The organism is uncultured Anaerovibrio sp. (genome assembly GCA_902786545.1).
Classification (GTDB): domain Bacteria; phylum Bacillota; class Negativicutes; order Selenomonadales; family Selenomonadaceae; genus Anaerovibrio.
In genome coordinates, this window is the sequence record CADACU010000005.1 from 1 (window position 1) to 57671 (window position 57671).

Consider the following 57671-nt stretch of genomic DNA (forward strand, 5'->3'; position numbering starts at 1 on the left):
AGGTGAATACCAAAAGGCTATCGAAAATTTAGAAAAAGCCATAAGCCTTAAACCAGATTGCGCAGCGGCTTATGGCAATATAGGGTATGTATACGATGAACTAGGTGAATACCAAAAGGCTATCGAAAATTCAGAAAAAGCCATAAGCCTTAAACCAGATTGCGCAGCGGCTTATAAAAATATAGGGTATGCATACAATGAACTAGGTGAATACCAAAAGGCTATCGAAAATTTAGAAAAAGCCATAAGCCTTAAACCGGATTATGCAGTGGCTTATCGTAAGATGGCTGTCTGTTATAAGAATTTAGGTAATATTGAAAAGGCCAATGAATACTATGAAAAAGCTTGCTCATTAGACTCTAAGCTAAGAAATAAACCAATCTGATGGGAGGGAGGAGAGTTAGGCGTTAATAGCATTTCTTGGCAAGGATGGGTTATGTTAAATGATTGTATAGGGGGTAAAAATAGTGAAAAAACTAATGTCTATTTGTTCAGCATTGTTAATTCTTTTAATGTCAGCGGTGGCCTTTGCTAATGTGGATATCAGCACTGGTGTTGTGACTGCCGAAGGTGTGGGAGCAGCGGGACAGATGGCCACTAATGGCTATCGGGCTGCCAAGGTCGATGCCATGCGCAACCTATTGGAACAGGTTGGCAGTGTCCGGGTGGACAGTCAGACTATTGTACGGGATTCTATTATTGAAAGTGATATTATAAGGACTCAAATAAACGGCGTGGTAAAGGGAGCTAAGGTAATAAATGAATATCAGGATAGCTCCGGGTATTTCCATGTTGTAGTGGAGTTGCCAGTTTATGGTGAAACCAATTCCTTGGCTTCCGCAGTTATACCTAAAAGGGAAAAGGTAGACTTCCCAGAGCCGGAGGTATTTGCAGCTCCAGCCCAGACTTCTACTACTACCGTTATTACCAGCACCACAATAACTACTCCAGGTGGTAGCCCGGTGCCAAGTGCCCCAGCAAACAACAATGCAATTTATACCGGCGTTATTGTTGATTGTCAGGGCTTGGGGTTGGAGACCGCTATGGCCCCAGGAATATTTGATCCAAATCATAAGGTCGTATATGGCTTACAGAACTTCTCCCATGACCAGATAATCGCCAAAGGCTATGTAGGTTATTCCAAGAGCGTTTCCTCCGGTGTAGAGCGTGCCGGAAGCAACCCATTGATTATCAAGGCTGTAAGAGTAGAAGGCTTCTGTAACCCGGTAATTTCCGAGGCAGATGCTGTAAAACTTTTACAGGCCAATAAAGTCTCCGGATTCTTAAACAAGGCTAATGTGGTGTTGGTTAAGTAACACTATGAATGATGTGATGTGTAGTTGGATGATTTAGATAGGTGATTGGGGGGATAGGATTGGCTGAAAATGTTAAAGGCGAAGAAATTAAGCAAAAGTGTAAAAGTGATTGCAATGATTTTTGGGAAATAACCCAAGATTATGGTAATGAAATTGATTGTAAAATATCCTCAAAACCACGATGTTGGTGGAAAAAAATGAAGATTTTTGCTAATGAAAATATACTTGATAAGTATATCGACACGTATAAAAAAATTGAAGGTTATTATTATTCTAATAATCAAGCTGATGGTCACCTTCAAGCTATTAGAGCAATTAGAGCGTTATATAAAGCTGATAATGATACACGAGCTTTCTTTTGGGGATTCTTTTTAGGCGTGGTTGGCCTGGGCATTGCAATTATAACATGTTTTCATGGAAATGATGAAAATACGTTTTGCAGTTTGTTTTCCGTTTTAGTACTGCTGGTTGTTTCCCTTTTTGCATTTGCATATTTATTCAAGAATGTAAGTATAAAACAATCTGCTGTAAACGATGCAGTAGAAGCATTTGAAAGACAAGAACCTCGAATAAGAGATATCAAAAATATTAAGGAAGCTAAGCAAGATAAATAAGTTAATCCCTCCCATTAGTTATTCGGAAACGCCGACTAATTTCGTCTGTCATCTGCCAGTAGAATAATAGAAAAAGTTTCATGCCGCCAGTTATGTTTTTAGCTGGCGGCATGAAATTGTGGCAGGACTTTATATGTCCATCATAGCATTTGCCTGATTACCGGGTAAGTGCTTTATTTTATGTAACGGTTGTCTTTACTATTCTTTAATATTGGCGGTATAATTGATATAGAAAGAGGGGTGGGGAATTATGATGTATCCTTTTATGACCTTGGATGATAACACAGAGATTGTACATTCTGAAATGTTGCCTGATAATAGAGTAAAGGTCTATGTTGAAAAGCCTGATGCAAAGGATTGCTTTCATGATATGACTTGTTTTTTGCCAAGCTATGAGATAGAGAGCGTCAATGGCTTTTCAGAGGAAGAGGTTGCCGGGTATATGGAAATAATTCGCTCTACGGCGCATCTTATTATCGAGTTTTCGCAGGAGGGTGGTTTTTCCAATGCCTCAGGTCTTTAAGATTGGTCCGTATTGGATTTATTTTTGGGCTGACGAAAGTAAGCCTTTAGAACCAATACATGTTCATGTATCAGAGGGAAATCCTACTCGAAATGCTACTAAGATATGGATAACAAGTACTGGAAAATGTCTGTTGTGCCACAATAAGGGGCGTATTCCGGAAAAAGCTTTGCGGAATATTATGAGAATGATTGAGGCTAGAGCTGATAGTGTGGTAAAAAAATGGGTGGCCTTTTTTGGCACAATTACTTATTATTGTTGATGGTGCGAATAGATAAAGTCCTATGAAAAATGCAAGCGAACTTGCAAAAGTCATAGGACTTTTTGTATGAAACGGATAATACTAAACGATTTGCCAGCGGACCGTTCATAATATATAATATTACACGTCATTGATTGTAAAAAATATTCGTATGGGGGGCTTTATTGTGGAGAAATACATGCCACAACAAATAGAAAAGAAATGGCAGAAAAAGTGGCTGGAGTCCAAGGCTTATAAAACGGAAATGGACCCAAAGAAGCCAAAGTATTATACCTTGGAAATGTTTCCGTATCCATCCGGAAATCTTCACATGGGCCATGTGCGCAATTATTCCATAGGTGATGTGCTGGCCCGTTACAAGACCATGGAGGGCTTTAATGTCATTCACCCAATGGGCTTTGATGCCTTTGGCATGCCAGCGGAAAATGCCGCAATAAAGCATGGGGTAAAGCCATCTGACTGGACTTATTCCAACATGGACAACATGAAACGCCAGCAGCGGGAAATGGGACTGTCCTATGATTGGGACCGGGAAGTGGCTACCTGTCGCCCTGATTACTATAAGTGGACCCAGTGGCTGTTCCAGCTGTTTTACAAGCGGGGGCTGGCCTACAAGAAGAAGGCTTATGTAAATTGGTGTGAAACCTGCGGCACAGTATTGGCCAATGAGCAGGTTATTGATGGTCTGTGCTGGCGCTGTGATAATGAAGTAGTGAAGAAGGATCTGTCCCAGTGGTTCTTCAAAATTACTGACTATGCTGATGTTCTTTTGAAGGATTTGGACCTGCTGAAGGGGTGGCCAGAGCGGGTTAAAATAATGCAGGATAACTGGATTGGCCGCAGCGAAGGTCTGGAGTTTGACTTTGATATTCCTGACCTGAAGGAAAAGCTGTCGGTATATACCACCCGTCCAGATACGGCCTATGGCGTTACCTTTGTCGCCCTGGCTGCTGAGCATCCATTGGTGGATAAAATATGTGAAGCAAATCCGGATAAAGCGGAGGAAATCAAGGCCTTTGTCAAGAAGGTACAGAGCCAGTCCGATATTGAGCGTACCTCCTCCGAGTCGGAAAAGGAAGGCGTAGGTACTGGTGTATATGTAATCAACCCATTTAACGGTAAAAAAGCCGAGATATGGGTAACCAACTATGTATTGGCTGACTATGGTACTGGTGCTGTTATGGGTGTACCGTCAGAAGACCAGCGTGACTGGATGTTTGCCAAGAAATACAATCTGGACATTATCATCACCCTGCAACCGAAGGATCAGACCTTGAAGCTGGAGGATATGACCGAAGCCTATGTGGATAAGGCCGGTGTGTTGGTAAATTCCGGGGAATTTGATGGCCAGGACATAAAGACTGCCATGAAGGGCATTATGGATAAGGCGGAAAAGGAGGGCTTCGGCAAGCGCCGGGTAAATTACCGCCTCCGTGATTGGCTGATTTCCCGCCAACGGTATTGGGGTGCGCCAATTCCGGTTATTTATTGCGAAGACTGTGGTGAACAGTTGGTACCAGAGGATCAGCTGCCGGTTATGCTGCCGGAAAATGTCAACTTTGAGGCCGGAGCAGTATCACCACTGGCCCAGTGCGAGGAATTTGTGAATTGCACCTGCCCGAAGTGTGGTAAGCCAGCCAAGCGGGAAACCGATACTATGGATACCTTTATCTGTTCTTCCTGGTATTATCTGCGTTATACTGATCCGAAAAATGATCAGAAGCCATTTGACAAGGATAAGGTAAATTATTGGGCACCGGTGGATCAGTACATCGGTGGTATTGAACATGCTATTCTTCATCTGCTGTATTCCCGGTTTGTTACCAAGGTGCTGCGGGATGAAGGGCTGGTAGATTTTGCTGAGCCATTTAGCAATTTGCTCACCCAGGGAATGGTACTGAAGGATGGCAGCAAGATGTCCAAGTCCAAGGGCAATGTAGTATCGCCGGAGGAAATCATCGGCCAGTACGGGGCCGATACCGCCCGTTTGTTCATTATGTTTGCGGCACCGGTAGAGCGTGATTTGGACTGGAGTGATGAGGGGGTAGCCGGTTCCTTCCGGTTCCTCAACCGTGTATGGCGTATTCTGGGTCAGTTCGAAGATAAGATTAAGAGTGCAGCGGATGAGTACGATATCAGCAGCCTGACTGCCGAGGAAAAGGACCTGCGCCATGTACTCCATGTGACCATCAAAAAGGTAACCGAGGATATTCGGGACCGGTTTATGTTCAACACGGCCATCAGTTCCATCATGGAGCTGGTGAACGAGTTCTACAAGTTCCAGAACAGTGCAACAGTTAATGCCGGTCTGGTGCGGGAAGTAGCCGTAAATCTCTTGAAGCTGTTGGCTCCATTTGCACCGCATATGACCGAGGAACTGTGGTCTGAGCTGATTGGCGATGGCAGCGTTCACGCCCAGAAGTGGCCGGTATGCGATGAAGCGGCTACCGTTACTGCTGAGGTGGAAATCGTACTCCAGATTAACGGCAAGGTTCGTGACCGCATTATGATTGCCACCGGGATCAGCCGGGAGGAAATGGAAGCGGCGGCCAAGAACAACAGCCGGGTACAGGAGCTTACAGCGGGCAAGACTATTGTTAAGATGATTTGCGTGCCGGATAAATTGGTAAATGTTGTAGTGAAGTAAATATACTATGTTTAACAGGTGTGGCAGATAAATATCTGCCACATTTTTTTGTGCCGACAGTACACTTTTCTTCTATGAGAATACACATAGGGCGGATTTTTAGTATATGTGTCCATACCGGGTGGATTTTTCTTGACAGGCTAGTTGGGGATAGTTAGAATGTGTAACTAGGTGATGTATCACCTTGGTTTAATTTATTATTTTATGTGAGGAGTTTAGTTTATGAGTGCTACTTTTAGAAAATGGCAAAGTATCAGCCTGATTTTGCGAATTGTTATCGGTCTGGTTCTTGGTGCGATTTTGGCTACAGTGATTCCGGATAATGGTGTTGTTCCGGTTTTCGGTAGTATCTTCGTTGGTTTGTTGAAGGGGATTGCACCAATTTTAGTATTTGTACTGGTTATTAGTGCGTTGGCCAATGCCAGTGGTGACATCGGTGGACGCTTCAAGAATGTGGTATTCCTTTATGTGCTTGGTACTCTTTTGGCAGCTTCGGCTGCAGTTATTTGCAGCTATGCAATGCCGGTAGGTATGGTGCTGACTGATGCCGCCAACAACACCCCACCAAATGGTATTGGTGATGTAATAAAGACGATTATTACCAATATGGTGGCCAACCCAGTATCCGCTCTGATGAATGCCAATTATGTAGGCATACTCTGCTGGGCCATAATTTTCGGTATGGGCTTTAAGCGGTTGGCTTCGGAAGGAACCAGGGCTCTGGTAGCTGAAATTGCCAGCGTTGTTTCCAAGGCTGTATATTGGATTATTCAGCTGGCTCCATTCGGTATCATGGGTCTGGTATTTTCCGCTGTGGCGGAAAGCGGTATGGCGATCTTCGTTGATTATGGCCGCCTGCTGATAGTGTTGGTTGGGGCAATGTTTATTATGGCCTTTATTGTCAATCCGTTGATTGTGTTTGCTTTTTTGAAGAAAAACCCGTATCCACTGGTTATGCAGTGCCTGCGTGAGTCCGGTGTTACTGCTTTCTTTACCCGCAGCTCTGCTGCCAACATTCCTGTAAATATGGAGCTCTGCAAGAAGCTGGGATTGGATGAGGATTTCTATTCCGTATCTGTTCCACTTGGAGCAACTATCAATATGGAAGGTGCGGCTATTACCATTACGGTTATGACCATGGCCGTGGCACATACTTTGGGTATTCAGGTAGATGTTCCTACGGCTATCGTTCTGTCTGTATTGGCTACTGTGGGTGCCTGCGGTGCTTCCGGTGTTGCCGGCGGTTCCCTGTTGCTTATTCCGATGGCTTGTTCCCTGTTTGGTATCTCCAATGATATTGCCATGCAGGCTGTTGGTGTTGGATTTATTATCGGCGTAATTCAGGATTCCTGTGAGACGGCCCTTAATTCTTCCACCGATGCGCTCTTTGCGGCAACGGCGGAATTCCATGAGCGGTTGTCCAACGGTCAGGAAGTAAATTTCTAAACTAAAAAATAATTAAAAAAGAGGATTTTCTATTGTGATGGTAGAAAATCCTTTTTATATTTGAAATGAATTTGGCGGATTATGCACTTTGGAAATCCCGAAGGATAGGAGAATCTAAAATGGACGAAAAGGCTGTAAATTCAAATAAAGCAGTAACAGAAAGCTCAGTATGGCTGGAGCGGTTGGCAGCGTTTTCCAATCCCCAGGAAGCGGCGATTTTTGCCGGAGAGAATGAAATAGTTGATTATTTTTTCCATCACAATATGGGAGCTATAATATATTTCACCTACAATGGTGGGATATTGCGGATGGAAAAGGGCAATGCGCAATATGAGAGGGAAATCAAACCGGACATTTCTTTTGAAGAAGTGGGTGGTGGCAGTGAGTGGCAGTTTTCTGATGAGCAGGAAGAGAAGCTCTTTGCCCAGATGCTGATTGCTGCCGAGGATAGCGGTCAGAATGCCGAGGGGGAAGTGTGGTTCCGTTCCTTTTCGCAATGCTGTGGTTTTCAGGCCTTTTGTATAAGCTTCCGACTCCATTTAGTAGCCAAATATCAGTCAGAGCGGCTTTTCTGTGCCCAGATACAGAATACTACCAAGCAAAAGCATGCCTTCCAAAATGTTTCGGATAACGAAAACAAATTTCGGGCAGCCGCAGATCACGCCAATATTTATGCCTGGGAATATGATATTGCCACCAAGGTAATGCGGCCGTGCTCGCGTTGTATGCGCGATTTGGATATGCCGGCTGTGGTGGAAAATTATCCGGAGCCGGTCATCGAGTCCGGATTGTTCCCTGAGGATTATGCGGATATGTATCGTCATTGGCATAAAAGACTTGAGCAGGGTGAATCCGGGATGCAGGCAGTTATTCCGTTAACAAAAGACCGTATACCCTTCCATGTGCGTTACACCACGGAGTTTGACAAGGATGGTAAGCCGGTACGGGCTTTTGGCTCAGCTACCTTGGCGGTGGATAACGAAAAGGAAGTCCAGCTAAAGGAAATTATTGCTACGCTGACAACAAAGTATGCCACTGTTTTGAAAATTGATTTGGCAACGGATAAGGCTGAGGCATTGAACATAGGTGAGGAATCCTCGGTGGCCGTGCAGGCCCATTATTATGATGACCAGACCTTTTCCTTTGAGGAAATTCTGCGGAAGTATATTGCTGATTATGTTCATCCAGATGATAAAACAACTTTGTTGCGGGTGCTGGACTTAAAAAATATTCGCAATGTGCTGACCCATGCCACGGCATTTTCCCATACTTACCGCATCATCCGCAAACAGAAGCCACGGTATATGCAGGTGCGGATTTTCGGCATGACGGATAAGAACAAGATTATCCTGGCCATTCAAAATGTGGATGAGGTTATGTCTTTACAGAGTCAGTCCGAGGACAAGCTAAAGCTGGATTTCGAATCAGTCAAGGCGGAACATGATATAAAAAATGCTCTGATAAACAATATGGCTGATAACGAAAAGGATGTTGTCAGCATTATGGAGCACCTCCTGACTGAGAATGACCAACTTGATGCAGAACATGTAAAGCGGCTGCGGATAAATGTTAAACTGCTGGAGGACCTGGCAGTTGATATTTTTGAAGCCAGTCATTTGGAGCAGATTGATGACGAGTCGGATAAAACTGGTTTTGAAATCAAGAATTTATTTAAAACTGTGGAAAATTTTGCCCAGGTTATTGCCGGGATGAAGGAAATTGACTTTATTGTTGATGAGGATTTCGATGGGGTGTCGGATACAGAGGTCTATGGCAATATGCTGTATGTAAAGCGCATATTATTTAATATTGTCCATAACGCCCTTAAATACAGTCCGGCCGGCAGCGAAATACATTGCGCAGTTGAGCTTAGGGAACATGGAGGACGACTGGCCTGCAAATACAAGGTGTCAGATGAAGGAATAGGTATTGCAACTGACTTTCAGCCACATATGTTTGACCCATTTACCCAAGAGAACCGGCAGGTGGACAACTGGGGCAATGGACAGGGGTTGGGACTGTATGTAGCCAAACAGTTGCTGGATAAAATAGGTGGAAATATAGCGGTATATAGCGCGGTGGATATTGGTACTATTGTGACAGTGAATATGTCCTTTGACATTGTTTGAGTATAAATTGAGGAGTGTAGATTGGCAAGGGGACTGGCGAAGACAGTCCCTTTTCTTTAATAGTAAAATGAGACTTATTCAGTGGGAGTTTTGTACTCCCACTGAATTTAGCCGAATAAATCCTGAGCTTATGGGTGCTCGACTCCCACCTTTGAGGAAGGAGTCTTAGCACCCGTTAGTGTAGGGTAAATTTATGTTGAATATACTTATTAACATAAGTATAATATGGATAGTATGTTCGATTAAAATGGAGCGGTAAATATGGAAAAAGTTCCTAAACTAAACAATATTGAATTTAACGAACAACAACCTTTTCGGGTAGTTGCTCCCTTTGAGCCTATGGGCGACCAGCCGGAGGCTATTAGTGATTTGGCGGCAGGAATTGATAACGGGCAGCAGGCCCAGGTGTTGTTGGGAGCTACCGGTACCGGCAAGACCTTTACCATCGCCAAGGTGATTGAAAAGGTGCAGAAGCCTACCTTGGTTATTGCCCACAATAAAACATTGGCTGCGCAGCTGGCCAGTGAGTTCAAGACATTTTTTCCGGACAACTATGTGGGCTATTTTGTGTCCTATTATGATTACTATCAGCCGGAGGCCTACATTCCATCCACGGATACCTATATTGAAAAGGATGCTTCCATCAATGATGAAATTGATGAATTGCGTCACTCGGCTACCTGTTCCCTGTTTGAACGCCGGGATGTCATTATTGTGGCCAGTGTGTCCTGTATTTATGGCTTGGGTTCGCCGGAAAGCTACCACGAAATGGTGCTGTCCATTCATAAGGGGCAGGAAATTGAGCGGGATGATATTCTGCGGCGGCTTGTTACCATGCAATATGATCGGAACGATCTGGTGTTGGAACGGGGGCACTTCCGGGCTCGGGGCGATGTGATAGAGATATTCCCGGCTGGGTACAACAACCGGGCCGTCCGCATTGAAATGTTCGGTGATGAGATAGAACGGATTTTGGAATTTGATGTGCTTACAGGGGAAGTGTTTGGGGAACGGACCCATTCCATGGTATTTCCAGCATCTCATTATGTTACTCCAAAGGAAGATTTGGAGATTGCCATGGGTACCATCCGGACTGAGCTGGAGGAGCAGGTGGCTTTCTTCAAGGCCAAGGGCAAGCTGGTGGAGGCCCAACGGATTGAACAGCGTACTAATTACGATTTGGAAATGATACAGGAAATGGGTTACTGCTCCGGCATCGAAAATTATTCCCGCCACCTGACTCAGCGGGCACCGGGAGAAGCGCCATATACCCTCTTGGATTATTTTCCTGAGGATTTCCTCATGGTTATTGATGAGTCCCATGTAACATTGCCGCAATTGCGGGCTATGTACGCCGGCGACCGCTCCAGAAAGGAGTCGTTGGTGGATAACGGTTTTCGCCTGCCATCGGCCTTCGATAACCGGCCCCTAAAATTTGATGAGTTTGCCAGCCGGATAAATCAGGTTGTATTTGTATCAGCTACGCCAGCCCAATATGAGCTGAGTCAGGCCCAGCAGGTGGTACAACAGATTATTCGCCCTACCGGGCTGTTGGACCCGGATGTGGAAGTGCGTCCACTGACTGGTCAGATAGATGATTTAATCGGAGAAATCAGGCTGCGGATTACGAAAAATCAACGGGTCTTGGTAACAACCCTTACCAAGAAAATGGCAGAAAACCTTACAGATTATTTGAAAGAAACCGGTATCAAGGTTCGGTATCTTCACTCGGATATTGCTACTTTTGAACGGGCTGAGATAATTCGGGACTTGCGGGCTGGCGCCTTTGATGTGCTGGTGGGTATCAATCTGCTGCGGGAAGGCCTTGATATGCCTGAGGTATCGCTGGTAGCCATTCTGGATGCGGATAAGGAAGGCTTTTTGCGCTCGGAGACATCCCTTATTCAGACCATTGGCCGGGCGGCCCGTAATGCCGAAGGCAAGGTTATTATGTATGCCGATGTGGTAACTGAATCCATGCAGAAGGCCATTGATGAAACCATGCGACGCCGTCAGCTGCAGGATGACTATAATCAGGCAAACAGTATAATACCGCAGACCATTATAAAGCCAGTTAAGGATTTGATTGAAACCACCCTGGTGGCGGAGGACAGTGCCGATTATCAGGCAACGGTGAAGAAGGGGCAGCGCCTAGGCAAGAAGCTAACCAAGAAGGAAACCGAGTCCCTTATAAAGGCCCTGACCAAGGAAATGCAGAATGCTTCCCGGGGCTTGGAGTTTGAACGGGCGGCCGAGCTAAGAGATATGATTTTTGAGTTGGAAGATTCACTGGGAAAGAAGACCGGTCGCAGGAAAGCCGGCTCATAATATTAGGAGATAATTTATGGAAAAATACATTCGTGTAAAGGGTGCCAGACAGCACAATCTGAAAAATATCAATGTGGATATACCTCGGGACAAGATGGTAGTGGTTACTGGTCTGAGCGGGTCCGGGAAATCATCGTTGGCCTTTGACACCATTTATGCCGAAGGACAGCGACGCTATGTGGAGTCACTGTCGTCCTATGCCAGAATGTTTTTGGGGCAGATGGACAAGCCGGATGTGGATTATATAGAAGGTCTTTCGCCAGCAATTTCCATTGATCAGAAAACCACCAGCCGCAATCCCCGGTCTACTGTGGGGACCGTAACGGAGATATATGACTATCTGCGTCTGTTGTTTGCCAGAGCTGGCCGGCCACACTGTCCCAAGTGTGGGAAACCGGTAAATCAGCAGTCCATTGACCAGATGCTGGAGCAATTACTGCAGTTGCCGGAACGGACCAAGCTGTTGGTGATTGCCCAGGTGGTACGGGGCAAGAAGGGCGAGCACCGGAAGCTTTTGGAGCATATTCGCAAGGAAGGATATGCCAGATTGCGGATTGATGGCGAAATCATGGAGGCCGATGAGGAAATCAATCTGGAGAAGAACAAGAAACACACCATTGAAGTGGTAGTTGACCGATTGATTGTCCGGGATGAAATCCGTTCCAGACTGGCTGAATCGCTGGAAGCCGCTCTAAAGCTGGGAGAAGGGGTGGCCTATGTTCAGGTGATAAATGGGGAGTTGCTGATGTTCAGCCAGAATTTCGCCTGTGTAGACTGTGGTATCAGTCTGCCGGAAATTGCTCCCCGAATGTTTTCCTTTAATAATCCCTTTGGCGCCTGTCCGGCTTGCAGTGGCTTGGGCAGCCATAGTGAATTCGATATTGAGCTGGTGATGCCGGATACTTCGCTAAGCCTGGCCGAAGGCCTGGTTGCTCCCCTGAGCAGCAATCCGAAATCCTATACTATGTGCCAGATGGCTTCTATTGCTGAAGCCTATGGCTATACAATTGATACTCCTTGGGATGATATGAGTGTGGAGGCCCAGGAGGAGCTTCTCTATGGCACTGGCGACAAAAAGTACAGCTTTGGCTATGAAAATATGTTTGGTATTTATAAAATTCACACCGGCCCCTTTGAGGGGATAATGCCCTTGCTGGACCGCCGATATCGGGAGTCAGACTCGGATGCCATGCGGGAGGATATGGAAAACTATATGAGCATCAGCAAATGTCCGGTGTGTGGTGGGACTCGGCTGAAGCCAGAATCCCTGTCGGTGACCGTTGGTGAAAAGAATATTCATCAGGTTACAGAAATGACTATCCGGGATTGTGCGACATTTTTTGAAAATATCCAGCTCAGTGAACGGGAACAGAAAATAGCCCGGCAGATTTTGAAGGAAATTCAAGCCAGACTGGGCTTTTTGGTGACGGTTGGATTGGATTATCTCACCCTGTCCCGGGCCGCCGGGACTCTGTCCGGTGGGGAAGCTCAGCGCATTCGGTTGGCCACTCAGATTGGTTCCGGTCTGGTGGGGGTGCTGTATATTTTAGATGAGCCGAGTATTGGCCTGCATCAGCGGGACAACAGCCGACTATTGACTGCCTTGAAGAATTTACGGGATTTGGGCAATACCCTGCTCATTGTGGAGCATGACGAGGATACCATGCTGGCGGCGGACCATATTATTGATATTGGACCTGGTGCCGGAACGGAGGGTGGCCATGTTGTTGCGGAAGGTACTGCCAAGGCAATTATGAAGGTACCGGAATCAGTAACCGGGCAGTATTTGAGCCGGAAAAAATTCATTCCGGTGCCAAAAAAACGGCGGGACGGCAATGGCCTATTTTTAGAGATAATCGGGGCCAAGGAGAAGAATCTGAAAAATTTATCCGTAAAGCTGCCGTTAGGTACCTTTACGGTGGTTACGGGAGTATCCGGCTCCGGGAAAAGTACCCTTATAAATGAGATTTTATATAAAGGGGTGGCCTCCAAGCTATACCGTACCAAGGGTAAGCCAGGCCGGTTCAAGGAAATCAAGGGCTTGGAGAATATTGACAAGGTTATCGACATTGATCAGTCCCCGATTGGCCGAACCCCTCGGTCCAATCCAGCCACCTATACTGGTGTTTTTGATATGATACGCAGCCTGTTCAGTCAGACCACGGAGGCCAAGCTGCGGGGCTATAAGCCGGGGCGGTTCAGCTTCAATGTAAAGGGCGGTCGCTGTGAATCCTGTAAAGGCGATGGCATAATAAAGATCGAGATGCACTTTCTGCCGGATGTATATGTTCCATGCGAGGTATGCAAGGGGGCCCGTTACAACACGGAAACCCTGGAAGTGAAGTATAAAGGAAAATCCATTTCTGATGTGCTGGATATGATTATTGATGAGGCGGTGGAATTTTTTAAGAATGTGCCTCGTATTGCCAATAAATTACAGGTTCTAAAAGATGTGGGGCTGGGCTATGTAAAGCTGGGACAGGCGGCTACTACCCTGTCCGGGGGCGAGGCCCAGCGGGTCAAATTGGCTACGGAGCTGTCTAAGCGGTCCACCGGCAAAACCTTGTATATTCTGGATGAGCCCACCACTGGTTTGCATGCGGCAGATATTCACCGCTTGCTGGGCATATTGCAGCGCTTGGTGGATGGTGGCGATACCGTGGTGGTTATTGAGCATAATTTGGATGTAATAAAGTCCGCGGACCACATTATTGACTTAGGGCCGGAGGGCGGCGATATGGGTGGTACCATAGTGGTACAGGGCACACCGGAAAAGGTAGCCAAAAGCAAGAAGTCCTACACCGGCCAGTTCCTGAAGCCATTGCTTGAGGAAGGACATAATTCGTAATGCAAAATTAATTGCCTTCCCCTTTGGGAAGGTGACCGAAGGTCGGATGAGGTTTGCCCCCAACGGGAAATACCAAATCACTTTGTGCCAGCTGCAGGTCTAACGGGGCACGCTCTGAATAGCTAAGCCTTCCCCCTTGGGGAAGGTGGCACACGAAGTGTGACGGATGAGGTCTGAACCCGAAGGGGAATAGAGACTAAGTTCGCCCGGCGCCTTTGCTGGGGCTCACTAAGTGCCAAGGCAATCTGATGTCTCCTTATAGACACTCCAGCTGGCCTTACAAGCTTTTCCCTCAGGGGAAGCACACAAGTCCAACTACTTTATGATGGGAGCGTGACAGAATGAACAACATAATAGAGGAAAAGCTGGTCCTTCTGCCACATTCTCCCGGCGTATACATTATGAAGGATGCCAAGGGCAAAATCATATATGTGGGAAAAGCCATCAGCCTCAAAAATCGGGTTACGCAATATTTTCGGCAAAACAGTAGCCATTCACCGAAGGTACGGGCTATGGTGGCCCGCATTGAGGATTTTGAAACAATTTTGACGGGCACTGAGGTGGAAGCCCTTATTTTGGAATGCAATCTTATTAAGAAGCATAGGCCAAAGTACAATATCAGCTTAAAGGACGATAAAACTTATCCTTATCTGAAGGTAACCACCAATGAACCCTTTCCCCGGGTTCATATTACCCGCAAGGTGCAGCGGGACGGAGCAAAATATTTTGGCCCTTATACTAATGTTACGGCCCTGCATGAGAGCCTAAAGCTGTTAAAACGCTTATTTCCTATTCGCAGCTGCCGGCGGATGGATGCCAAACGACCGTGTTTGGAACATCATATTAAGCGTTGTCTGGCCCCTTGTGCCGGGAAAATTTCCCAAGCCGACTATCAGCTGATGGTGGATGAGGTGTTGATGTTTTTGGAGGGGCGCACCGAGCAGGTGGAAAAGAACCTTGAAAAGCGAATGGGCCAGGCAGCGGAACAACTGGAATTTGAAGAAGCCGGCCGATTGCGGGATCAGCTGCTGGCGGTACGGAAAATATCAGAAAAACAGCGAATAGTTACCGGTGTGGGGGATCAGGATGCCATTGGTATGGCCCGGTCCGCTATTGGGGTTTGCGTGCAGATTTTTTATGTTCGTAGTGGTAAAATGGTAGGCAGGGATCATTTTCTGTTGGATGGCAGCGAGGAAGAAACGGATGAGGCACTGCTGACGGCCTTTTTAAAACAATACTACAACCAAGCCACCTTTATTCCCCGGGAGGTTTTGCTGCCGATGGAAATCTCCGAGCAAAATCTGTTAGAGGAATGGCTGGGTGAGCAGAAAAAGACAAAGGTTATTTTGGCGGTACCGAAACGAGGGACCAAGCGGGATATTGTGGAAATGGCCATTGGCAATGCAGAAAAGGCCTTGGCCGATGAGAGTACACGAATTCAGCAGAGTGAGGCCCAGACCATTGGCGCAGTAAAGGAGCTGGGGGAATATCTGGGTTTGGTGCATCCGCCAACCAGAATGGAGTGCTTTGATATTTCCCACATTCAAGGTTCAGAAACCGTGGCTTCCATGGTGGTTTTTGAAGATGGCTCACCAAAGAAAAGTGACTATCGCCGGTTTAAGATAGCCAGTGCTGAAGGAAAACCGGATGATTTCAAATCCATGCGGGAGGTTACCACGCGTCGTTATGGGAAAAAAGATGTGGAATTGCCGGACTTGATTATTATTGATGGTGGCAAGGGCCAGCTCAGCTCAGCCCTGGAGATAATTCGTGGGGCCGGACATCTGATGGTTCCGGTGGTAGGCTTAGCCAAGCGCTTTGAAGAGGTGTTTGTGGAAGGGCAATCAGAACCGGTTATTTTGCCCCGCAACAGTCAGGCGTTGTATCTTATTCAACGGATACGGGATGAGGCTCACCGGTTTGCCATAACCTATCATCGGAGTCTGCGCAACAAGCGCAATCTGGTATCAGTGCTGGACAATGTGGAGGGAATTGGTCCAAAACGGCGGAAAATTCTTTTGGAGCATTTTGGCACATTGGCCAAAATCAAGGAAGCATCCGTGGAGGAAATGGCCGGACTGGATGGTATGAATTTGCCAACCGCCGAAGCAGTGTATAATTATTTTAGGTCCGGGCTAATCATACGAAGATAGAAGGCTGATATTATGATAGATTTACATGTTCACTCAACAGTTTCAGATGGTAGCTATACCCCCATGGAGCTAATGCGACTGGCTAGGGAACGGGGGCTGGAGGCAGTGACCCTCACTGACCATGAATCCATTGCGGGAAATGGGGAAGCGGCAGATGAAGCCAAAAAGCTGGGGGTTAATTTCATAAACGGTATGGAAATGACGGTGGCCTACGAGGACCACAAGCTGCATATCGTGTGCCTGGGCTTTGACGAGGCAAATCCTGCCTTTAAACAGCTCTACGGCAAAATTCGTCATAACAAGGAAAAGAATATGGATCAGGTGGTGGCATATATTCAAAACAAGGGCTTGGACATCACCATGGACATGGTAAGGAGTCATGCTGCCGTTCATCTGGACCGTTATGCCATTATGCGTACGCTGGTAGCTATGAATCTGCCCTGCCCAATAAAAAAGCTGTGGGATGAATATTTGAATCCGGGATTAAAGGCCGCCGGCGTTTATGGTGATATTTACGCTGAGGAGGCTCTGCCGGCAATCAGAAAAGCAGGTGGTGTAACATCTTTGGCCCATTATCATAAGGATATTGGCATGAAGGGCTGGTCCTGGGCAAAGAAGGAGGAGGCCCTAAAGGAGCTTATGTCCTTCGGCCTTGATGGCATGGAGAGGTATTATCCAAATTATTCCCCTGAGGACGGGGAATTTGCAGCCCGCATGATAGAGAAGTACAATATGCTGGCCACCGGCGGCACCGATTTCCACGGCGCCAACCGCCGGGGCATAGAGCTGGGCACCGGCCACGAGGGCAATATGAATGTTCCGTTTGAATTTTATGAAAAGATTTTGGCCCGTATAGGGCGTAAATAAAAAATACTAAGTTAATAAAATGTCCAAAGCGTAGAAACACTGCGGTTGAGATGAGTAATCATTTTGACCGCAGTTTTTTATACAACTCCCTAATAGCTGAAATTATATGATAAAGTAAAATGGGTATTCTAAATGATTGATAGAGTGTGGTATTTTATCACACTCTATTTTCTTATTACCGTGTATTTAATTGATTATTTCATAAGTATTTGTTATAATATCATTAGTTAAAGGTTCAGGCTGTGTAGGAAATCACAGCTTGTCATGAATAAAAGGAGGAATGTAAAATTATGAAAGTTACAGTTGTAGGCGCAGGTAATGTAGGTGCTACCGCAGCGAATGTTATCGCTAGCGCAGGTTATTGCAGTGAGGTAGTTCTTCTCGATATTAAAGAGGGCGTTGCTGAAGGTAAGGCAATGGATATGATGCAGACCTCTCAGATTCTCAACTTTGACACTACTATCACTGGTGTTACCAATGATTACTCTGCTACTGCAGGTTCCAAAGTTGTTGTTATTACTTCCGGTATTCCTCGTAAGCCTGGCATGAGCCGTGAGGACCTCATCGGCGTTAATGCTGGTATCGTAGGCAGTGTTATCGAGCAGGCTGTTAAATATTCTCCGGATGCTATCTTCATTGTTATTTCCAACCCTATGGATGCAATGACTTATTTGGCATTTAAGAACTCCGGCCTTCCTAAGAACAAGGTAATCGGTATGGGTGGTATGCTTGACAGCTCCCGTTTCCGTTATTTCCTTTCCCTTGCTCTGAAGGAGAAGGGCTATCCTGCTACTCCTACCGATATTGATGGCATGGTTATCGGTGGTCACAGTGACAAGACTATGGTTCCACTTGGTTCTATCGCTACATACAAGGGTATCCCTGTTACTCAGTTCCTGAGTGATGCTGAACTTGAGGATGCGATTGCTAAGACTAAGGTTGGCGGCGCTACACTGACCGGTCTGTTGGGTACTTCTGCTTGGTATGCTCCTGGTGCAGCTGCCGGAGAATTGGTTAAGTCCATTATCACTGACGGCAAGAAGCTCATCCCTTGCTGCGTATACCTCGAAGGCGAGTATGGCGAGAATGACCTGTGCATCGGTGTTCCTGTAGTTCTCGGTGAGAACGGTGTTGAGAAGATTGTTGAGCTGAAGCTTGAAGGTGTTGAGGCTGAGCGTTTTGCTGAGTCTGTACAGGCAGCTCGTAACACTCAGAACAACCTGGGCGATGCACTGAAGAAGTAATTCTTAAAAGTGAATATTATGCAATAACATAAAAGACCTGTAGCGCTGCTGCAGGTCTTTGTGTATTCAGGGAAAAATAACAGAATTTAATTTACCCCTCAATTATGTCGATATATTGTGCAAGAAAGATATTTTTTCACTAAGTTTATCTATTTGGAGGAAAAGAAGTTGTAGATGTTTTGAAACGGGGTGATCATCATGTTGGAAAAAGTTGGAAAAGTGGCCAGAGTAAAAGGCGTTGACTGCAATGTTAACAGTCCTTTCCTGCGGAAAAACAGCCGTGATGATCAGTATAATGGTAAATCACCGTTTCACAGAATGCTGGTGGAAAAAATGAAGGAACAGAACGGTGAGGTTGAGGTTCCGGAGGCTTATGTGTTGGATTGCCAAAAGGTTACCCAGTCCCTGTTTTATGTGAATGGGGTGGATTTGGGGTTCTTTAGCGGAGAGATAGGTTGAGTGTATGGTTTTAGATGATGAAAAGTTTATGCATCTTGCCCTGGCTGAAGCCGAAAAGGCTTACGAGCTTGGGGAGGTTCCGATAGGTGCCGTCCTTGTTGATGAGGACGGCACTGTTGTGTCTGTAGGGCATAATTTACGGGAAAGGGACAAGGATGCCACAGCCCACGCTGAGATGGAGGCTATTCGGGCGGCCAATAAACGACTGGATCGGTGGCGGCTGAGTGGGACAACACTATATGTGACGATTGAACCATGTCCAATGTGCGCCGGGGCTATAGTTAACAGCCGGATTGACCGGGTGGTATACGGAGGGGCTGATGTAAAGGCCGGTGCCGTTCATTCCATCTTTAATGTACTGACCAATCCTAACTTAAACCATCAAGTTGAGGTAACGGCCGGGGTGCTGGAGGATGAATGTGCAGGGATTATGAAACGGTTTTTCAAATTTCGTCGCCAACAGAATAAAGAAAAAAAGGTTCGTCTTGACATAAATAGGCATAAATAGTAGCATTATTTATATACCTATTGATTAGGTATGTAAATTGTGTGAAAGAGAGTGTGATGTTTATGTCGTCAGAAAATGATGTCAAGGAAAAGGCGCAGGCGGCTATGGACCAAACTGACCGTAAGGGGCAGGTCAAGCAGATGGTTCTTTGGTTTGGCGCACTGATTGTAGGTGGTATTTTAGGTTGGTGCAACATTCCTACGCTGAATGACGCCTTTAATTTTGTGGCCACGGTATTTACCAGACTGTTCCAGTTTGTAGCGGTACCGACTATAGCTTTGGCTGTTATTACCACTTTGTCTTCTCTGGGAGCCAAGAAAGAAACCGGACGGATATTCAGTCATGCAGTGGTGTATACGCTGCTTACTACCTTTGCAGCAGCTGCTGTGGGATTGGCCTTATATATTTCCATTGCACCGGAAAATCTGCCAGCAGATGTGATTGGGGCTGGTGTGGCTGATGTTCCGGATAAATTAGGCAAGCTATCATACTATGATCATTTCTTGTCCGTAATTCCAAATAATATTTTGCAACCGTTCATTGCCGGCAATGTACTGTCTGTACTGTTGATTGCCTTTGCCGTTGGTTTGGGCTTGGCTTTTATGCCGAAATCCGAAAATACCGAAATGCTTTTAAAGGTAATCAATGGCTTGCAGGAACTGCTCTTTACCTTGATTAAGGGGATTGTTTGGGCCCTGCCGGTGGGCATCTTGGCCTTTGCCGGTCAGCTGGCGGCTCAGATAGAAGCCGGTGTTATTGTAGGTTCCTTGGGAAAATATGTGGCAGTTGTAATGGGAGGCAATTTCCTTCAGTTCTTTATCGTATTGCCAATTTTCCTGCTTATTCGCGGGTTAAACCCTTTCACTGTTTTCAAGAAAATGGCTCCGGCTTTGGCTGTTGCCCTGTTTACCAAGAGCTCGGCGGCAACTTTGCCGGTTACTATGGCCTCGGCTGAGGATAATCTGAAGGTTAATAAAAAGGTATCCCGCTTTGTACTGCCAATCTGCACCACTATCAATATGAATGGTTGTGCTGCCTTCATACTGGTGACATCCCTGTTTGTAATGCAGAATGCCGGGTTTGAACTTAGCATGGGGACTATGCTGACTTGGCTTTTTGTGGCCGTTTTTGCGGCAGTGGGCAATGCCGGTGTACCGATGGGATGCTACTTCCTTACCTTGTCTTTGATGTCCTCCATGGGGGCTCCATTGGGGATAATGGGTGTCATCCTGCCAATTTATACCATTATTGATATGATTGAGACAGCAGAAAATGTATGGTCAGATTCCTGCGTATGCGCTATGACGGATAACGATTTAAAGGGAACACTGGATTAAGTTTTTCAATATAAAAGCTGGGTTTGAAACCCAGCTTTTTTTATGTCCGTTATTATATATCCCAATGAAGGTTATCCGGATTTGGCGTAGCTTTGTCGATTTCAGCCAATATCCAGGAAATATTTTCATGCTCTGCCGCAAAGGCCGTATCCAGCTTTTCTTTATATTCAGTGGTAATTTCCATGGATTTTAGGGCCATATGCATATAATCCTTGGCGATAAGCGCCACACCCTTTTCAGCAGCTAACTGAGCCTTGAACCGGTAGCCGTAATACAGGTAGCTGTTATGCTCGATGGGAATATCTTCAAAAACCTCGATTCGTTCATTTACTTCGGCTTCCGCCACTTCGGTCTGGTTTAGCAGATGCAGCAAATTCCAGCGCTCAGCCCACAGCTCACCCCGTAAAATGTATTTATACAGGAAATCATAGGACTCGGCGGCTTCAATGGCCAGATTGATGTGGTTGAGGGCATTTTCATAATCCTCTTCATCTTTTTCCAGCTGACTCAGATGCTGCATAGCATAGACCTTTTCCTCGATATCCTGGCTATCGGCTTCATCTGGCTCAACATCCTTTACGGAAATAAACAATTCCTTGGCCTGGGGCATTTTATTTATTTCCGGCATGGACAGAAAATGAGCCAGCCGGGCCCGGCAGTGCCAATCATCATAGCCCTTGGCAAATAGCTCAGCCGGTGGGTTGGCACTGGTGGCCAATACTATATCAACTAATTTGGCAAATTCCTCTTTATCCATTTTATTAACTCCTTTGGGATAGTCTTAGTAATTAAAGGTAAGCTGGTTGGCTATAATGCCGATAAGGGCCAGAATACCAGCCAGTATTGGTAGAATTGGGGCAAAGAAGGGCAGGGTGGTTTCTGCCACCAAATAACTTGTTATAGCCCCTAAAATCAGGTTGAACAGAACCACGAGAATGATACCGTTTTTCCGCTTGCTGTATGTGTAACGGGAAATATCGATGGCAGACAGGATGTTGCCAAAGTCCACGCTGTCAATGTACACATCACAGTCATTTTTTAGATGCTCCTCGGAAATGCTTAGCGCAAAGCTGATGTCAGCGCTCTGAGCCAGCACCACCGAATTGCGGGTAGTGGCAATGGCTCCCACCAGACTGTCCTTGGTCTTTAAGACGATAAACTCCTTGGCCTTTTCCATGGAGGAGAGTTCAGCTTTTACTGTTGGGATGCCGGCTTGACGGGCAATATAGCGGGCCGTGCTGCCAACTGTACTGGTAAAGATGCCAACGGACACTCCGTATTCATCCAGAGCCCGTACAGCACCGGGCACAGTTTCCCGAATGTTATCGGTAAATACGATGAAGCCTCGACAATAACTGTCAATACTGACAAAGGCAATAATATGTCCCTTGGCGGCCAACTGGTCAGCCTTGGTAAGTATTTCAGCGGATATCTTTACACCGTGATCCTTCAAAAAAGCCGCTGTACCAACTCGAATTTCCTGATGATTTATAAGGGCCTCTACACCTTTTCCTGGGACAGCATTGGTGGCAGATGCTTCCATAAGAGATAGCTGTTTATCATCGGCCCATTCCAGAATAGCTTCCGCTAACGGGTGTTTAACACCGGCTTCCGCCGAAGCGGCCAGAACAAGTAATTTGGATGGGGTAGTACCGGTGGGAATAATATCCGAGACAATAGGCACTCCCTTGACCACCGAACCGGACAGGCTGACGATTAACTGCCCCATAAGATTTAACAGAGGCAAAATCCGCCGGCTTTTTGGGCGAATTTTAAATTTTCGCATCACCCGCATTCCCTGCCATGGCAGCAGATATTTAATCAGTAGCAAAGCGATTAAGTTCACCACAAGAAAAATGGCAGCAACCATACAATATAATATAAGTCTATTTTCCAGCAATAAATCATACATATTTACACCAGCTCCTATTCCATAATTATCAAGGGAGAAAAAGTAAAAGTCAATAGTTGTTATTCGACTTGAAGAAAAATGTAAAAGTTGATAAAATCTAACCGTTAAATATTAAAGCATATTTTTTTGAAGGAGTCCTGAAAGGTGCTGTCCATTGACGCCAACGCGAAAATAAATTTGACCCTGGACATTCTGGGCAAACGAGATGATGGTTTCCATGAAGTAGCCATGGTGATGCAGGGGGTCAGTCTACATGATACGCTGCAGCTGGAGCAAATCGCTGCCGGTATCGAGCTGGAAATAGTCGGTTCTGATTTGCCGGCTGATAAGACCAACCTCTGTTATCGGGCTGCTGAACTGATAATGAAGGAGTATGGACTATCATCCGGTGTGAAAATAAAATTGGAGAAACGCATTCCTATTGCTGCCGGACTGGCTGGAGGCTCTACTGATGCTGCTGCTGTCCTGAAGGGCATGAATAGGCTGTTTGATCTGAAATTGACCGAAGACCAGCTATGCCTGTTGGGGGCAAGACTGGGATCGGATATTCCATTTTGCCTGATGGAAGGAACAATGCTGGCCACTGGCCGGGGCGAAGTTTTACAACGGCTGCCGGATGTACCGGAGATGGATATTGTACTGGCCAAACCGCAGGTGGGGGTGTCTACGGCTTGGGCCTATAAAACTTATGATGCGGGCTATACAGGAGCACATCCCGATAACAAGGCGATGTTGGCTGCTATAGAGGCTAAGAATATTTCATCAATAAGTAAATTGTTGTGTAATGTGTTGGAAAGTGTTACCATAAGTGAGTGTGCCATTATCGACACCTACAAGCAGACCATGCTGGAGGCCGGAGCACTGGCCAGTATGATGTCGGGAAGTGGCCCTACGGTGTTTGCCATTGCACCGGATAAAGCTGTGGCGGAGAAAATCGCCGAAAAAATCCGGGGGCTGGACAGTAAGGCGGCGGTATTTACCGCCAAAACCATTGGCAGAAATCGAGGTTAATGATGGAGCATAAATTATCACCTATTAAATTAGACAGTTATCAGCCCCTGCGGGAGGTAGTGTGTGAAACCTTGCGGGATGCTATTCGCAAGGGCACCCTGAAGCCGGGGGAAAGATTGATGGAAATCCAGTTGGCCGAGGAGCTGGGAGTGAGCCGTACGCCGGTACGGGAGGCCATCCGTAAGCTGGAGCTGGAGGGGTATGTCATTATGATGCCTCGTCGTGGTACTTATGTGGCCAACTTGTCTATCAGGGATGTCAACGAGGTGTTTGAAATTCGTACATCCTTGGATTCATTGGCCAGCGGACTGGCTGCGGAGCGGATTACCGATGAGGAGTTAGAGCGTTTGCAGCGGCTGTTGGTGGCCATTGGTGGCTATATTGAGGCCAACGATATGGAAAAAATTGTCGAAACTGATACAGAATTTCATGACCTGCTGTATCAGGCCAGCCGCAATTCCCGACTGGTAGGGATAATTTTTAATCTGCGGGAGCAGCTCACCAGATTCCGTTCGACATCCATGGCCTTCCCGGGGCGTCTGAAGGCTACTTTGGAGGAGCATCGCCGGATTGTGGATGCCATCGCTCAGGGGGATGTGGCTGAGGCTCAGGCTGCGGCGGAATACCATATGGAAAAATCCGAGCAGACCCTGCTGCAGAGCATGGAAGCTTTAAAGCAACAGCGGGAAAAGAAAGAAAAATAATATAGATAATAATTGGAGGCAATTTTAATGCTGGATTTAGTTACAGTAATATTAGCGGCGGGCAAGGGCACCAGAATGAAGTCCAAGCTGCCAAAGGTTTTGCATAAGGTGGCCGGAAAGTCCATGCTGCAGCATGTGTTGGATGCTGCTACTAAGGCAGGGTCAAAACGCAATGTGGTTGTTGTTGGCTTTGGCGGTGAGAAAGTAAAGGAAGCCATGGGCGATCAGGCTGAATTTGTGGTACAGGCCGAGCAGCTGGGGACTGGCCATGCGGTAAAGCAGGCTGCACCGCTTTTGGCTCAGGAAAATGGTACTGTTATGGTGCTTTGCGGTGATACCCCATTGGTTACGGCCGATTTAATTACCAAGCTGTATGAGGGCCACAAGGCGGCTGGGGCCAAGGCAACGGTTCTTACAGCTATCATGCCGGATGCGACCGGTTATGGGCGAATCATCCGTACAGCGGATGGCGATGTGGCCAAGATTGTGGAGCAAAAGGATGCCACGGAGGAAGAACGCCAGGTCAAGGAAGTAAACTCCGGTATTTATTGCTTTGAGTGCAAGGATTTGTTTGCTGCCTTGGAAAAGGTGGGCTGTGATAACGCTCAGGGCGAATATTATCTTCCGGATGTATTGGGTATCCTGCGGGAGCAGGGGGAAAAAATCTGGGCTGTAGCGGCTGATGATTACGAGTCTACCCTGGGAATAAATTCTCGGGTACAGCTTTCCGGCGCAGAAAAGATTTTGCGTCGTCGGAAGAATATTGAGTTGATGGATAACGGCGTTACCCTGATGGACCCGGATAGCACCTTTGTGGATGCTGATGTTGAGGTAGGGGCGGATACGGTTATCTATCCATTCACCTGGCTGGAGGGTAAGACCAAAGTGGGCTCCAACTGCCAGATTGGTCCTAACTGCCGGTTTAGCAATGTGACCATCGGTGATGATGTAACGGCCCATTTTGCATATGGTCACGACTGTATCGTAGATGATGGAGTTGATTTTGGTCCATATGTACATCTGCGGCCAAATACCCATATTGGCAAGGGCGTACATATCGGCAATTTCGTTGAGGTTAAAAATTCCAATGTAGGCGAGGGGACTAAGCTGCCCCATCTCCAGTATATTGGTGATGCAGATGTAGGCCGGAATGTTAACTGCGGTTGCGGTACGGTAACTGTAAATTATGACGGCAAAAACAAGCATCGTACCGTTATTGGCGACAATGCCTTCGTGGGTTGCCAGACAGCTTTGGTAGCACCGGTTACGGTAGGTGAGGGAGCATATATAGGCGCCGGATCCACCATTACCAAGGACATTCCGGCTGCTGATTTGGCCATCGCCCGGGCTCACCAAAAAAATATATCCGGATGGGCAGATAAACGAAAAAAATAAAGTGGAATTTTCAGTGGTTTACTGATAATATATATGAGGAAATTTTTTTTTCCAAAATTGAAAATTGTTTTTATGAATTTGGAGGCCTTAAAACAAAATGTCACAATCTGCAAAGAGTAACATGCGTCTTTTAGCTGGTAATGCAAATCCTGAGCTGGCTAAGGAAATTGCCGAGCACCTTGGTATTGAGCTTATCGAGGCTCAGGTGGGTCATTTCAATAATGGCGAAATTCAGGTAATGATCAGCGAAAGTATCCGCGGTAAGGATATTTTCATTATTCAGCCTACCTGCCAGCCAGTTAATGAGAACTTGATGGAGCTCTTAATAATGACTGATGCCTGCAAGCGTGCGTCGGCCCATAGCGTAACTGCTGTTGTTCCTTATTATGCCTATGCCCGTCAGGATCGGAAGACCCGTGGACGCGAACCTATTTCTGCCAAGCTGGTGGCCAATCTGATGCATACTGCTGGTATGGACCGGGTGGTTACAGTTGATTTGCATGCTGGTCAGATTCAGGGGTTCTTTGATATTCCAGTGGATCATCTGGCTGCAGCACCTGCTATGGCGGAATATTTCCATGAGCAGAATCTGGAAAATGTTGTGGTTGTATCACCTGATTTGGGTGGTGTAACCAGAGCCCGCAAGATGGCTGACCTTTTGGATGCCGGTATTGCCATTGTGGAAAAGCGTCGTCCTCGTCCAGGCTGTGCCGAGGTTATGAACCTTATCGGTGAAGTCAAGGGCAAGACCTGCATAATGATTGATGATATGGTAGATACTGCCGGTTCTCTCTGCGAGGGAGCCAAGGCGTTGAAGAAGATGGGAGCCAAGGAGGTTTATGCCTGCTGCACCCATGGTATTTTGACTGATCCGGCTGTACAGCGTATAAATGACTCTGTAATCAAGCAGCTGATAATAACCAATACCATCCCATTGCCACCGGAAAAGAAATCTTCCAAGATAGTATCCATTTCCCTGGCTCCAATGCTGGCAGAGTTTATTGACTGTATCTATAATAATGGGTCTGTAAGTAAGCTTTTTAAATAAGACTTATTCAGTGGGAGGTTTAGCACCCATTAGCGTGGGGTTAAATAATGCATTGTGATTAGGGGCTGTAAAACAGCCCCTTTGTTTTTTATTATTAGGAGTGGGAAGATGAAATTTGCAAAGAGAATGGACCAGTTCGGCGAAGGGGTGTTTTCCCGGCTGGCAGAAATGAGAAAACAGCGGGTAGCCCAAGGGAAAAATGTAATTGATTTAAGTATTGGAGCTCCGAATATCCCGCCGGATAAGCGGATAATGGAGGCTATGGCCAAGGCGGTAATGGATCCGGGCAATTATGTGTATGCTATTTCTGATACCAAGGCCATGCTTGATGCTGTAGCAACCTGGTACAAGCGCCGATATAAGGTGGAGCTGCAGGCGGACAAGGAAATTTGTTCCCTTATTGGTTCCCAGGACGGGTTGGCCCATATTGCTCTTTCCATTCTTGACCCAGGGGATTTGATGCTGGTTTCGGATCCATGCTATCCAATATTTGCCGATGGACCAAAGCTGGCCGGAGCAGAATTATACTATATGCCCCAGAAAAAGGAACACAACTATGTTATCCAGTTGAAGGATATTCCTGCGGATGTAGCCAGACGGGCCAAGCTGATGCTGGTATCCTATCCGAATAATCCAACCGCGGCTATGGCACCAAGAGAATTCTATGAGGAATTGATCGAATTTGCCAAGAAATATGACATCATTGTTATTCATGACAATGCCTACAGTGAGCTGGTGTTTGACGGAGCTACCTGGGGCAGCTTTTTGGAGCTGCCGGGGGCCAAGGAGGTAGGGGTGGAATTCAATTCCCTTTCCAAGACCTACGGTCTGGCAGGAGCCCGTATCGGCTATTGTGTCGGCAATGAGCAGGTAGTGGGCATGTTAAAAACGCTGAAATCCAATATTGATTACGGTATGTTCCTGCCGATTCAAGCGGCAGCCATTGAAGCCATCAGTGGCAATCAGGATATCGTGGCAGAGACCAGGGCGGCCTACGAGCGGCGTCGGGATGTGCTGTGTGATGGACTGATTGAGGCTGGCTGGCAGATGGATAAGCCACCGGGAACAATGTTTGTTTGGGCACCAATTCCGGCCAAGTATGCCACCTCGGAGGAGTTTGTGAAGGATTTGCTGGATAAGACCGGCGTTCTGGTAACTCCGGGCAGTGCTTTCGGTCCATCCGGGGAGGGGTATGTCCGTATGGCGCTGGTTCAGTCCGAGGAAGATATGCAGGCAGCCGTGGATGCGGTTAGGTTATCAAAAATATTTGACTGAACAAACTATATAAAAAATATTATAGTAGGTAGCTTGATTATGTATTTTTTGGTTGAGAAGAAAGAGAATTTATATTAAAATAAATGAGTATTTATTCTTAATCTTAAATAGAAAGTGGGAAGATATATGGTAGAATCTGTTTGGTCAATACTGCCACCGATAATCACCATTGTGTTGGCCTTGTTGACAAAGGAAGTGTATATGTCATTGCTCATCGGTATTTTTTCCGGTGCGATGCTGTACACCCAGTTTAATGTTCTGGAAGCAATAATGACCATGTTTGATGTAATGGCTGACAAGGTTGGCGGAAATGTCAATATTCTGGTATTTCTGGTTATCCTTGGTATTCTGGTGGCGGCAATCAGTCGTTCCGGTGCTACTCGGGCCTATGGTGAATGGGCGGCCAGAAATATCAAGGGACGCCGCAGTGCTATGCTTCTTACGGCGGTGCTGGGGGTAGTTATTTTTATTGATGACTATTTCAACTGCCTTACTGTTGGTACTGTTATGCGGCCAATTACCGATAAGTTCAAGATTTCCCGGGCTAAATTGGCCTATATTATCGATGCCACTGCGGCTCCGGTATGTATTTTGGCACCGGTTTCCAGCTGGGCGGCAGCTGTAGGCTCATCTTTGCCGGAGGGCAGCGAGATTGACGGCTTTGGCCTATTTTTGCAAACTATTCCATTTAACTTGTACGCCCTGATGACTATGCTGTTTATGCTGTTCATCATCGTTTCCCAGCGGGATGTTTTTTCCATGGCCGCTTATGTAAAAAAGAACCAGGAAAATTTCATTGTTCCAAAGGAATATCGTGACAGTGAGCAGGAAGGCCCGGACGGTAACGGCAAAATCTTCGACCTGATACTGCCACTGGTGGTGCTGATTGTGGCCTGCGTATACGGCATGCTGTATACCGGCGGTATCAATGAAGGCAAGAGCATAGCGGATGCCTTTGCTGATTGTGATGCCTCCAAGGCACTGGTATTTGGCTCCTTTATTGCTTTTGTTTTTACGGCACTACTATATCTCCCACGGAAGGTTATTACATTTAAGTCCTTCTGCGAGACCTTTGTGCAGGGCTTTAAGGCCATGACCCCGGCTAACCTTATTCTTTGCTTTGCCTGGACTTTATCCGGTATCTGCAGCGATAAGTATCTGAATCTGGGTGGCTATGTTGGCATGCTGGTTAGTGCCAACACAGAGGTTGTTGCCTTCCTGCCGGTTATTTTCTTTGTTGTAGCGATTATTTTGGCATTTGCTACCGGTACTTCCTGGGGTACATTTGGTATCCTGATACCGATTGCTGTGGCTGTTATTGGGCCAAATGATGTTAATCTGCTGGCTATTACCGTGGCAGCTATCTTGTCCGGTGCTGTGGGCGGTGACCATGCATCACCGATTTCCGATACCACTATTTTGGCATCTGCCGGTGCCCAGTGTAGTCATCTGGACCATGTAGGTACTCAGATTCCTTATGTGCTGATTGTGGCCGGAGCCAGCTTTGTAGGCTATTTGGTGGATGGCTTTACATTGAACGGATGGGCTGGTCTGGCAACTACCTTTGGTATTTTGGCAGTAATAATGATGATTATTGTGGCCAAGGTTAAGCCAGTGGATGTAGACCACTAAAGAATAAAAACAACAGTATGTGCCGAAGTGAGAAATCATTTCGGCACATTTTTTTTCGGGTCAGCAAATGGAATTCATATCCTGTTTATTCTTTTAGAATAGGTAGTTTTGTGATAGAATAAAAGATAGTGTAGAAATGGAGGTTTCTCTATGATTCATATGAATGATGTTATGAAGGTATACGACAATGGTGCCGTGGCCTTGAATCATGTCAATGTAGATATCAAAAAGGGTGAATTTGTCTTTTTGGTCGGTCCAAGTGGTGCCGGCAAGTCCACCTTTATAAAGATGCTGTTTCGCGAGGTGCTGCCATCTTCCGGTATTTTGACGGTAAATGGCCGGGATATTATTCGTATGTCTCCCCGGGATGTCCCATATCTGCGCCGTAGCTTAGGGGTTATCTTTCAGGATTACCGTTTGCTGCCGGATAAGACTGTGTATGAAAACATTGCTTTCGCTATGCAGGTTATTGAGGCCCCTCGCCGTATGATGCAGCGTAATGTAAATAATGTATTGGATATTGTTGGATTGCGGGATAAGTATAAATGCTTCCCGAACCAGCTGTCCGGTGGTGAGCAGCAGCGTGTGGCTATTGCCCGGGCTATTGTGAACAATCCGGCTATTGTTATCGCTGATGAGCCTACAGGAAATCTGGACCCGGAAACCTCCTGGGGTATTATGGATATATTTAAGAGCATAAATGCGTCGGGTACCACTATTGTTATGGCAACTCACGATAAGACAATTGTGGATGCCATGCAAAAACGGGTTATTGCCATTGAAAATGGTGAAATAGTCCGGGATGAGGCACGGGGAGGTTACGGCTATGAAAATTAGTACATTGGAATACTTTGTCCGGGAAGTATTCAACTCCTTAAAGCGCAACAATTGGATGTCGGTAGCCTCCGTTGGTACGGTGGCGGTATCCTTGTTTATCTTCGGTATGTTCCTCATGCTGGTCATGAATATGAACAAGATGGTGGAGTCCCTGGAGTCTCAGGTTCAGATAAAGGTTTATCTGAAGGATAATTTTTCCCGGGATGACGCCAGAGCTTTGGAAGTAGATCTGAAAAATATGCAGGGGGTAGAGAAGGTTACCTTTGTTCCAAAGGAAGAGGCCATGGAAAAATTCAAGGAGCGGTTGGGCGACCAGAAAACGCTGTTGGAGGCTCTGGATGATACCAATCCTTTGCCGGATTCCTTTGAGGTAATGCTGATTCAGCCTGAACTGGTAAAGACGGCGGCTGAAGCTATTGAAAAGTACGAAGGGGTGGAAGCTGCCAAATACGGACAGGATGTAATGGAGCATCTTTTTGATATTACCCGTCTTATCCGAATATTTGGTTTCGCCTTGATGTTTGTTCTGGCACTGGCCACCTTGTTTATTATTGCCAATACCATAAGATTGACGGTATTTGCCCGCCGGAAGGAAATTGCCATTATGAAATATGTTGGGGCCACAGACTGGTTTATTCGTTGGCCGTTTGTGCTGGAAGGTATGGTAATGGGCCTGTTCGGCAGTTTAATTGCTTCGATAATACTTAGATTTTCCTACGCGGGGATTACCGCCAAGATATACAGTACATTGGCCTTTTTCCCGCTTATTCCGGAGTACCCGTTTCTGGATTATGTCACCTGTGTTGTAATGCTGGGGGGCATGATTATGGGGGCAATCGGCAGTGCGGTGTCCATTAAGCGGTTCCTGAAGGTCTGAGGTGGCGTTATGAGATTTTTTACCAAAGGGAAAAAGATTTCTGCCCTGATGATGGCCCTGCTTATGAGTTTGTCAGTTGCCACAACGGCTATGGCTGATGATTTGGAAGATCAGCTGGAGGACCTGAAGCAGAAGGCCGCCGAGCAGCAGGAGATTACCCAGAAGGCCCAGCAACGGGTGGATAGCCTGTCGGAACAGCTAAGAATATTGCAGGTGGATGTGGATGCAGCTACCGAGGCCTACAATGAGGTCACGGGCAAGCTGAACAGTGTACAGGCTGATATAAATGATAATACTGCACTTTTGGCAGAAACCGAGCGGGATTTGAAAAAGAAAAATGTGATCCTTTCCAAACGCATCCGGGATATTTATATCAATGGGCAAATAAGCTATGTGGATGTGTTATTCGGGGCCAAGGATTTTTCCGATTTGCTTACCCGCATGGATATATTGAAGCGTATCATCAAGCATGATTACGATTTGATTATGAAAGTCAAGTCCGACCGCCAGGTGGTAATGGATACCAAGTCCAAGCTGGAAAGGGACAAGGCGGATGTAGAGGTGCTGGTGGCCGAGGCTGAGAAAAAGCAGGCCCTAATGCTGAATAAAAAGCAGGAACAGCAGGCACTGCTGAACAAGGCTGAATACGATAAGGAAGTTTCTGAGCAGGCCTATGAAGAAATTATGGCCGCATCAGAGGAAATTACCCAGATGATCCGCCGCAGCCAGATGAGTGGCGGCTATGCGACAGTTACCGGTTCCGGGGCGATGATTTGGCCATTGGATGGTCCGATTACTTCGGAGTTTGGCTGGCGTACCCATCCTATTTTTGGTACCCAGCGGTATCATAGTGGTTTGGATATTGGCGGTGACTATGGGCTGCCAATTGTGGCCGCGGCCAGCGGAACAGTAATTCATTCCGGCTGGATAAGCGGATATGGCAATACCATTATTATTGACCACGGTGGTGGAATTACCACCTTGTATGGTCACAATAGTTCCCTGACAGTTGGTGTGGGTGAGTATGTTTCCCAAGGGCAGACTATTGCTATTTGTGGTTCGACCGGTAATTCTACCGGACCTCATTGTCATTTCGAGGTCCGTGAAAACGGAGAGCCTGTAAGCCCATATGGGTATCTATAACGAGCTTTAAGATGTCCCCCACCCCTTTAGGTGGGGGGGAAACAAACTTTAACAGCTGGCGAGCATATCTCCCAGCTCGTTGCGACGCAAAGCTAGTCCCTGTGGGGAAACGCTAATTGGAAGATTTTTCTTCTTAAAGAAGAAAAATTTGAACAATGGCGTTATAATTATTGTTTTGATAAGTTTGCTCTTTCACTGTTCTTTCGGGGGTGGTGGAAGAGCTACGCTTTTATTTAGGGGCCTTTGGGTAGTGAAAGATTGGAGAAATAGATGAATCAGAAATTGAAATATGTTCTGGTAGCGATTGTTACCATGCTAGTTACTGTGGTAATGATGACCAGTTTAATATTTTTTGCATTGGGCGGCACGATGGAAAAAGCGGCAGATATGGTCCGTTTTATCGCTGCGGTCCGTTTTGTGGAGGAAAAATTTGTTGGTGATGTAAATTCGGAAGTGCTGATAAACGGTTCCTTTGATGGCCTGATGAAGTCTTTGGGGGATAAATATTCCGTCTATCTGGATGAGGAGAAATTTCACCAGTTAAGCGATATGAATCAAGGGTCCTTCGGGGGCATTGGCGTGGTAATGAGCTTTGCAGAGCCAGGACACTGCCGGATAATGTCGGTGATGGATAATGCCCCGGGCAAGGAAGCTGGCTTGGAGGCAAATGATGAAATCATCGCCATAGAGGGGGTCCCGGTATCAAACCTGCAACCAGAAGAAGTGGTACTCAGAGTCCGGGGACACGAGGGAACCCCAGTGGTGCTTACTGTACGACGGGAAGGCCAGACAGACCGGGATTATACGATTATTCGCTCCAATATTCATATTGATACGGCGGTGGGGGATGTATTGCCGGATACGGAAATCGGTTATATCCGTATTGCATCCTTCAGTGAAAATACTGCCATTGAATTTGAAGAGGCCCTAAAAAAACAGAAAGCCAAAGGTATTAAGGGTCTTATCATTGATCTTCGGGCCAATCCTGGCGGCCTTATAAAGTCCTGCGTAGAAATCGCCAATCTGGTGGTTCCAGCCGGCGAAATTGTTTCTGTGGTGGACAAATCAGGCCATAAAGAGGTTTATCAGTCAGCCAAGACGGATGAATCCATTCCAATCGTGGTATTGATTGACAACAACAGTGCCAGTGCTTCGGAGATTTTGGCGGGAGCCTTGAAAGACCGCAAGGCGGCTACTCTGGTCGGGGTGAAATCCTACGGCAAAGGCTCGGTACAGACTATTTTGCCACTTTTTAAAGGAGATGGCATCAAGCTGACTGTAGCCAAATATTATACACCGTCCGGTATCAGCATTGACGGTGTAGGTATTGAGCCGGATGTGGAAATTGCCATGCCGGAGAAGCCTGTAACGGATATCCAGTTGGAAAAAGCCATAGAAGTAATGAAGGGTAAATTTAATAACTAATGTAATTTTAATTTTACTCTTATAAAATTATAGTGTTGACATACCATAATTTAAAAAATGCTGTAATAGAATTGGCGTACATATTTTTGAAAGCTATATGGCTTTATTGAAAGGATGTTTTACATGAAAAAGAAATGCTTATTGGGTACCGTCCTGTTGGCCGGCAGTCTATTGGCCGTGCAGCCGGCCTTGGGCCAGTGTGCGGACTTATCCCTGGAAGAAGCCATACAGATTGCCTTAGTAAATAATCCGGATGTGAATATTACCAGATTAGGCGAAGAAACAGCCAAAGCTAAAATAACTCAGGCCAGGGGCAGTAACAGCTTTTCCTGGAAGGCCAGTACCAGCTTTGGAACCTCCGAGGTGGATACCTATGGCTGGGATACCAGCAACAGCACCAGAATTACCGGATCTTTGCCGATATACAACGGTAAGATAAACCATAATAACATTGAAAGTGCCGAAATTGGACTGGATATAGCCAAGCTGCAGACCCAGCGGAAATGGGAGACTATGAAGCTGGAGGTGGTAAAGGCCTACTACAATGTGTTGGAGGCCAAGAAACAGCTGGCTGTTTATCAGGATACAGTAGATAAATATCAACAGCATCTGACCAATGTGGAACAGTTATATTCCGCTGGTAGCAAAGCAAAGATTGATGTGCTCCGTTCCCAGGTTGAGTTGGCCAATGCCAAGCAAAATCTTATCAAGGGAGAGAGCAGCTATGACAACAAGCTGAGTACCTTGCGCAATCTCCTTTATATGGACCAACAATCGCCTATTGTTCTGACGGATGATTTCGTTTATGTTCCATTTGAGCCTGATGTGAATACCTGTGTGGATTACGCACTGAACAATCGCAAGGATTTGGTGGTGGATACCTATCAGCTGAAGCAGAAGGAACTGGCGGTAAAAAATGCCAAAGCCGGTTACTTGCCTAGTGTTGATCTCAGTTTGGGTACAGCCTGGGATAAGCAGGTAATTCCTAGCCGGAACAATCATACCTACTCGGCTACTATTGGTGCCAGCTGGAATATTTTTGACAGTGGGGTTACCAAAGGTAAGATAAATGCGGCCCAGGTGGAACTGGAAACGGCCAAGCTCACGCTGGATAAGGACAAGAACAATGTGAGCCTGAATGTTCGTAATGATTACAATAGTATGCGGGAGGCCGAGAAGCGGTTTGAGTCAACCCAGGAAGCGGTGAAGGAGGCCCAGGAGGATTACTACATCGCCAATGAAAAATACAAGGCCGGTGAAGGCATTATGCTGGATATTATTGACGCACAGACAGCCTTGTCCACGGCTCAGCAGAATTATATCAGTGCCCAGTATGATTATGCCAGATACCGGGCCGCGGTAGAAAGCGATATGGGCTACGATGTGCACCCATCTACGGCAACTGTTGAAAATGCCGTTTTAAAATAATAATACGGAAATCGAGGTACTATTATGAGAAGAAAAAAGACATATACCACGGTTGCGGTCGTTGTTATATTATTGCTGGCCCTGTTTGGCGGTTATAAATACTTCAGCGGGTCTGACAAGGAAAAAAATGCTGCCAGTGCCGAAATAACTGAAGTGAAACGGATGCAGATCAAATCGGTTGTATCAGCTACCGGTACAATTCGACCGGTGGACTCGGTAGAGGTAAGTTCCAAAATTACTGCCCGTATCAAGTCGGTGCTGGTAAAGGAAAATGATAAAGTGAAAGCCGGACAGACGGTGGCCGTTTTGGACGGCAAGGACTATGAGGCCAGTAATGATCAGGCGGCCTTCAAGGTAGTTAATGCCAAGTCAAAATATGACCGGGTGGCGTATCTTAACTCTATCGGTGCCAAGTCACAGGAAGAATTGGAGGATGCCCGCTATACCTACGATGCTGCTGCCAGCTCTTTGGAAAAAACCCAGTCCGATTTAAGTGAAACCATCATTACCGCTCCAATGGATGGCGTTGTTGTTGGCGAGCCAAAGTCTGCCGGCACCATGGCTGTTCAGGGAAATAGTAATCCAACGGTGATTTTGACCATAGCTGATATGAGCAAAAAGCAGATTTTGGCCAAGGTGGATGAAACGGATATCGGCAGTGTGAAGGTAGGACAGAATGCTACTTTTACCGTTGATACATATACCGGCAAGACCTTTACCGCCAGGGTATCCAAAATTTCCCAGACGGATGTTACTAACAGCTGGAATACCAATTCCAGCAGTTCTTCGTCCTCCTCGACTTCGGCCAGCGTAGTGTATTATTATGTGGTGTTGGATGTGGATGATCCCGAAAATCTGTTACTGCCGGCTATGACTGCCCGCGTGGACATAGTGACCTCTGAAAAGGATAGCGCTCTGGTTGTCCCTATTTCGGCATTAAAGACTGATACCAAAGGCTCCTATGTAATATTGAATCTCCCTGATGGAACGAAGGAAAACCGTTATGTCAGCACCGGAATTTACAGTGATGAATATGTGGAGATTGAGAGTGGTCTGACCGACGGGGATAAAGTGGTTATTACATATAAGGCTAAATCCAGTACTGCTGCTAACTCCAGCGGACAGAAGCGGGGTGGCATGGGCAGACCGCCAATGTAAGCATGGAGGTTGATAAGCATGAGTAACATTGAGAAGATTACTATCAGCCTCAGAGGAATTAAAAAGCTGTATAAAGTGGGTGACCAGGAGGTTGCTGCTTTAAATGGCATTGATTTGGACATTAAGGAAGGGGAATTTGCCGCTTTGATGGGGCCTTCCGGTTCTGGTAAATCCACCCTGATGAATATTTTGGGCTGTCTGGACCGTCCAAGTGTGGGCTCGTACAAGCTGGATGGTAATGAAGTGGCGCATTTAAGTGATGATATGCTGGCCAAGACCCGTAACCAAAAAATAGGCTTTGTATTTCAGAATTTTAATCTGTTATCCCGGATTTCTGCCTTGGACAATGTAGCTTTGCCTCTGGTTTATGCAGGGGTGGATTCGGATGAACGGGAAGAACGGGCCATGTATTTTTTGGAGCAGGTGGGACTGGCTGATAGAGCTGATCATCAGCCGAATGAATTGTCCGGCGGTCAGCGGCAGCGGGTGGCGATCGCCCGGGCCCTGGTCAATGACCCACAGATTATTATGGCGGATGAGCCTACTGGTAATCTTGATACTAAGTCTACCAAGGAAATAATGGAAATATTTGAGAAAATGCATGATATGGGCCGCACCATAATTTTGGTTACCCATGAACCGGATATCGCAGTATGTGCCAGCCGGCAGCTGTTGGTCCGGGATGGTGTGATAACCAGAGATGAGGGAAAGGGCGTGGTTTTGGATGTTGTTTAAAGAAAGCTTTTCCATGGCTTTTACCGCCCTTTTGGCCAATAAAATGCGTTCCCTGCTGACGATGCTGGGCATAATTATCGGTGTTGGCGCCGTAATTGCCATGGTATCAGTTGGTATGGGTGTAAAGAGTAATGTAGTAAGCAGTATTTCCAGTCTTGGCAGTAATATGCTTATAGTTTCGCCTGGCTCCGCTAATCGAGGGGGAGTCCGGGGGGCAGCCGGTTCCCATACATCCTTAAAATATGAGGATGCCCAGGCCATTAAGAACAAGGTGAAAAATATTGATTTTGTTTCACCGACAGTGTCCCGGTCTTACCAAATTGTCAATGGCAATCAGAACTGGAATTCATCGGTAATGGGAGTCACACCGGAATACATGGCCATTCGGTCTTTGGAAGTTGGCACCGGATCCTTTGTCAGCGAAAGTGACATAACCAAACGCAACCGTGTGGCAGTTATTGGAAGTACGGTAGCCACCAATCTGTTTGGTAACAGCAATCCGGTTGGGCAAAATATCAGAGTGAATAACCAACCCTTTAAGGTGATTGGCGTGCTGGAAAGTAAGGGACAGTCCTCCATGGGGCAGGATCAGGATGATGTGGTTATTGTACCACTTACTACGGCTATGGAGCGTCTGCTGGCCGTAACTTATGTATCATCTGTTAATATTCAGGTATCTGATGCCAATAAGATGGATCAGGTACAGGAGGATATAGAGGTGCTGTTGCGTCAGCGTCACAAGATCGTTGGCGACAAGGAGGACGATTTCAATGTCCGGAATATGACCAGCCTGATGGAGACTATGAACCAGACTACTACCATGTTGACATTGCTTTTGGGCAGTATTGCTGGTATTTCCCTGGTAGTTGGCGGTATCGGTATTATGAATATCATGATGGTATCTGTAACCGAGCGTACCCGGGAAATTGGTATTCGGAAGGCCTTAGGGGCCACCTTTCAAAATATTATGATGCAGTTTTTGATTGAGTCAGTGGTTATTGGCGTTGTAGGAGGTATCATCGGTATCGGCGTAGGATGTGGCTTGTCTGCTCTGGTGGGCAAATTCGGTGATTTTACCACGGTGATTACTTGGTTCCCTATATTTATTTCCTTTACCTTCTCGGTGGGCATAGGTTTGTTCTTTGGTATTTATCCGGCCCGGAAGGCTGCCAAGCTGGACCCGATTGAAGCCCTGCGTTATGAATAATATATGTATTTTACGACCTGTTGCCGTTTGGCAGCAGGTTGTTTTTGTTACGGATATATCACCCCAGAATATTGCTTATTGTGAAAAAAAATTAACTCTTTTGTTGCTAAGATTACCAGGATAGTATAAAATCTTTTTAAAAGAAATGAGGCAAGGGAGGAATAAAGCATGAGAACAAATCGAAAGAATAAAAAGATGGAACGGATTATTTTGGGGGCCCTGATGTTTTCCGGGACTATGCTGGCTGCTCCAGCCTGGGCTTTGGCTAACAATGAGGTGCCGGAGGTGAAGGTGGTCAGTCCGACTGATTTGGCTGCCAAGGTTACGGACCAGACTTTGAAAAAAGAAGGCTTGGACCTGACCGGAACTAAGTATTTGTATGCGCTTAATCCGGCTAATACACCTAAAAAACTGATTATTGACAGTAACGATTCTTTTGTGGACTATCCGGCGGAGTCCTCCTATGCAGCTGGGTTTAACTCGGCTGGTACGGCGGCTGTCAGTGGCTATAAGCTTGAGATTACCCGCTATCCGATGCTTACATATACGAAAGCTGGATATTTGTCTGGCGGACTTATAAATGATGTCAACGGTACCGGAGCAGTTACCGGTAATTCCCTGACCATTTATGGCACCACGGTTAAACAAAACAGCAGTGAGGCGGATGGCGAAGCTCTGGCTGTGACCGGCGGATACAGTACCAAGGGTAATGCTTCCGAAAACGAGCTGTATGTGGATGACGGGACATTCTCCAAAGGGGATAATACTGTAGGGCAAATAACAATGGCAGGCGGTTATTCGGCTAGTGGCGATGCCATCAAAAACACCGCTATAATCCGTAATGGTACTTTTAAAATCTCCGGGCTGTTTGGCGGCGAAACGGGTAGTGGCAATGCAACGGAAAATAAACTGATAATCCACAATGGCGATATTGAGAGTAGCGGCTTTGTGGCAGGTGGCAGCAGTTCTGGTGGTAATGCTACGGGCAATACGGTGAGCATTCATGGCGGAACGGTGGCCTCATCAGGTGGTATTGGGGCTGTGGTCGGTGGAGCCAGTGATAAGGGCAATGCAACCGGCAACAAAGTGGAAATATCCGGGGGTACAGTTAACGCAAATATCTTCGGCGGACTGGTAACTACCCAGGGCAATGCCTCGGACAACACGGTAACTATTAGCAATGAAGCGGCTTTAGGGGCCAATACCATGATATACGGTGGTATGACGATGGATGGGGCGGCCAACAATAATATAGTAAACATTATGAAGGCTATCACCATCAAACATATCATTGGCGGCGAAGGGACATCCGCTTCCGGCAATACCCTCAATGTGTGCGATAAAAATGTGATTGTAGGTAGCGACGGTATTGCAGGCATCCAAAATTATAACTTTTATTTGCCGTCGTCCATTCAATCCGGTGACACCATGCTCACCGTAAACGGCACGGCGCCTACTGATGTGACCGGAACAACCTTTGGGGTAGTAGCTCAGCAGGGGGCTGCATTGGATCAGGGCGACACCATAAAATTATTGACCAATCCTCAGGGACTAACCGGTGATTTTGAAACCCAGGAGTTGACTACGGATAAAACCGGTACAGGTATTACCATATATACTTCCACTAAATTTAAAATTGAAAAAACGGATGAAAATACTATCACTGCCACTGTAAATGGTGAAGAGGTGGTAGAAGCCAATGAAAATGCCAAGTCGCTGCTGGAAACCAAGGCGGCCACTACCACTTATCTGAATGCCGGTGGTGATTTGCTGGCTGGTCAGGGATTTACCCAGGCAGCTGAGGCGGTGGCCCTGAATATAGCATCCAAGAGTCGGGGGAATGCTGTTACAGCTAAAAACAACGGCTTTACCCCATTTGCAGCCTTCAGTGGCTCTAACCTGCGGGCTATTAGTGGTTCGCATGTGGATACCAAGGGCTTTGGCCTGAATGTGGGCTTTGCCCGGGAAATTGCCAACGCCAGCGGTAAGCTGCTGTTTGGTCCAGTGGTGGAATATGGTGGCGGCAGCTATAAGAGTCATCTTGACAATGGTATCACCGGTGAAGGTGGAGCCCATTACCTGGGGCTTGGTCTGATGGCCCGTCAGGTGACCAATAGTGGTTTATATTATGAAGGAAGTATCCGGGCCGGTAGGGTCAATGCCGACTATAAAGGCTGTATCGATGGTGAAAACCCACTGAAATATGATACTTCGTCTAATTACTTTGGGGCGCATCTTGGTATTGGTAAGGTACGGGATATTGGTCATGGGAACACTATGGACAGTTACCTGAAGTATTTTTATACCCATCAGGGGGGCGACAACACTACTATTTATGCGGTAGGGGGCGTGCCTATGGAGGAAGCAACGAAATTTAGCGCTATAAACAGCCATCGGCTTCGTCTGGGGGCGAGAATAACCCATAAGATAAATGAACGAAGCAGTTATTATGGTGGTCTGGCTTATCAGCACGAATTTGGCGGAAAGGCCAGGGCAACCTTTGGCGTGAATGATTCGGTACCAAGCCCAAGTACACGAGGTGGCAGCGGTATGCTGGAACTGGGATGGCAGGTAAAGCCTGGTGGACCAGTGAACATTGACTTGGGTGTGACTGGCTGGGTTGGTAAGCAACGGGGGCTGTCCATGCATGTGGGGGCAACCTGGAATTTCTGATTTAATGTAAAGTGGATGGATGTATGTTCAGGCATATATCCATCCTTTTTTATGGACTGATAAAAATATCATCGGCAAATTTACTGATGCAAAACTGCATTAAATGTGGTAAAATTCCTTGTTAGAATGTTTTTCTGGATGAAAATTTAGGAGAAAAAGATGTTTGAAATAATTTCCAAATCTCCGGCAGAGACGGCTGGTTTAGGCAAGAAAATCGGTGCAATACTGCCGGAGGGTGTAGTGATTTGTTTATATGGTGACCTGGGGGCCGGCAAGACCCTTTTTGTCCAGAATCTGGCCCGGGGAATGGGGATTGATGAGGATGTAACCAGTCCTACCTTTAATATAATGAATGTCTATGAGGGACGGCTGCCGCTGTATCATTTCGACCTGTATCGGCTGGAGCAGGAATACGAGCTGGAGGACATTGGCTTTTTCGACTATGTGGAGGAGTCAGACGGCATTGTGGTCATCGAATGGGCAGACAAGTTTGCTGACTGCCTGCCGGAGGATTATCTTCTTTTATCCATTGAGCGAACCGGCAATGATGATAATGAACGAAAATTGATTTTTGATATACGGGGTACGGCTTATGCCAATATTTTTCAGGAGGTGGGGACGCTGTGCCAATTTTAGCAATGGATACAGCCACAATGGTGTCCAGCGTGGCTGTGGCTGATGATAAGCGACTGCTGGCAGAATTGATTGTGGAAAACAAGCTTACCCATTCCGAAACCCTGCTGCCCAATGTGGAACAGGTGTTGAAGCTGGCTGGGGTAAAGCGGGAAGACTTGGCAGCGATAGCTGTCAGTATGGGACCTGGCTCCTTTACCGGCCTGCGGATTGGTTTGGCAGCGGCCAAGGCTATTGCTTATGGCCTGAATATTCCTCTGGTGGGTATTCCTACTATTGAGGGACTAGCTTGGCATTATCCGGTGCCGGGGGTAACGGTGGCCGGCTTTATCGATGCTCAGAAGGGCAATGTTTATACGTCCCATTACTGTTGGAATGGCAGTGGCTTTGATGAAATAAAGTCCATAGAGGTACTTTCGCTGGCGGAAGCCGTGGATGCCTGTGTTAAAGTCGCCGGACCGGTTGTGGCTGTCGGCGATATGGTGGCAAAAAAGCTTGTGAAACTGGATAATTTGCCGAAAAACTTGATTGTACCACCAAAGCATATGTTGATGCCACGGGCCGCTAATATTGCCATGGCAGGTCTGAACCGATTGGCGGCAGGTCAGATGGACAACATTATGGATATGGAACCAATTTATATCAGAAAATCTGAAGCGGAAGTTCTGTGGGAAAAGCGCCAGCAGGCACTGGCCAATGATGCTGCCGGAAAGGATGCCAAATGATTACTTTTCGGAGGATGGTGCCGGAGGATGCTGATGCATTGGCCGTGGTAGAGGAAAAATGTTTTTCCGTGCCTTGGTCAAGGGAAGCTTTTTGGCGGGATGCATCCAATACGGACGCCTACTATCTGCTGGCTATTGATACCGGACAAAATGACCGTATTATCGGCTATGTGGGGTGTTGGATATTGGCCTATGAGGGGAGTATTACCAATGTGGCCATTGATCCGGAATACCGCCGGCAGGGAATTGGCCGCAAAATGTTGTTGAAGCTTATTGAGATTGTAAAGGAAAAGGGTGTTACCGCCCTGACCTTGGAGGTGCGGGTGTCCAATGCACCAGCTATAAGCCTGTATGAAGGACTGGGCTTTAAAAGTGTTGGGCAGCGGCCAAAATATTATACCAACCCGGTGGAAGCTGCAGAAATAATGTGGAAGACCCACTTATGATTTTAACGACGGAGAAACTATGGATAAGGAAAAAATAATTACATTGGCAATAGAGTCCAGCTGTGATGAAACATCAGCAGCGGTGCTGGAAGGCGGTCGCACTATACTTTCCAATATCATTGCCACTCAAATTCCGATTCATCGGAAGTTTGGCGGGGTGGTACCGGAAATCGCCTCCCGCAAGCATATCATAAATATCATGCCGGTTATTGATGAGGCTTTGTCCAAGGCCGGGAAAACCCTTGATGAAGTAAATCAGGTAGCAGTTACCTATGGGCCGGGATTGGTGGGGGCCCTGTTGGTTGGCGTGTCAGCGGCCAAGGCATTGGCCTTTTCCCGCGATATTCCCCTCATTGGAGTAAATCATTTGGAGGGACATATTTTTGCCAATTTTCTCAGCAGTCCGGAGCTAAAGCCGCCATTTGTGGCTTTGGTAGTGTCCGGCGGCCATACATCCTTGGTGCATGTGAAGGACTATAATTCCTTCTCCCTGATGGGACAAACCCGGGACGATGCGGCCGGTGAGGCTTTTGATAAAGTAGCCCGGGTAATGGGACTGCCCTATCCCGGTGGTCCGCAGATTGACAAGCTGGCCCAGGATGGTAATCCATTGGCTATTGATTTTCCAAGAGCGTTGCAGGAAAAGGGCAATTATGAATTTAGTTTCAGTGGCTTGAAATCAGCGGTGCTGAACTATCTCAACAGCATGAAGCTGAAGAAAATTGAGGTAAACAAGGCGGATGTGGCGGCTTCCTTCCAGCATACTGTCATTGAAGTACTGCTGGCCAAGGCTATGGACGCCATAAAGGAAACCGGCTGTGATACCCTGGTGCTGGCTGGTGGTGTAGCAGCTAACAGTTCCTTGGAGAAGCGCCTGCGGGAGACAACGGCGAAAAATAAGATAAATTTCTATTATCCGGACAAGATTTTATGTACCGATAATGCGGCCATGATTGGTTGCCGGGGATACTATCAGTCTTTGGCCGGGAAATATTCGGATTTGTATTTGAATGCGGTGCCGGGACTGGCATTGCAGGACTTAGAATAATTAGGAACTAGGAATGCGGGACTGAAAATTGCCTGTCTCATGGAGGGGGAGCTATCACATTTAGCGTGACGGATGAGGTGTTGTTATGAAGGAGCAGCAAAAGTCAGATACAGCAATATACAGGCAGTACACGGATTTATCTGCCATGCAGATTGAGCAATTAAAGCGTATGAGCAGCTTTTTCCCGTTTATTGCTGATTTGGCCCACGCCCATTTGCTTTTGTATTTAAAAACAAAGGATGGGGATAAGTATCTGGTGATGAAGCACCACAAGCCCCACACTTTTTTTAGCCAGTTTGAACTGCCGGCGGCTGGGACCATGATTGCTGTTGTGGAAGAACCATTGGTCAGTCGGGTGTTTGAACAAGGCAAAGCAATTCATGGCCGACGGGAATGGCGATTGGGGAACACGCTGGATATGTATGCTTATCCAATAAAGGATGGCAATGACCTTATTGGCGTGGTTACCTTGGAAACCAGTCAGGGCTATGCTACTTCCAGCAGTTATTATCAGCTGCTGGAGGTGGCCGAGATGTTGCTGGACTACTCGAAACGGCAGCTAACACCGGATTTGTTCGGTCCGATTTTTGCTGGTACGGGAATTATCATTGCGGACAAAAATAACCGCATTACATATACCAATTTATCTGCCACTAGAATATATCGGGCACTGGGGATTTACCATCTTATTGGCTGCCGGCTGCCGGACCGGGAAATCAGTGCCATGCTGCACCGGGAAATTATTGACAGCAGTCGTCCCTTTGAAAAGGAAATGCAGGTAGGGGATCTGATTTTACTCCAGCGGGACATAAAATTGGAGGAAGCTGGCGTGATGCAGCGGCGCATACTTTTGTTGGCCGATGTGACCCAGGTGCGGAAGAAGGAGCGGGAAATCAAGATTAAAACCGCTGTTATTCAGGAGATACATCATCGGGTGAAAAACAACCTGCAAACCATTGCCAGCCTGCTCAGACTTCAGGGACGCCGGTCCAAGTTTCCGGAGGTAAAGGCTGCCCTGCAGGAAAGTACCAACCGCATTTTGAGCATGGCCGTGGCCCATGAATTTTTATCCCAGCACGACAAGGAAGAAATCAATGTCATTGAGGTGACCCGCAATATTATTGAGCAGGTGGTACCCAATATGGTGGACAGTGATTTTGTGCTTGAAAGCAAGGTGGAAGGACCGGAAGTGGTGCTGCCATCCAAGAATGCCAGCAATATTGCGGTGATTATCAATGAGCTCATATTGAATTCCATCGAGCATGGCTTCAAGGATCGGAATCGGGGTACTATTGGTCTCAGGACAGAAATAACCGATGAAGAATACATTATTGAGCTTTATGATGATGGTATCGGGCTGCCGGCCGATTTCTCAGTGGAAAAAGCAAAATCCTTGGGACTGCAGATAATAACCACTTTGGTGCAGGATGATATAGGTGGCAGCTTTGAGATGAAAAATGACCATGGTACCCGCTGTATTTTGCGTATACCAAAGATTTATTCGGGAGGCGAGCAAGAATGAACCCGTTAAATATCTTAATTGCTGATGATGAAGCGATAATCCGGATGGATATCAAGGAACTGCTGGAGGAGGCCGGACACAAGGTGGTGGGGGAAGCCACCAATGGCCAGCAGGCGGTGGAGCTGGCTAAAAAAATGAAGCCGGATCTGTGTATTTTTGATATAAAAATGCCGAAAATGGATGGCATTGCTGCTGCCAAGATTGTCAGTAAAGAAAAAATTGCGCCGGTAGTATTGCTGACCGCTTTCAGTCAGCCGGAAATCGTCAAAGATGCTACTGCAGCCGGGGTGTTGGCTTATCTGGTCAAGCCGGTGCAGGAAGCCAATTTGTTCCCAGCCATTGAGGTGGCTATGTCCAGATACAGGGAGATGCAGGGACTTGAGGATGAGCTGCTGAAGGTAAAGGACACATTGGCCATGCGGAAAACTCTGGACCGGGCCAAGGGAATCCTGATGGATGCCCATAATATCAGTGAAAGCGAAGCCTTCAACCGCATCCAGAAATACAGTATGGCCAAACGCAAGACAATAAAAGAAGTAGCAGAAGCGATAATTCGTTCTGCTACCAAATAGAATAATATTGATTGTGAAATACAAAAAGATGCCAGATGGAGAGTCTATAAGCGGACATCATTTTGCCTTGGCACTTAGTGAACATAAGCAAAGCGAATGTGAACTTAGTACCACTAGGCAAAATGTCTCGAGCGCGAGCGTGCCGCGTTAGACCTGCATCTGGCTTTTTATTATTGCCCTATCATCATTTTTATGATTTCCTTGTCGGTTTCTTTCATGCCGATGCGCCCCAGCCGACTGATATTTCGAATGGTGTTCTCCACGCCCTTCAGTACCAGACCGTCACCACCGTAGAATTGCTGGCCGTTGCGGTACATTTCAAAGCCCATAATACCAGCATCTACCGCGGCAGAAATCTTGGCAGCACAGGAGGCCTTGGCTCCATCGCAGACAATGCCGGAGGTGATGGCCAACGCGTTTACAATGGTGTGAATTACCGATTCATAGTCCTTACTGCATAGCCAGGCAATCCCGGCTCCAGCTCCGGCGCCGGCGCTAATGGCCCCACAGTAGGCTGACAGGCGGCCGATGCCCTCTTTTTCGTGGAGGGTTACCAGATTGGACAACAGCAGGGCCCGATACAGTTCTTCCTGACTGGAGCCCAGCTCCTTGGCGTATTCAATAACCGGCAGGGAGACGGTCATTCCCTGATTGCCACTGCCGGAGTTAATGACTACCGGCATTTCACAGCCGTTCATTCGGGCGTCTGAGCCGGCGGCGGCCCTGGCTCTGGCCCGGATATGTATATCATTGCCATAGGCTTTTAGCAAGGTTTTGCCAATATTGGCGCCATAATCGTTTTTCAGCCCCTCATCGGAAATGGCGGTGTTATACGCAATCTGCCGGTCCAGCAGCTCCTGAACATCGGCCAGATCGCAGGTCATGGCAAAGTCGTAAATATCCTCTATGGTCATACACTCATAGTCTGGTTTGCCTGGTTCGGCGGTATCGATGATTTCCTTTTCCAGGATTATCTGGCCGTTTTTGCAGATTTTGACAATGTTAGTATGCTCATTTACCACCTGCACCTGAGCGGTATCTGTTCCTTTAGAAACGGTAACAATAATATCCAGAACATGCTCTGACTGGGCGGCTTCCACCTGAATATCCGTGGTTTCCATATATTGGCTCAGCTGAGCTTTGTCCTCCGGCTTGACACGGGCGATAACCTCCAGCTCAGCGTTGGCATCCCCAGCCAGCACTCCGATGGCCGCGGCGGCTTCAATACCCTTTCGGCCTTCAGTGTTTGGTACAATAACGCTTTTTACATTTTTTATAATATTGCCACTGGCAGCTACAGTGATTTTGTCCGGCAGCGCTCCCAAAGCTTCTCTGGCCTTGGCAGCACAGTAGGCAATGGCAATCGGCTCGGTGCAGCCCATGGCCGGTACCAGCTCCCGTTTGAGAATTTCCACATATGCCTGATAGATTTTATTATTCTTTTCCACACTAAAACCCCTTTGATATTGATATGTCAGTAATCATTATACCGCAGTAGTTCAAATTTTTCTTTTAAAAAAAGAAAAATCTTCCACTAAGTTATACTCAAAATCAGACATTTTCGGAATCTCAACTAACCTAAAAATTTCCTACAACACTTCTCCATAGAAAGACTGCAGCCGGCAGAAATGCCGGCTGTGGTCTTTTTCTGTTGAGCTTTTGCTTACAGGACACTATCTTTTGGCCTACTGCTGCCAACGATATTGTAATGGGATGGCATAATGGAAAATAGTGAAAAAATAGTGAAAATTTAGTGAAACAATAATGGATATGCTGATATAATATTCAAGGGGGGATTGCCTATGATGAAAGTAATTTTGACTAATGAAATCCTAAAATATATAACGGATATAGATAAAAATCGATATAATGTTTCTTCTGTTAAGTTGTCTAAAAATATAGCTGATAAATTACGGAAAAATTCCCAAAAGAAGAGCTCCTTTGCCTCAAACAGGATAGAGGGAAATCCCCTTTCAGTACAACAGGTTGATGAAGTTATAGATAGAGATGAAAGACAGCATTTTCTAAAGCCGGAACAAGAGGTAAGGAATTATTTTTTGGCATTAAAATACTTGGAAGAGAAAGCAAAAAAGAAGGAAAAGCTATCCAAGAAACTTATCCTGGATGTGCAAAAATATGTGGAAAAAGGTGCTTCAAAGGAAAAAATCGGGCTAAGAGGTGCTACGATACCTGGGGTGTTATTTGCAGTATATGATTCCAAGACGGGGAAGCCCGATTACATACCACCAGAATACTGCGATATTCCTGACCTTTTGGACGAGCTGGTGGAGTATGTTAATTCCACCGATGACCACCCGTTGCTGATAGCGGCTGTTGTACACTACCAGCTGGTAACCATTCATCCTTTTGAGGATGGTAATGGTCGAACGGCTCGCTTAGTATCAGGATATATTCTGGATATAAACGGGTATGGCTTCAATGGAATTGGTTCATTGGAAGAATACTTTGCCTATGATGTAAATGAATACTATGAATCTATTCAAATGGGGTTGCCAGCACTGTATTATTCGGGGCGGGACAATCCACCCCATCCAGAGATTTGGATCAAGTATTTCCTGCGAATGGTATTGCTGTATTCAAGCAAGGCTTGTGAATTGTCAGAAAGCGCCAGTGGTGGAGGTGTAAAGGAGAGTTTGTCCTATCTAAAGGCTAAGGAGAAAGATTTGTTGCGGTTGTTGATTAGTAAATACAAAGGTGTGTTTGCACCAATAGAAGTTAGCCGAGACATTGGTGTTACGAATAAAACCGTGATTAACCGTCTGGCCATTCTGGTCAAGAATGGATTCGTTATTCCACATTTGGTAAATGAAAGAATAAGGTCGTATGAGCTTAGTGAGTTTAGCAGGGAAAATGAGAAAGAGATAAAAAAGTTAGTTGCAAGGCTATAGCAACAGATTATGAAGGTCACCACTCACAATACTTCTCCGTAGAAAGACTGCAGCCGGCAGAAATGCCGGCTGTAGTTTTTTTTTGTGTATAGATTTTTACTTGCTGGGTGTTCTGGATGGAAGTGAGGGGATTGCAAACAACGGTATAAGGGAAGATGTATGAGGAGAGAGCCTTCTTAATGATTGTAATTTCTTGACTAAAAAATGCACAGTAAATTATTGGCAGAATATTCTAAAAGTATATAATAATTAAAGAGAACCTCTTTTAACTAGCTGGAATACAAACGCAGTATTGTAACCGGTAATAAAAAAGCTGCTACATGATGTAGCAGCTTAATACTCAAAGCAGCGGAATTGTTCGGGATACCGCTATACCCTACGGCACATAAGGCCTTATCTTAGAACTATTGTTGGATATTGATAAACTGACAATAATCAATAAAAGGTTTTATGTTGGATATTGATAAACCGGCACAACAGTAACTCTAAGTTCATACTCATATTATCACTAACAATGAATACATGTCAACATAGAATAGGAGGATATTCATGAAAAGAAAAATTGGAATCGGGTTGGATGTTGGTATAGGTTCTGTAGGTTTTGCTGTATTGTCGTATGATAAGGTATATGATGCCCGTATCGAACAGGTAGGGGTCCGGCTTTTTGATTCTGGGGAAGAACCCAAAACAAAAGTCAGTAAGAACCAGGGGAGACGGCAATATAGGGCTGGTCGTAGATTGATTCGGCGTAGATACCATCGTAAAGAGCGGGCAAAGAGATTTATTGAGCGGATAGGTTTATTAAGTGCGGACAAAATTAAAGAATGGCAGGAAGTAAATGGCAATCAGAATATTTACTATGTGAGATTTAGGGGATTGTCGGAAAAGCTCACCCCACAAGAAATTGCCGATTGCGTTATCCATTTTTGCAACCATAGAGGTTATCGTGAATTCTATGAAGATGATGTTGCGGATGAAAAGGAAGCTGGCAAGATAAAGACCGCCCTATCCAGATTTGATGAAAAAATGGCAGCTGGTAAGTATGTATCCGTTGCCGATATGATTTTGCATGATAATGAATTTTCTACAAACACCCAGTTTCCAGATTTCCATAATCATAAAGGTGATGACGACGAAAAATATTTTCTTATTAAACGGGCAGCGTTAAGGGATGAACTTAGGGCAATACTCCGGAAGCAACAGGAATTCTATGAACAGTTGACGGAACATAATATTGATTTCTTATGTGACGACATAGTTTTTGTTCAGCGGGATTTTGAGGATGGACCCGGGGATAAAACTGATAAAAAGCGTAAGTTTATGGGTTTTTTGGATAGCATAGGCTGCTGTATGTTTTATAAGGAAGAAGTTAGAGGCTATAGGTCCACAGTAATTGCAGATATTTATTCCTTGGTAAACGGTTTGTCCAAGATGATGTATGTTGACAGCACCACTGGTGAAATAACATTTTTACCGGAAGCTGCTGACAAAATTATTGATTTTGCCCTAAAAAATGCATCCATTACTGAAAAAGATATCAAAGAAATACTGAAGAAATACAATTTGACCCTTATAAAGGCTGAAAAGCTAGAGGAAAACATACCGCAGACTATAAAGACTCTGAAGATATTGAAAAAGATATTGGATGATAGTGGGTATAGTTATGATGAATTGATCAAGGAAGAACAATTTGATTTTGATAGGCCATCCAAACTCCATGAATTATGTAGTTTGTTAGCCAGCAATATTACCCCAAAACGCAGAAGAAAAGCATTGGAAAAAGCTGGCTGGAATAAAGCATTGCAAGAACAAACCAGGAGAATACACTTTGGTGGAACATCAAATGTATGCTATCGCTACATGCTAGAAGCTATTGATGCCTTCAGACATGGTGAATTATATGGTAATTTCCAAGCCCGACGAAATAAGGAACAGCTTACAGATGAAGCAGAAAATACGGAGAAGGTAAGATTATTACCACCGTTCACAAAAGAAATGGATGAAGATGTGGTAAAGAATGTAGTGGTTTTCAAGGCAATCAATGAAACCCGCAAGATAATCAATGCCCTTATAGGCAAGTACGGTTCGCCGGCATATATCAATATTGAGGTGGCTGATGAACTGGGGCACAGTATTGAAACCAGGCGGAAAATGACCAAAGCCAACAACGAAAAAATGAAAAAAAAGGAGGCTATTAGTACAAAGCTGGTTGAACTGGGACTTCGTAAAGAGGGGGAAGTATCTGGTAAAGATATAGCGCGTTATCGTCTATGGGAGCAGCAGGATGGGATAGATTTATATACGGGGGAAAATATTCCAGAAGCGGATGTGCTGAGTGGGCAATATGATATTGATCACATTATCCCATTTTCGCTGATATTGGATGATACCCTAAATAATAAGGTACTGACTGGTATGGGGAGCAATCGTCAGGCAAAATCCAATAAAGCTCCTAGAGAATATTTATCTGATAAGGCTGAATTGGAGTTTATAAAGAGAGTAAATATCTTACTGAAGAAAAAAATAATCTCAAAGAAAAAGTACAAGTACTTGATGGTAAAGAACCTTCGTGACAGTAAACTGCTGGATGAGTGGAAGTCAAGAAATATTAACGACACCAGATATATAAGTCGTTTTTTAGTGAACTATCTAAATAATATGTTGCTATTTAACAGCGATAAAAAGAAAAATGTATATGCAATCAATGGTGCCATTACATCCAAAATGCGAAAACTGTGGCTTAATAAGCGAACCTGGGGAACTCCGGAAAAGAACAGGGAAAATAATTTGCATCATGCAGCTGATGCTATAGTTATTGCCAATCTTACTCCAGCTGCAGTGGAACTGGCCAGTGATAACCTTAAACTCCAGAATATTTTCCGTCAAAATGGCAAGCGAGTGACGGAGGAATATGATAATTATCTTGATAAGGCAGTTCGCAAGATGGAGAAGTATTATCACTTAAATGAAGAATTGGCCAAGAATCTGCTGGTACGAAAGGATCGTATTCCATCCATGGTAAGGTCATTGCGGGAGGAAACGGATAAGAGATTGGTGGATACAAGTCTTGAGGAATTCAATATGGTTACACCAGAAGCATTCCGCAAAAATCTAGAGCAGTATTATAATGACTCTGATTTTGTTGCTTCCATACAGATGCCGTTGGTATCCTATAAGCAGTCCAAGCGGTTTTCTGGAAGCTTTACTAAGGATAATCCTATAAAGAAAAAAGATAAAGAAGACTCATCAAGTGTAAAAATGGACTCTTTAGGCAATGAAAATATTTTGGATGCCAAATCGTATTACTGTTTGGAGGTGTATTCCACAAAAGATAATAAGACGGCTTTGCGCGGCCTTAGGTATGTTGATTTTAAATTGAAAAACAAAAAGATGTTTATCAATGTTCCTAATCCAGATAATTATGATAAGCATATTATGTATTTGTTTAAGAATGATTATATTGTGGTGTACAACAAAAAAGGAGAGGAAAGAATTAAAGGTTATTATACAGGAATAAAAAACATCAAAGCTAATAGATTTTATTTGATAAGTAACAATGATGCGGTGCGAAAAGATTTTACATTATCTAAAGATGATACTATAAAAAAATATCACATTGATATTCTTGGGCAAATTGGTGGTGAGGTAAAATGTTCCGCTCCATTCTTGTCAATAACGGAGAAAGAATAACAGTTCATGATGAATGGCTTGTTATTCACCAAAAAGATGACGATAAGAAGATACCTTTAGGTGATATTCAATCTTTGGTGGTGGATAATATGTCCATTAGCTTGTCAGTATATGCTCTATGTAAACTGGCGGAATATGATGTTAATGTTATATTATGTGACTCGAAACACTTGCCATGTTGTAATGTATTATCATCAGATTCATACTATGCCGGTTTTGCTGCTTTAAAGCGCCAAATAGCATTGCCAAAAGAAATGCAGGATAATCTTTGGGAAAAAATAGTGAAAGCTAAAATTAACAATCAGGCCTATGTGTTGGAAAAATTAACGGGAAAAAGTGAAATTTCTGGCAGACTTCATCAGTTGGCTGATGAAGTCTTGCCTGGGGACCCGGGCAATAGAGAGGCTATAGCGGCCAAAATGTTTTTTAGAAATTTATTTGGCGTTAACTTCACAAGGTTTGAAGATGATGTATTAAATGCCGCCATGAATTATGGATATGCCATTATTAGATCATTGGTGGCTAGATCCTTGTGCGCCCATGGATACAACTGTAATTTAGGTATTCACCATATTGGTGAAGGCAATCCATTTAATTTGGCAGATGATTTTATGGAACCGTTTCGGCCTATAGTGGATTATTGGGTTTTTGCCCATAATGATGAGTTGGTGGATGAATTAACATCAAATAATAAAATATCATTGGTGGGACTGTGTAACACGGAGGTGTTAATTAACAAAAAGAGAATGCGTCTTTATAATGCTGTTGACAAATGTATATCCAGTTTTACCAGTGCCATAAATGGTAATTCTGTTGATTTGCTTTTGCTACCTGATATGGAAAAATATGGAAAATAGATATATGCGACTGATAGTAATGTTTGATTTGCCGACAACTACATCGGAGGATAAAAAGAATTATATGCATTTTAGAAAGAGTTTAATTAAACTTGGTTTTGATATGCTTCAGTATTCCGTGTATTCACGAATAACCAAGAATAATGATGACTCAAAAAAATATTGCCGGGAAGTAAAAAAAATTATACCCCCTTATGGTTCGGTTCGCTTGCTGCAGATAACGGAAAAGCAATACAATAAAATGCAAATTTTGTTAGGTGAGAAAACACCTACAGAAAACCTGTTGGATGATAAGGATGTAATGCTTATTTGAATTATGATATAATCAATTTAAGGTTTTAGTTCTATGTTGGATATTGATAAACTGATACTCTCCGGCGTAATCATGGTAAGCGGTTTCTGTTTTAGTTCTATGTTGGATATTGATAAACTGATACGAGAGTTTTGTTTAATGTTGCAGTTATCGGGTTTTAGTTCTATGTTGGATATTGATAAACTGATACACTACCTATTGGCGTGTGTTGGGATATTAAGTTTTAGTTCTATGTTGGATATTGATAAACTGATACATGAAGAGATAAAAGCGCAGAGAGTTGCTGTTTTAGTTCTATGTTGGATATTGATAAACTGATACTGGAGAAGACGGAGCAGAAAGAGTACCAGGTTTTAGTTCTATGTTGGATATTGATAAACTGATACTAAATATACTTGTTAATCTTTGTTATGAGGTTTTAGTTCTATGTTGGATATTGATAAACTGATACCAAGGCTAACAAACTCCGGCTTAGTACCTGTTTTAGTTCTATGTTGGATATTGATAAACTGATACTTGCTGATGGTACTAATACCCGCATTATTGGTTTTAGTTCTATGTTGGATATTGATAAACTGATACGACAGACAATAATCATGTTCCATCTGTCTGGTTTTAGTTCTATGTTGGATATTGATAAACTGATACTAACAGCCTTTGTATATGTTTCTATCGTTTGTTTTAGTTCTATGTTGGATATTGATAAACTGATACGTTGTTGGTTGGTGGGAATCCACGACATTGGTTTTAGTTCTATGTTGGATATTGATAAACTGATACCCGATGATGAAAAGTTATCTAATGAAGTATGTTTTAGTTCTATGTTGGATATTGATAAACTGATACTGGGAATTTCGCTACTGGCAGGATTTATCCGTTTTAGTTCTATGTTGGATATTGATAAACTGATACGCGGTGAAGCATATATAGAGATTATTTGCAGTTTTAGTTCTATGTTGGATATTGATAAACTGATACTGTCATTGGGAACGCCTATGGTGCTGCATGGTTTTAGTTCTATGTTGGATATTGATAAACTGATACGACGAACTCGAAAACAAATTAGAAATATTGGTTTTAGTTCTATGTTGGATATTGATAAACTGATACAATTTTGATTATCAAATTTCTGCCTGTCAGTTTTAGTTCTATGTTGGATATTGATAAACTGATACTCGTGGTAGTGCTAAGAGTTGGAGCGTTGCGTTTTAGTTCTATGTTGGATATTGATAAACTGATACTGCCGGTAGTGCTATTGTTGCTAAGTCCCGTTTTAGTTCTATGTTGGATATTGATAAACTGATACTTTTGTGATAGTTATGTGTATTGCCAGTAGTTTTAGTTCTATGTTGGATATTGATAAACTGATACAATCTTGACCAGTGTTGCCGGCTTTATTCGGTTTTAGTTCTATGTTGGATATTGATAAACTGATACATTGCTATGGCAAAAACTTGGACGAGGTTGGTTTTAGTTCTATGTTGGATATTGATAAACTGATACTCATCGATGGATAGTTTTGTTGGTGGCATCGTTTTAGTTCTATGTTGGATATTGATAAACTGATACGAAGGGTGTGATTAAAGCCCAGGTAAAATAGTTTTAGTTCTATGTTGGATATTGATAAACTGATACCGGTATTGATTACCGGAATTCCACGGATCAGTTTTAGTTCTATGTTGGATATTGATAAACTGATACAACATTATGAAGCTGGAGAATGCCCGCGGTGTTTTAGTTCTATGTTGGATATTGATAAACTGATACTCATCGATGGATAGTTTTGTTGGTGGCATCGTTTTAGTTCTATGTTGATGTTAGTATANNNATCTCCCACCTCGTTGCGACGCGAAGCTAGTCCTTTAGGGAAACGCTAATTGGAAGATTTTTCTTCTAAAGAAGAAAAATTTGAACAATGGCGTTATAAACTGAAAGGAGTACTTGAAGAGAGTATACTTTAATGAAAAAAATGGATATTGATTTTAATTTTGTGTATAATAATGATAGAATAATGATAGAATTTTTGAGGAGTGGGCCAGGTGTTAATAAAACCATCAACATCTTTAAGAAACGACTATGGGAAAATTTCTATGTTGGCGCGGGAAACTCAGGCACCCATTTATATCACAAAAAATGGCGAAGGCGACGGCGTTTTTATGAGTATTGAAGCCTTTGAGCGGCGGGAAGAAATGTTAAATATGCGGGAGAAAATTCTGGCCGCAGAGCAGGAAAGATTAAGTGGGGCAAAGACTATGTCGGTAGCAGAAGCACGAGCAAAATTGCAGGAGCGCCTATATGAAGTATAATGTGCAAATTTTATCACAGGCCTGGGAAGATCTGTCACGAATAGCAGATTGGTATAGGTTATACTTTGATGCACAAACAGCTCTAAAGGTGACATCTGGCATTTTGGAAACCATTGGCCGACTGGAGACCTTTCCGGATTCTGGTTCTCTACTTCCGGATGAATGGCTGAATCAGCGTGGATATCGTATGATAATTATAAAGAAGCACGCAGCAATTTACCGGCTTAGTAATGAGGTAGTGTATATCTATCATATTTTTGATTTGCGGCAGGATTATCCGATACTTTTTGACGATTTGAAAACTCCATAGAAAGACTGCAGCCGGCAGAAATGCCGGCTGTGGTTTTTTCTGTCATTAGTGTTTCTTGTGGCGATTTGTATCGTTGCAATTAAATCATAGCAATAGAAAAACCGCCTCCAGCTACCAACTTTAGGCGGTTTTCTATAAACAATCTAATTTGGGGCTGACCGCTTATCGGTAGCACCTTCCTTGTCCTTATTATATCAAATAGGTCTTGAAAGTCAATTTGGATAAATGACATTGATGGCATCAGAGTTATCGATATAGCCAGATGGTTATTGGATAATAATGAATAATCAACCAGCAAAGAAGTCATTTTATGATTTCTTTGTTTTTTTGACTTTTTACTTGATTTTTTGTCCAAAAGGATTTATTATAATACTCGGGTTTAGCACTCAGCCAAAAAGAGTGCTAACAATAAAATTATGATTTTTCTTTTGGGAGGCGTTTAAATATGATTAAACCATTGGGAGACAGGGTTGTCATTGAAGTTGCTGAGGCAGAGACCAAAACAGCAAGTGGTATTATTTTGGCAGATACTGCCAAAGAAAAGCCTATGAAGGGCGTTATCGTAGCAGCTGGCCCTGGTAGTGTGGACAAGGAAGGCAACCGCATTAACATGGAGGTTAAGGTTGGCGACACTGTTCTTTATTCCAAGTACGCCGGCACTGAAGTAAAGATTGACGGCAAGGATTATCTCATCGTTCGTCAGAGCGATATTCTTGGCATTGTAGAGTAATCTGCCGATTTTCGGTTTATCTTGATAAAAATTGGAGGCAAATATAATGGCAAAGCAGATTTTATTTGATGAAGAAGCTCGTCGCGCACTGGAAAAGGGCGTTGACGCATTGGCAAATGCTGTAAAAGTTACCCTTGGTCCAAAGGGCCGTAATGTGGTTCTGGATAAGAAGTTCGGTGCACCTACCATCACCAATGATGGTGTTACCATTGCCCGTGATATCGAGTTGGAAGATCCATTTGAGAACATGGGTGCTCAGCTGGTTCGTCAGGTTGCTACCAAGACCAACGATGTAGCCGGTGACGGTACTACTACTGCAACTCTGCTGGCTCAGGCTATGATTCATGAAGGTATGCGCAATGTAGCTGCCGGTGCTAATCCTATGGTTCTGAAAAAGGGTATCGAGATGGCTGTAAAGACTCTGGTAGCTGAGCTCCAGAAGGTTTCCAAGCCAGTTGAGTCCCAGAAG

Annotated in this window: 47 protein-coding genes, 1 pseudogene and 1 CRISPR repeat array (1 of these 49 running past the window's edge); of the genes and pseudogenes, 45 read left to right on the forward strand and 3 right to left on the reverse strand. The window is 45.1% G+C overall.

What is annotated here, in order from left to right:
• From QZV24_RS01675 to QZV24_RS01745, 16 genes are all read left to right on the forward strand, one after another.
• The coding region (locus QZV24_RS01675) for a tetratricopeptide repeat protein (RefSeq protein WP_294519174.1) at positions 1-385 on the forward strand (385 nt) is incomplete at its 5' end.
• Positions 386-467: 82 nt separating this feature from the next.
• Entirely contained in the window at positions 468-1316 is an 849-nt protein-coding gene (locus QZV24_RS01680; protein WP_294519177.1) for an LPP20 family lipoprotein, read from the forward strand.
• A gap of 59 nt (positions 1317-1375) precedes the next feature.
• Complete coding sequence (locus QZV24_RS01685) at positions 1376-1930, forward strand: hypothetical protein (RefSeq protein ID WP_294519180.1); 555 nt, start codon at positions 1376-1378, stop codon at positions 1928-1930.
• 250 nt (positions 1931-2180) lie between these two features.
• Complete coding sequence (locus QZV24_RS01690) at positions 2181-2453, forward strand: hypothetical protein (RefSeq protein WP_294519183.1); 273 nt, start codon at positions 2181-2183, stop codon at positions 2451-2453.
• Positions 2437-2715, forward strand: coding sequence for a DUF4160 domain-containing protein (locus QZV24_RS10565; protein WP_363137730.1), 279 nt, complete (start codon positions 2437-2439; stop codon positions 2713-2715). Before QZV24_RS01690 ends, QZV24_RS10565 begins: the two co-directional genes overlap by 17 nt.
• 166 nt (positions 2716-2881) lie before the next feature.
• Positions 2882-5362, forward strand: coding sequence for a leucine--tRNA ligase (gene leuS, locus QZV24_RS01695; protein WP_294519186.1), 2481 nt, complete (start codon positions 2882-2884; stop codon positions 5360-5362).
• A gap of 222 nt (positions 5363-5584) precedes the next feature.
• Positions 5585-6808: a serine/threonine transporter SstT gene (gene sstT, locus QZV24_RS01700; RefSeq protein WP_294519190.1), complete on the forward strand. Its 1224-nt coding sequence runs from the start codon at positions 5585-5587 to the stop codon at positions 6806-6808.
• Positions 6809-6927: 119 nt separating this feature from the next.
• Entirely contained in the window at positions 6928-8937 is a 2010-nt protein-coding gene (locus QZV24_RS01705; protein ID WP_294519193.1) for a HAMP domain-containing sensor histidine kinase, read from the forward strand.
• A gap of 261 nt (positions 8938-9198) precedes the next feature.
• Positions 9199-11265, forward strand: coding sequence for an excinuclease ABC subunit UvrB (gene uvrB, locus QZV24_RS01710; protein WP_294519195.1), 2067 nt, complete (start codon positions 9199-9201; stop codon positions 11263-11265).
• A 16-nt stretch (positions 11266-11281) separates the two neighbouring features.
• Positions 11282-14113 carry an excinuclease ABC subunit UvrA gene (uvrA, locus tag QZV24_RS01715; RefSeq protein ID WP_294519197.1) on the forward strand — a complete coding sequence of 944 codons (2832 nt, stop codon included), beginning with the start codon at positions 11282-11284 and terminating at the stop codon, positions 14111-14113.
• 341 nt (positions 14114-14454) lie between these two features.
• Positions 14455-16266: an excinuclease ABC subunit UvrC gene (gene uvrC, locus QZV24_RS01720; protein ID WP_294519200.1), complete on the forward strand. Its 1812-nt coding sequence runs from the start codon at positions 14455-14457 to the stop codon at positions 16264-16266.
• Between the two features lie 12 nt (positions 16267-16278).
• Positions 16279-17133, forward strand: a complete 855-nt coding sequence (locus QZV24_RS01725) for a PHP domain-containing protein (RefSeq protein ID WP_294519203.1) — start codon at positions 16279-16281, stop codon at positions 17131-17133.
• Between the two features lie 290 nt (positions 17134-17423).
• Complete coding sequence (locus QZV24_RS01730) at positions 17424-18377, forward strand: malate dehydrogenase (RefSeq protein WP_294519206.1); 954 nt, start codon at positions 17424-17426, stop codon at positions 18375-18377.
• Between the two features lie 198 nt (positions 18378-18575).
• Entirely contained in the window at positions 18576-18836 is a 261-nt protein-coding gene (locus QZV24_RS01735; protein ID WP_294519208.1) for a hypothetical protein, read from the forward strand.
• A 4-nt stretch (positions 18837-18840) separates the two neighbouring features.
• Entirely contained in the window at positions 18841-19344 is a 504-nt protein-coding gene (gene tadA, locus QZV24_RS01740; protein ID WP_294519211.1) for a tRNA adenosine(34) deaminase TadA, read from the forward strand.
• A 62-nt stretch (positions 19345-19406) separates the two neighbouring features.
• Entirely contained in the window at positions 19407-20681 is a 1275-nt protein-coding gene (locus tag QZV24_RS01745; RefSeq protein WP_294519214.1) for a dicarboxylate/amino acid:cation symporter, read from the forward strand.
• A 52-nt stretch (positions 20682-20733) separates the two neighbouring features.
• Here the strand turns inward: QZV24_RS01745 and QZV24_RS01750 are convergent, their stop codons facing one another.
• Both QZV24_RS01750 and QZV24_RS01755 read right to left on the reverse strand, forming a co-directional pair.
• Positions 20734-21438, reverse strand: a complete 705-nt coding sequence (locus QZV24_RS01750) for a tetratricopeptide repeat protein (RefSeq protein WP_294519217.1) — start codon at positions 21436-21438, stop codon at positions 20734-20736.
• Between the two features lie 24 nt (positions 21439-21462).
• Positions 21463-22593 (reverse strand): HAD family hydrolase, encoded by a 1131-nt coding sequence (locus QZV24_RS01755; protein ID WP_294519220.1) that lies wholly within the window; start codon positions 22591-22593, stop codon positions 21463-21465.
• 144 nt (positions 22594-22737) lie between these two features.
• Here QZV24_RS01755 and ispE point away from each other — a divergent pair, with 144 nt between their 5' ends.
• The 21 genes from ispE to QZV24_RS01860 all read left to right on the forward strand — a co-directional run bounded on the left by ispE (position 22738) and on the right by QZV24_RS01860 (position 46087).
• Positions 22738-23604: a 4-(cytidine 5'-diphospho)-2-C-methyl-D-erythritol kinase gene (ispE, locus tag QZV24_RS01760; protein ID WP_294519223.1), complete on the forward strand. Its 867-nt coding sequence runs from the start codon at positions 22738-22740 to the stop codon at positions 23602-23604.
• Between the two features lie 2 nt (positions 23605-23606).
• The gene (locus QZV24_RS01765) at positions 23607-24308 is read left to right on the forward strand and encodes a GntR family transcriptional regulator (protein WP_290655080.1); all 702 of its coding nucleotides are present in this window, start codon (positions 23607-23609) and stop codon (positions 24306-24308) included.
• Between the two features lie 27 nt (positions 24309-24335).
• The gene (gene glmU, locus QZV24_RS01770; protein ID WP_294519227.1) at positions 24336-25703 is read left to right on the forward strand and encodes a bifunctional UDP-N-acetylglucosamine diphosphorylase/glucosamine-1-phosphate N-acetyltransferase GlmU; all 1368 of its coding nucleotides are present in this window, start codon (positions 24336-24338) and stop codon (positions 25701-25703) included.
• A gap of 97 nt (positions 25704-25800) precedes the next feature.
• Complete coding sequence (locus QZV24_RS01775; protein ID WP_294519230.1) at positions 25801-26751, forward strand: ribose-phosphate pyrophosphokinase; 951 nt, start codon at positions 25801-25803, stop codon at positions 26749-26751.
• Positions 26752-26859: 108 nt separating this feature from the next.
• Entirely contained in the window at positions 26860-28026 is a 1167-nt protein-coding gene (locus QZV24_RS01780) for an aminotransferase class I/II-fold pyridoxal phosphate-dependent enzyme (RefSeq protein WP_294519233.1), read from the forward strand.
• 126 nt (positions 28027-28152) lie between these two features.
• Positions 28153-29658 carry a Na+/H+ antiporter NhaC family protein gene (locus QZV24_RS01785; protein WP_294519235.1) on the forward strand — a complete coding sequence of 502 codons (1506 nt, stop codon included), beginning with the start codon at positions 28153-28155 and terminating at the stop codon, positions 29656-29658.
• Between the two features lie 150 nt (positions 29659-29808).
• Positions 29809-30495, forward strand: coding sequence for a cell division ATP-binding protein FtsE (gene ftsE / locus QZV24_RS01790; RefSeq protein WP_290655003.1), 687 nt, complete (start codon positions 29809-29811; stop codon positions 30493-30495).
• A complete protein-coding gene (gene ftsX, locus QZV24_RS01795) occupies positions 30485-31372 on the forward strand; it encodes a permease-like cell division protein FtsX (protein WP_294519239.1) in 888 nt (295 codons plus the stop codon). The genes ftsE and ftsX overlap by 11 nt, the downstream gene beginning before the upstream one ends.
• A gap of 9 nt (positions 31373-31381) precedes the next feature.
• A complete protein-coding gene (locus QZV24_RS01800) occupies positions 31382-32515 on the forward strand; it encodes a murein hydrolase activator EnvC (RefSeq protein ID WP_294519242.1) in 1134 nt (377 codons plus the stop codon).
• A gap of 270 nt (positions 32516-32785) precedes the next feature.
• Complete coding sequence (locus tag QZV24_RS01805; RefSeq protein ID WP_294519244.1) at positions 32786-33940, forward strand: S41 family peptidase; 1155 nt, start codon at positions 32786-32788, stop codon at positions 33938-33940.
• 123 nt (positions 33941-34063) lie between these two features.
• The gene (locus QZV24_RS01810; RefSeq protein ID WP_294519247.1) at positions 34064-35368 is read left to right on the forward strand and encodes a TolC family protein; all 1305 of its coding nucleotides are present in this window, start codon (positions 34064-34066) and stop codon (positions 35366-35368) included.
• A gap of 24 nt (positions 35369-35392) precedes the next feature.
• Positions 35393-36526 carry an efflux RND transporter periplasmic adaptor subunit gene (locus tag QZV24_RS01815; protein ID WP_290655008.1) on the forward strand — a complete coding sequence of 378 codons (1134 nt, stop codon included), beginning with the start codon at positions 35393-35395 and terminating at the stop codon, positions 36524-36526.
• Positions 36527-36544: 18 nt separating this feature from the next.
• Complete coding sequence (locus tag QZV24_RS01820; RefSeq protein WP_290655009.1) at positions 36545-37261, forward strand: ABC transporter ATP-binding protein; 717 nt, start codon at positions 36545-36547, stop codon at positions 37259-37261.
• On the forward strand, positions 37251-38468 hold the full coding sequence (locus QZV24_RS01825; protein WP_294519252.1) for an ABC transporter permease: 1218 nt from the start codon (positions 37251-37253) through the stop codon (positions 38466-38468). Before QZV24_RS01820 ends, QZV24_RS01825 begins: the two co-directional genes overlap by 11 nt.
• A gap of 168 nt (positions 38469-38636) precedes the next feature.
• Positions 38637-41141, forward strand: a complete 2505-nt coding sequence (locus tag QZV24_RS01830) for an autotransporter outer membrane beta-barrel domain-containing protein (RefSeq protein WP_294519255.1) — start codon at positions 38637-38639, stop codon at positions 41139-41141.
• Positions 41142-41300: 159 nt separating this feature from the next.
• Complete coding sequence (gene tsaE, locus QZV24_RS01835; protein WP_294519258.1) at positions 41301-41777, forward strand: tRNA (adenosine(37)-N6)-threonylcarbamoyltransferase complex ATPase subunit type 1 TsaE; 477 nt, start codon at positions 41301-41303, stop codon at positions 41775-41777.
• On the forward strand, positions 41765-42499 hold the full coding sequence (tsaB, locus tag QZV24_RS01840) for a tRNA (adenosine(37)-N6)-threonylcarbamoyltransferase complex dimerization subunit type 1 TsaB (RefSeq protein ID WP_294519261.1): 735 nt from the start codon (positions 41765-41767) through the stop codon (positions 42497-42499). Before tsaE ends, tsaB begins: the two co-directional genes overlap by 13 nt.
• Positions 42496-42945 (forward strand): ribosomal protein S18-alanine N-acetyltransferase, encoded by a 450-nt coding sequence (gene rimI / locus QZV24_RS01845; protein ID WP_290655014.1) that lies wholly within the window; start codon positions 42496-42498, stop codon positions 42943-42945. The genes tsaB and rimI overlap by 4 nt, the downstream gene beginning before the upstream one ends.
• Before the next feature lie 19 nt (positions 42946-42964).
• Positions 42965-43993: a tRNA (adenosine(37)-N6)-threonylcarbamoyltransferase complex transferase subunit TsaD gene (gene tsaD / locus QZV24_RS01850; protein WP_294519264.1), complete on the forward strand. Its 1029-nt coding sequence runs from the start codon at positions 42965-42967 to the stop codon at positions 43991-43993.
• 85 nt (positions 43994-44078) lie between these two features.
• Positions 44079-45515 (forward strand): sensor histidine kinase, encoded by a 1437-nt coding sequence (locus QZV24_RS01855; RefSeq protein ID WP_294519267.1) that lies wholly within the window; start codon positions 44079-44081, stop codon positions 45513-45515.
• Positions 45512-46087 carry an ANTAR domain-containing response regulator gene (locus QZV24_RS01860; protein WP_294519270.1) on the forward strand — a complete coding sequence of 192 codons (576 nt, stop codon included), beginning with the start codon at positions 45512-45514 and terminating at the stop codon, positions 46085-46087. Before QZV24_RS01855 ends, QZV24_RS01860 begins: the two co-directional genes overlap by 4 nt.
• A 170-nt stretch (positions 46088-46257) precedes the next feature.
• Here the strand turns inward: QZV24_RS01860 and QZV24_RS01865 are convergent, their stop codons facing one another.
• The gene (locus tag QZV24_RS01865; protein WP_294519274.1) at positions 46258-47535 is read right to left on the reverse strand and encodes a serine dehydratase subunit alpha family protein; all 1278 of its coding nucleotides are present in this window, start codon (positions 47533-47535) and stop codon (positions 46258-46260) included.
• A gap of 354 nt (positions 47536-47889) precedes the next feature.
• Between QZV24_RS01865 and QZV24_RS01870 the strand changes: the two genes are divergently transcribed.
• The 8 genes and pseudogenes from QZV24_RS01870 to groL form a co-directional block, all read left to right on the forward strand.
• Positions 47890-48996 (forward strand): Fic family protein, encoded by a 1107-nt coding sequence (locus tag QZV24_RS01870; RefSeq protein ID WP_294519277.1) that lies wholly within the window; start codon positions 47890-47892, stop codon positions 48994-48996.
• 549 nt (positions 48997-49545) lie between these two features.
• Positions 49546-52686 carry a type II CRISPR RNA-guided endonuclease Cas9 gene (gene cas9 / locus QZV24_RS01875; RefSeq protein WP_294519280.1) on the forward strand — a complete coding sequence of 1047 codons (3141 nt, stop codon included), beginning with the start codon at positions 49546-49548 and terminating at the stop codon, positions 52684-52686.
• Positions 52647-53543 (forward strand): type II CRISPR-associated endonuclease Cas1, encoded by an 897-nt coding sequence (gene cas1, locus QZV24_RS01880; protein WP_294519283.1) that lies wholly within the window; start codon positions 52647-52649, stop codon positions 53541-53543. Before cas9 ends, cas1 begins: the two co-directional genes overlap by 40 nt.
• Positions 53544-53547: 4 nt before the next feature.
• Positions 53548-53775 (forward strand): annotated as a pseudogene (cas2, locus tag QZV24_RS10570) (CRISPR-associated endonuclease Cas2); the annotation flags it as partial.
• 37 nt (positions 53776-53812) lie between these two features.
• Positions 53813-55689: a CRISPR direct-repeat array (repeat unit 36 nt; unit sequence GTTTTAGTTCTATGTTGGATATTGATAAACTGATAC).
• Between the two features lie 206 nt (positions 55690-55895).
• A complete protein-coding gene (locus tag QZV24_RS01885) occupies positions 55896-56162 on the forward strand; it encodes a type II toxin-antitoxin system Phd/YefM family antitoxin (protein WP_290655024.1) in 267 nt (88 codons plus the stop codon).
• Entirely contained in the window at positions 56152-56472 is a 321-nt protein-coding gene (locus QZV24_RS01890) for a type II toxin-antitoxin system RelE/ParE family toxin (RefSeq protein WP_294519287.1), read from the forward strand. The genes QZV24_RS01885 and QZV24_RS01890 overlap by 11 nt, the downstream gene beginning before the upstream one ends.
• 445 nt (positions 56473-56917) lie before the next feature.
• On the forward strand, positions 56918-57202 hold the full coding sequence (groES, locus tag QZV24_RS01895; RefSeq protein ID WP_290655026.1) for a co-chaperone GroES: 285 nt from the start codon (positions 56918-56920) through the stop codon (positions 57200-57202).
• 46 nt (positions 57203-57248) lie between these two features.
• On the forward strand, positions 57249-57671 hold the 5' portion of the coding sequence (gene groL, locus QZV24_RS01900) for a chaperonin GroEL (protein WP_294519290.1). It continues 1209 nt past the right edge of the window; 423 of the gene's 1632 nt are visible here — the first part of the coding sequence; it begins with the start codon at positions 57249-57251; the stop codon falls past the right edge of the window.

Bases quoted from the DNA above. Each gene is read 5' to 3' on its own strand.
- QZV24_RS01690 (WP_294519183.1), top strand. From the start codon at position 2,181: ATGATGTATCCTTTTATGACCTTGGATGATAACACAGAGATTGTACAT.
- QZV24_RS10565 (WP_363137730.1), top strand. From the start codon at position 2,437: ATGCCTCAGGTCTTTAAGATTGGTCCGTATTGGATTTATTTTTGGGCT.
- sstT (WP_294519190.1), top strand. From the start codon at position 5,585: ATGAGTGCTACTTTTAGAAAATGGCAAAGTATCAGCCTGATTTTGCGA.
- QZV24_RS01705 (WP_294519193.1), top strand. From the start codon at position 6,928: ATGGACGAAAAGGCTGTAAATTCAAATAAAGCAGTAACAGAAAGCTCA.
- uvrB (WP_294519195.1), top strand. From the start codon at position 9,199: ATGGAAAAAGTTCCTAAACTAAACAATATTGAATTTAACGAACAACAA.
- uvrA (WP_294519197.1), top strand. From the start codon at position 11,282: ATGGAAAAATACATTCGTGTAAAGGGTGCCAGACAGCACAATCTGAAA.
- uvrC (WP_294519200.1), top strand. From the start codon at position 14,455: ATGAACAACATAATAGAGGAAAAGCTGGTCCTTCTGCCACATTCTCCC.
- QZV24_RS01725 (WP_294519203.1), top strand. From the start codon at position 16,279: ATGATAGATTTACATGTTCACTCAACAGTTTCAGATGGTAGCTATACC.
- QZV24_RS01730 (WP_294519206.1), top strand. From the start codon at position 17,424: ATGAAAGTTACAGTTGTAGGCGCAGGTAATGTAGGTGCTACCGCAGCG.
- QZV24_RS01735 (WP_294519208.1), top strand. From the start codon at position 18,576: ATGTTGGAAAAAGTTGGAAAAGTGGCCAGAGTAAAAGGCGTTGACTGC.
- tadA (WP_294519211.1), top strand. From the start codon at position 18,841: ATGGTTTTAGATGATGAAAAGTTTATGCATCTTGCCCTGGCTGAAGCC.
- QZV24_RS01745 (WP_294519214.1), top strand. From the start codon at position 19,407: ATGTCGTCAGAAAATGATGTCAAGGAAAAGGCGCAGGCGGCTATGGAC.
- QZV24_RS01750 (WP_294519217.1), bottom strand. From the start codon at position 21,438: ATGGATAAAGAGGAATTTGCCAAATTAGTTGATATAGTATTGGCCACC.
- QZV24_RS01755 (WP_294519220.1), bottom strand. From the start codon at position 22,593: ATGTATGATTTATTGCTGGAAAATAGACTTATATTATATTGTATGGTT.
- QZV24_RS01765 (WP_290655080.1), top strand. From the start codon at position 23,607: ATGGAGCATAAATTATCACCTATTAAATTAGACAGTTATCAGCCCCTG.
- glmU (WP_294519227.1), top strand. From the start codon at position 24,336: ATGCTGGATTTAGTTACAGTAATATTAGCGGCGGGCAAGGGCACCAGA.
- QZV24_RS01775 (WP_294519230.1), top strand. From the start codon at position 25,801: ATGTCACAATCTGCAAAGAGTAACATGCGTCTTTTAGCTGGTAATGCA.
- QZV24_RS01780 (WP_294519233.1), top strand. From the start codon at position 26,860: ATGAAATTTGCAAAGAGAATGGACCAGTTCGGCGAAGGGGTGTTTTCC.
- QZV24_RS01785 (WP_294519235.1), top strand. From the start codon at position 28,153: ATGGTAGAATCTGTTTGGTCAATACTGCCACCGATAATCACCATTGTG.
- ftsE (WP_290655003.1), top strand. From the start codon at position 29,809: ATGATTCATATGAATGATGTTATGAAGGTATACGACAATGGTGCCGTG.
- ftsX (WP_294519239.1), top strand. From the start codon at position 30,485: ATGAAAATTAGTACATTGGAATACTTTGTCCGGGAAGTATTCAACTCC.
- QZV24_RS01800 (WP_294519242.1), top strand. From the start codon at position 31,382: ATGAGATTTTTTACCAAAGGGAAAAAGATTTCTGCCCTGATGATGGCC.
- QZV24_RS01805 (WP_294519244.1), top strand. From the start codon at position 32,786: ATGAATCAGAAATTGAAATATGTTCTGGTAGCGATTGTTACCATGCTA.
- QZV24_RS01810 (WP_294519247.1), top strand. From the start codon at position 34,064: ATGAAAAAGAAATGCTTATTGGGTACCGTCCTGTTGGCCGGCAGTCTA.
- QZV24_RS01815 (WP_290655008.1), top strand. From the start codon at position 35,393: ATGAGAAGAAAAAAGACATATACCACGGTTGCGGTCGTTGTTATATTA.
- QZV24_RS01820 (WP_290655009.1), top strand. From the start codon at position 36,545: ATGAGTAACATTGAGAAGATTACTATCAGCCTCAGAGGAATTAAAAAG.
- QZV24_RS01825 (WP_294519252.1), top strand. From the start codon at position 37,251: ATGTTGTTTAAAGAAAGCTTTTCCATGGCTTTTACCGCCCTTTTGGCC.
- QZV24_RS01830 (WP_294519255.1), top strand. From the start codon at position 38,637: ATGAGAACAAATCGAAAGAATAAAAAGATGGAACGGATTATTTTGGGG.
- tsaE (WP_294519258.1), top strand. From the start codon at position 41,301: ATGTTTGAAATAATTTCCAAATCTCCGGCAGAGACGGCTGGTTTAGGC.
- rimI (WP_290655014.1), top strand. From the start codon at position 42,496: ATGATTACTTTTCGGAGGATGGTGCCGGAGGATGCTGATGCATTGGCC.
- tsaD (WP_294519264.1), top strand. From the start codon at position 42,965: ATGGATAAGGAAAAAATAATTACATTGGCAATAGAGTCCAGCTGTGAT.
- QZV24_RS01855 (WP_294519267.1), top strand. From the start codon at position 44,079: ATGAAGGAGCAGCAAAAGTCAGATACAGCAATATACAGGCAGTACACG.
- QZV24_RS01860 (WP_294519270.1), top strand. From the start codon at position 45,512: ATGAACCCGTTAAATATCTTAATTGCTGATGATGAAGCGATAATCCGG.
- QZV24_RS01870 (WP_294519277.1), top strand. From the start codon at position 47,890: ATGATGAAAGTAATTTTGACTAATGAAATCCTAAAATATATAACGGAT.
- cas9 (WP_294519280.1), top strand. From the start codon at position 49,546: ATGAAAAGAAAAATTGGAATCGGGTTGGATGTTGGTATAGGTTCTGTA.
- cas1 (WP_294519283.1), top strand. From the start codon at position 52,647: ATGTTCCGCTCCATTCTTGTCAATAACGGAGAAAGAATAACAGTTCAT.
- QZV24_RS01890 (WP_294519287.1), top strand. From the start codon at position 56,152: ATGAAGTATAATGTGCAAATTTTATCACAGGCCTGGGAAGATCTGTCA.
- groES (WP_290655026.1), top strand. From the start codon at position 56,918: ATGATTAAACCATTGGGAGACAGGGTTGTCATTGAAGTTGCTGAGGCA.